Origin of the sequence: Streptomyces sp. NPDC058812 (assembly GCF_042744565.1) — a bacterium.
GTDB classification, from domain to species: domain Bacteria; phylum Actinomycetota; class Actinomycetes; order Streptomycetales; family Streptomycetaceae; genus Streptomyces; species Streptomyces thinghirensis.
Window position 1 is genome coordinate 109,920 of sequence record NZ_JBHYOB010000005.1, and the last position, 57,671, is coordinate 167,590.

The window sequence follows — 57,671 nt, forward strand, 5'->3', positions numbered from 1 at the left end:
CGCGTGACCGCCGCCCGTCTCGCGCTGCTCGAGACCGTCCGACGAGGCGATCACCTCGGCGTCGAGGCGATCGCGTCCGGGGTGCGCCTGCGCGTGGGCCACGTCTCCCTCCAGGCCGTGTACGAGGGCCTGCACGCGCTCACCGCGGCGGGACTCGTGCGCCGCATCCAACCGCCCGGCGGCCCGGCGCGGTTCGAGGGACGGGTGGGGGACAACCACCACCACGTCCTGTGCCGGTCCTGCGGTGCGCTCGCCGACGTCGACTGCGCCGTCGGTGAGGCGCCCTGCCTGACCGCCTCCGACGACCACGGCTTCTCGATAGACGAGGCCGAGGTCATCTACCGGGGCCTGTGCCCCGACTGCTCCACCTCCGGCAGTTCCCCAGCACTTTGATCCGCCCCGTTCGGAAGGATTCCCATGTCCGAGAACCACGACGCCATCGTGACCGACGCGAAAACCGAGGAGGCGGGTGGCTGCCCGGTCGCCCACGGACGCGCCCCGCACCCCACGCAGGGAGGCGGAAACCGTCAGTGGTGGCCGGAGCGGCTCAACCTGAAGATCCTCGCCAAGAACCCGGTCGTCGCCAACCCGCTGGGTGAGGAGTTCGACTACGCGGCGGCGTTCGACGCCCTCGACCTGCCGGCCGTGAAGCGGGACATCGCCGAGGTGCTGACCACCTCGCAGGACTGGTGGCCCGCCGACTTCGGGCACTACGGCCCGCTGATGATCCGTATGGCCTGGCACAGCGCGGGCACCTACCGCATCAGCGACGGCCGCGGCGGCGCCGGCGCCGGCCAGCAGCGCTTCGCGCCGCTCAACAGCTGGCCGGACAACGGCAACCTCGACAAGGCCCGCCGCCTGCTGTGGCCCGTCAAGAAGAAGTACGGCCAGCACATCTCCTGGGCCGACCTGCTGGTCCTCACCGGCAACGTCGCCCTGGAGCAGATGGGCTTCGAGACCTTCGGCTTCGCCGGTGGCCGCGCCGACGTCTGGGAAGCCGAGGAGGACGTCTACTGGGGTCCCGAGACGACCTGGCTCGACGACGAGCGCTACACCGGCGACCGTGAGCTGGAGAACCCGCTCGGCGCGGTCCAGATGGGCCTGATCTACGTCAATCCGGAGGGCCCGAACGGCAATCCGGACCCGATCGCCGCCGCCCGCGACATCCGGGAGACGTTCCGCCGCATGGCGATGAACGACGAGGAGACCGTCGCGCTGATCGCCGGTGGCCACACCTTCGGCAAGACCCACGGTGCCGGTCCGGCCGACCACGTCGGCAACGACCCCGAGGCCGCCTCCATGGAGGAGCAGGGCCTGGGCTGGCGGAGCACCTACGGCACGGGCAAGGGCGGGGACGCCATCACCTCCGGCCTGGAGGTCACCTGGACCACGACCCCGACCCGGTGGAGCAACGGGTTCTTCAAGAACCTCTTCGAGTTCGAGTACGAGCTGGAGCAGAGCCCGGCCGGCGCCAACCAGTGGGTGGCGAAGGACGCCCCGGAGATCGTCCCCGACGCGCACGACCCGTCGAAGAGGCACCGCCCGAAGATGCTCACCACCGACCTGTCGCTGCGCTACGACCCGGTCTACGAGCCGATCTCCCGCCGCTTCTACGAGAACCCGGAGGAGTTCGCGGACGCCTTCGCCCGTGCCTGGTACAAGCTGACCCACCGTGACATGGGCCCGAAGTCCCTGTACCTCGGCCCCGAAGTCCCGGAGGAGACCCTGCTCTGGCAGGACCCGCTGCCCGAGGCCGAGGGCGAGGCCATCGACGCCGAGGACGTCGCGACCCTCAAGACCAAGCTCCTCGAGTCCGGCCTGTCCGTCGCGCAGCTGGTGTCCACCGCGTGGGCCTCGGCGTCCACCTTCCGCGGCAGCGACAAGCGCGGCGGTGCCAACGGCGCCCGCATCCGCCTGCAGCCGCAGCGCGGCTGGGAGGTCAACGAGCCCGACGAACTGGCGCAGGTCCTGCGGGTCCTGGAGGGCGTCCGGCAGGAGTTCAACTCCGGCGCCGGCGCCAAGAAGGTGTCGCTGGCCGACCTGATCGTCCTCGGCGGTACCGCCGCCGTCGAGAAGGCCGCCAAGGAAGCCGGCTTCCAGGTGGAGGTTCCCTTCGCCGCGGGCCGAGTGGACGCGACGGAGGAGCACACCGACGCCGAGTCGTTCGAGGCACTCGAGCCGACCGCCGACGGGTTCCGCAACTACTACGGCAAGGGCAACCGCCTGCCGGCCGAGTTCCTGCTGCTCGACCGGGCGAACCTGCTCACCCTGAGCGCGCCCGAGATGACCGTCCTGGTCGGTGGCCTGCGGGTCCTCGGTGCCAACCACCAGCAGTCCCAGCTCGGCGTCTTCACCAGGACGCCCGGCTCGCTGACCAACGACTTCTTCGCCAACCTGCTCGACCTGGGCACCACGTGGAAGTCGACGTCCGAGGACCAGACCACGTTCGAGGGCCGCGACGCCGCCACGGGCGAGATCAAGTGGGCCGGCAGCCGCGCCGACCTGGTCTTCGGCTCGAACTCCGAGCTGCGGGCACTCGCCGAGGTCTACGCGAGCGACGACGCGAAGGAGAAGTTCGTGCACGACTTCGTCGCCGCCTGGGTCAAGGTCATGAACCTCGACCGCTTCGACCTGGTCTGACCCACCGGCGTCCGGGCCGGGCCCGGCCATCCGCCCGGCCCGGACGCCCCGGTACTACGCCGTCCCGCGGAAGGTGTTGCGATACGCGCGCGGTGACACACCGAGCACCTCACGGAAGTGCTGGCGCATCGCGGTCCCGGTGCCGAAACCGGAACGGGCGGCGATGCGGTCGACCGGCTCGTCGCTGCGCTCCAGCAGCCGCCGGGCGTAGTCGAGACGCTGCCGGCCGAGCCACTGCATGGGCGTCACCCCGGTCTCCTGCCGGAACCGGCGGTTGAGGGTCCGCACGCTCATCGCCGCCTGCCGGGCGAGTTCGTCGAGGGTGAGGGGCTCGCCCAGCCGCTGGAGCGCGTACGTGCGGGCGGCGGCCGTCGAGCAGTCGTCCACCTGCTGGATCGGCCGGTCGATGTACTGCGCCTGGCCGCCCTCGCGATGGGGCGGCACCACGGTGCCGCGTGCCACCGTGTTCGCCACCTCCGCGCCGTGGTCGTCACGGATCATGTGCAGGCACAGATCGATCCCGGCGGCGACACCGGCCGAGGTGAGCACGCCCCGGTCGTCGGTGTAGAGCACGTCCGGATCGACGTCGACCTCCGGGTACAGCGAGGCCAGTTCGGCGCACGACTTCCAGTGCGTGGTGGCCCGGCGCCCCTCCAGCGCGCCGGCCGCGGCCAGCACGAACGAACCGGTGCAGATGGACGCCAGCCGGGCCCTCGCCGGAACCCGCTCCAGGGCCGCGCGCACCGGCGCGGCGAGCCGCCCCCGCTCCTGCGGCCCGTAGTCCTCCACGGCCGCCGGCACGACCACCGTGTCGGCGCTCTCCAGGGCCTTTGGCCCGTGGGGGACGTTGATGCTGAAGTCCGTGTCGGTGGCCACCTCGCCCGGTGCGGACGCGCACGTCACCACCGAGTACAAGGGCCGCCCGCCGTCGTCGGCGGCCGTTGTGAACAGGCGGTGCACGATGCCCAGCTCCATCGGCAGCAGTCCGGGACGTACGAACACCACCACCCGGTGCACCGCGTCGACCTTCGTGTTTCGCATGACCAGATCCTTTCACTCGGTGTCCATCCGGCCAGTGGTTTGTGTCCCGCACCCGGCGAAGGGTGGGGTGCATGCCCTACACGACCCGACACCCCCGCACCCTCCTCCACGGACACCGCGCCTGGTGGGTGGCAGCCGTCACCGGAATCGCGATCGTCGTCGCCGGTGCCTTCTCCACCATGCCCGGCATCCTCCAGGGCCCGCTGCAGCGCGACTTCCACTGGTCCCGCGGCTCCATCGGCCTCGCCGCGTCGCTGAACATGGTCCTGTACGGCCTCACCGCTCCGTTCGCCGCCGCGCTGATGGACCGCTTCGGGATCCGGCGGATCGCCGTCACGGCCCTGGGCGTGGTCGCCGGGGGAGCGCTGCTCACCACCGGCATGGCCGCCGCCTGGCAGTTCACCCTCTTCTGGGGCCTCCTCGTCGGCCTGGGCACCGGAGCCCTGTCCATGACCCTCGCCACCACCGTGGCGAACCGCTGGTTCACCGAGCGCCGCGGACTGGTCACCGGCATCCTCGCCTCGGCCGGTGTCCTCGGCCAGATGGTCTTCCTGCCCGCCCTTTCCTGGACCATCGACCACTACGACTGGCGCCCCGCCCTGGTCACCCTCGCCCTCGCCGCACTGGCCACCGCGCTCCTCGTCCGGCTCGCCCTGAGCGACCACCCCGCCGACAGCGGCCGACGCCCCTACGGCAGCCCCGTCTTCGTCCCCAAGCCGCCGCCCGTCCCCGGCGCCGCGCGCCGCGCCGTCACCGTCCTCGGTGACGCGGCCCGCACCGGTCCCTTCTGGCTGCTCGCCGCCGCGTTCGCCGTCTGCGGAGCCTCGACCAACGGCGTCATGTGGACCCACTTCGCGCCCGCCGCCCACGACCACGGCATGCCGGTCACCACCGCCTCCACACTGCTCGCCCTCATCGGTGTCTTCAACGTCGCCGGCACCGTCGCCGCGGGATGGCTCACCGACCGTGTCGACGCCCGCAGGCTGCTCGCCGTCGTCTTCACCCTGCGCGGCCTCCTGCTGGTGGCGCTGCCCCTGATCATGAGCGCGACCGTCACGCCGCCGATGATGGCCTTCGTCGTCCTCTTCGGCCTCCTCGACCTCGCCACGGTGCCGCCCGTCATCGCCCTGTGCCGCCGGTTCTACGGTGACGACAGCGCCATCGTCTTCGGCTGGACCAACGCGGCCCACCAGGTCGGCGCGGCACTGGCCGCCTTCCTCGGCGGCGTCGCCCGGGACACCTTCGCCGGCTACGACCCCGTCTGGTTCGTCCTCGGCGCGGCATGCGCCGCCGCGGCCCTCCTTGCCCTCACCGTGCGCCGTACCGGACCGCACGCGACAGCGGCGCCCCCGCCGGGTCGAAAAGCGGTGGCCGCCCGTGGGACGCGATGCTGAGATGGCGTGATGCGGAGCGAGACGGAGACGTCAGTGGTCGTGGACCGGGGGCGGCACCAGGACGTGGTGACCCCCTGGCAGGACGAGGCATGGCGGACCGCGGCCCTCGGCTGGGTGGAGGGCGAACTCGCCGCCCGTGGCCTGCGGGCGACGGGGGAGCGGCGGGTACGGCTGCGGCCCTGGTCCGTTCTGGCGCGGCTGTCCGTCGAGGGGCGCGGCGCGGTCTGGTTCAAGGCGAACCCGCCGGCCAGTGCCTTCGAGGGTCCGTTGACCGCGGCGCTGGCCCGCTGGGTGCCGCAGCACGTACTGGAGCCGCTGGCGGTGGACGCCGACCGCGGCTGGTCGCTGCTGCCCGACGGGGGACCGATCTTCCGGGACGTACTCGACCGGGAGGCCGCCGGTCCCGACGCCTGGGCAGAGCTGCTGCGCCAATACGCCGCCATGCAGCAGGCCCTGACGCCGCGCGTCCGCGAGATCGAGCGGCTGGGGGTCCCCGGCGCGCGGGTCACCGCAGTGCCCGACGTCTTCGACCGGCTCGACCACACCTCGCTGCGGCCGGAGGAACGGGAAAGCCTCCGGGAACTGCGCCCCCGCCTCCTGGAGTGGTGCGCGGAACTCTCGGCCCTGGACGTCCCGGACTCCCTCGACCACGCGGACCTGCACGACGGCCAGCTGTTCCACCCCGGGCCGGGCAGGTTCACGTTCTTCGACTGGGGAGACGCCGTCGTCTCACACCCCTTCTGCAGCCTGGCGGTTCCCGCCCGCCGGGCCCGCGAGCGATACGGGCCGCACGTGCTGCCGCGGCTGCGTGACGCCTACCTGGAGCCGTGGACGGGCGGAGGCCGGAGCACGGCGGAGCTACGCCGTGCGGTGAGCCTCGCGTGGCGGCTGAGTGCCCTGAGCCGGGCCGGTGCCTACGGCAGGCTGTTCCCCGCCGCGCACGGCGCCGCCGGTGCCGCGGTGGCCGGGGAGGGCGCCCGCTGCCTGCTGGAACTGCTCGACGAGCCGCCGGTCTAGACGCCGTTGTCAGTGGCGGATGCGAGGCTGCGAGGCATGGATGAGGTGGAGTTCATGCGGGGCAGGGTCTACGGCGCCGACCACGACGACCCCGGGCCGCGGGCCGGGCGCGTCTACGCCCAACTGGTGGGCGGCCCCCTGGACGGTCTGCTCCTGGACGTCACCGACCTCACCGAGCAGGAGCGCGGCCGGGGAGTGTCACTGGCGACCGAGATAGGCCGCTACGGCCCGGGCGGCCGCTCCGCGTACGGCCCGAGGCCGGACGACCCCCGCCGCTTCGACTGGTGGGGCGACGTGCCCTGACGACACCTCCCCGGCGGCCGGGGACCGGACCACTGAGGCGAGCGGAATGATCCGTGGCCGGTGAACGCGTGGATCGGTCCGGAAGGCAATTGCATTCCATTGGCTTCCGGGCCAATCCGCCGACCGCGCGGGACCGGATTACCGACGTGAGCGACGAAGAGAAGAAACCGCTGAATCCGGGGACAGGCACACGGCTCGGGCTGGGTGCGCTGAGTGGTCTCCTTGCGGGTGGCGCCGCGCTCGCCGTCGCCGAACTGGTGGCGGCGGCGGTACGTCCACAGGCCGGCCCGGTCGTCGCGGTCGGCGGGGCCGCCATCGACCGTACGCCGATCGCCGTGAAGGACTGGGCGATCCGCAACTTCGGCACCAACGACAAGCTGATCCTCCAACTCGGCATCCTCGCCGTCCTGTCGCTGTTCGCCCTGGCCCTCGGTGTCCTCGCCCTCCACCACCGGCGGACCGGGGCCGCGGGGGTCCTGGTCTTCGGGGCCGTCGGAGCGGCGGCGGCCACCAGCCGGCCCGACTCCACCAGCGTCACCGACGCCCTCCCGTCAGTCCTGGGGGCGATCGTCGGCGCGGGGCTCCTCTACGTCCTCGTCGGCCGCCTCCTGGCGCCACCCCGAAACGTGCCGGAAGCACCGGAAGAACCGGAAGCACCGGAAGCGGCACCGCGAGGGCACGGCGAAGGCTGGGACCGGCGCGGTTTCGTGATCGCGGCGACCGCCGCTGCCGCCGCCTCGGCCGGGGCGGGCGTACTGGGCCGGTTCCTGAACGGTTCCAGCGGCCAGGAGGCCGTGGCCTCCCGCAAGAACATCGACCTGCCTCCGCCCGACTCACGCGCCCCCGCGGTGCCCCGGGGCGCACAGGTCAGGGTCGCCGGTGTCAGCCCGTTCACCACGCCCAACGGCGACTTCTACCGGGTGGACACCGCCCTGGTGGTCCCCAAGGTGGACGCCACGGCCTGGCGGTTGCGCATCCACGGCAAGGGGGTCACCAGGGAGAAGACCCTGACCTTCGACGCCCTGCTGCGCCGCGAGCTGATCGAGCGGGACATCACCCTGACCTGTGTGTCCAACGAGGTCGGCGGCCCGTACGTCGGCAACGCCCGCTGGATCGGCGTCCGGCTCGACGACCTGCTGGAGGAGTGCGGCGTACGGCCCCCGTCGGCGGGCGGCCCCGCCGATCAGCTGGTGGCCCGCTCCGTGGACGGCATGACGATCGGCAGCCCGGTCGAGGACGTCATGGATGGCCGCGACGCGATGCTCGCCGTCGGCATGAACGGCCGACCGCTGCCGTTCGACCACGGGTTTCCCGTCCGCATGCTCGTCCCCGGCCTGTACGGATACGTGTCCGCCTGCAAGTGGATCAAGGACATCGAGCTGACCACGTTCGACGCGTACGACTCCTACTGGGTCAAGCGCGACTGGGCCCGCGAGGCCCCGATCAAGACCCAGTCCCGGATCGACACCCCGAAGCCGTTCGCCCGGCCGAGGGCGGGCGCGGTGATGGTGGCCGGCGTCGCCTGGGCCCAGCACCGCGGCATCGACAAGGTCGAGGTCCGCGTCGACGACGGGCCCTGGCAGGAGGCCACTCTCGCGGCCGAGGACTCGCGCGACACCTGGCGCCAGTGGTCCTACGCCTGGCAGGCCGCCAAGGGGGGCCACACCCTCACCGTGCGGGCGACCGACCGCACCGGCGAGGTGCAGACCGAGAAGCGCACCCGCACCGTTCCCGACGGCGCCAGTGGATGGCACTCCGTCGTGGTGACGGTCGAGTGACTCACAAGGCCAACCACCCTTCCCCCGCTCGGGCGGCAGTCGCCGCGCCGTCGCCGCGCTGGCCGCCCTGCCGCTCACGCTGAGTGCCTGCTCCGACGACGGCGACAGCGGCTCGTCGGACTCCGCCCAGGCGGCCTCCTCGGCCCCCGCGGCAGCCGACGACCAGTCCGCCGACGTCGACGTCGACGCCGCCACCGACGCGGACGCCGGCGGCGACACGGCCGGCACGGACGAGCCGTTCGGTCCGGCGTGTTCGTCGGTGCCGAAGGACGGTGCCGGTTCCCTCGACGGCATGGCCAAGGACCCGGTCGCCACCGCCGCCTCGAACAACCCGGCGCTGTCCACGCTGGTGACGGCGGTGAAGAAGGCCGGTCCGGTCGACACGCTGAACAACGCCGAGAACATCACGGTGTTCGCGCCGAAGACCACGCGATGCTCCTCCCGCTCCTCGACCTCCTCGGCGTCCGCGTCGAAGGGCCGGTCCTGGTCCCGCGCCCCGGTGCGCAGCTCGCGGGCGCGGACCGGGCCGCCCGGTGCACCGCGGGCCGTCCCGGCGGCGCCCGCCGCTGCTCGTCTGCGCGGTGATCGCGGTGTTCTCCGGCGCCGCCCTGGCCGCGGGCCTGTGGCGCGGCGCCGAGGACTCCCGCGGGGCACCTCCGGCCCCGTCGGTCACCGCACCGGCCGGGCCGGGGGCCCGCGTCTCCACCGGCCCGGCGCCGCAGAGCACCGGCCCGGCGCGCAGAGCACCGGCCCGGCGCCGCAGAGCACCGGCTCGGTGCCGGAAGGCGACCGGCAGAGCACCGGCCCCACGCCGGAAGAGCACCGGCACGACGCCGGTCACGTCGGCCCGGCCGCCGCTCTTCCCCGGTCCGCGCCCACCAGGGTGACCGCCCCGGCCATCGGTGTCTCCTCCGCACTGGAGGATCTCGGGCGTGACGACGACGGCGCGATGCAGACCCCGCGCGATCCCGGCCTGGCCGGCTGGTACCCGCCCGGACCCGCGCCGGGGCAGCGCGGCCCCGCCGTCATCGCCGGGCACGTCACCTGGGACGGCGACCGGTCGGTCTTCTACCGCCTGGGCGAACTCGCCCCCGGCGACACCGTCACCGTCGACCGGAAGGACGGCCGCACCGCGACCTTCACCGTGGACTGGGTCGAGCAGTACCCGAAGGACGAGTTCCCCACCGTCGAGGTCTACCGCGACCTGGACCACGCCGGCCTCCGGCTCATCACCTGCGCCGGTGACTGCTCCACCGCCGAGCGCCGGTACGCCGACAACATCGTCGTGTACGCGACGCTCGCCCACACCGACCAGCTCGCCCGCACCGACTAGGAGGAAGTTCTCGGCGTCCCGCTCATCCGCGTCGCCGACCGCTTCGAATGGCTTGTGCAAGGACGCGTTCGACACCGTCTGTGAAGGAGGTGAGCCGAATGGCGTCATCCCTCGGCATCCGCCGGGCCGTCGTGGGCCTCGCCGCCACCGGGCTGCTCGCCGGCGGCGCCACGCTGGGCATGGCGGGTACGGCGAACGTCGCACCGGCACCCACGTCGGCGGCGACCGTGGTCACCGGTGACCACCACGACCGCTGCGAGTGGAAGAACGGCCACTGGGAGAAGAAGTGGGAGAAGGGACACGGGGACTGCCGCCACTGGCGCGCGTCCCGTCATGAGGCGCTGGGGCCGGGCATCTGCCCGGCCTCAGCGCCGCGTGCGCACGGCACGGTGTCCGCGCCGGCCGCTCCGATGCACACGACACTTTGTCCCCCTGGCGGAAGAAGAATCGAGATCTTGCGCGAAAGGGGTTACAGGTGCGGACCAAGGCCGCTAACTTCCTTGAAATGAACCGGTCATAGACCTCTCGACCGGGCTCGACGGCGCGACGGCGCGCGCCCGTACTCCCTCACGGCAGGCCTCGCACGCCTGCCGCCACCCCTCACTCTCCGGGAGAACTCTGTGCGCACGAGACCGCTCGGACACAGACGTGTCCGCTCCTTACTGCCGGCCCTGGCAGGTGCCATCGCCCTGGCGCTGCCGATGAGCCCGGCCGCCGCCGCCCCGGCCGCCGCCCCGGCCGACCCGGGCGGCGGGCCCGCGGCCGCGGCCGCCGAGGAGTTCCAACAGGTCACCCTCGCCAAGGGCGTGGCCGAGACGGGCGAGCCCATGACGATGGCGGTCCTGCCGGACCGCTCGGTCCTGCACACGTCGCGTGACGGGACCGTGCGGCTGACCAACGCCGCGGGCACCACGACCGTGGCGGGCAAGCTGGACGTCTACAGCCACGACGAGGAGGGCATGCAGGGCGTCGCCGTGGACCCGGACTTCACGTCCAATCGCCACATCTACCTCTACTACGCGCCCAAGCTCTCCACACCGGGCGGTGACGCCCCGGCGGACGGCGCGGCTGCCGACTTCGCCCCGTTCGACGGGGTCAACCGCCTGTCGCGGTTCGTCCTGAAGACCGACGGCACCCTGGACCCGGGCAGCGAGAAGAAGATCCTCGACGTGCCCGCCTCCCGCGGCCTGTGCTGCCACGTCGGCGGCGACATCGACTTCGACGCGGCGGGCAACCTGTACCTGTCCACGGGCGACGACACCAACCCCTTCGCCTCGGACGGCTACACCCCCATCGACGAGCGCGCCTCGCGCAACCCCGGCTACGACGCCCAGCGTTCGTCGGGCAACACCAACGACCTGCGCGGCAAGATCCTGCGGATCAAGGTGAACGCCGACGGGTCGTACGGCATCCCGTCGGGCAACCTCTTCGCGCCCGGCACCGCCAGGACCCGGCCCGAGATCTACGCCATGGGCTTCCGCAACCCCTTCCGGATGAGCGTCGACAAGACCACGGGCACCGTCTACGTCGGTGACTACGGCCCCGACGCGGGCACCGCCAACGCCTCCCGGGGCCCCGCCGGACAGGTCGAGTTCAACCGGATCACCAAGGCCGGCAACTTCGGCTGGCCGTACTGCACCGGTGAGAACGACGCCTACGTCGACCACGACTTCGCCACCGGCGGCGCGGGCGCCGCGTTCGACTGCGCCGCGCCCAGGAACACCTCGCCGCGCAACACCGGCCTGACCGAACTGCCGCCGGCCCAGCCCGCCTGGATCCCCTACGACGGCGGCTCCGTACCGGAGTTCGGCGGCGGGTCCGAGTCGCCCATGGGCGGACCCGTCTACCGCTACGACGCGGACTCCACCTCCGAGGTGAAGTTCCCCGAGGCGTACGACGGCGACTTCTTCGCCGGCGAGTTCGGCCGCCGCTGGATCAAGCGCATCGAGACCGGCGGCGACGGAACCGTGCAGTCCATCAACTCCTTCCCCTGGAGCGGCACCCAGGTGATGGACATGGCCTTCGGCCCGGACGGCGCCCTCTACGTCCTCGACTACGGCACCGGCTACTTCAACGGCGACGCCAACTCCGCCCTGTACCGCATCGAGCACGTCACCGGCGGCCACGCCCCGGTGGCCCAGGCCAAGGCGAACACCACCTCCGGCACCGCGCCCCTCGCGGTGACCTTCTCCTCCGCCGGCAGCTCCGACGCGGACGGCGACGCCCTCACCCACGCCTGGGACTTCGGCGACGGCGCGACCTCCACCGCGGCCGACCCCTCCCACACGTACACCGCCAACGGCCAGTACACGGCCACCCTGAAGGTCACGGACACGACCGGCAAGTCCGCCACCGCCTCCGTCCAGATCACCGTCGGCAACACCGCTCCCACCGTGCGGATCGAGCTGCCCACCGACGGACGCGTCTACGACTTCGGCGCCGCGATCCCGTTCGAGGTGACGGTGACCGACCCCGAGGACGGCGCCGTCGACTGCGCCAAGGTGAAGGTCACCTTCATCATCGGCCACGACAGCCACGGACACCCGCAGACCTCGGCCACCGGCTGCACCGGCACCCTCCGCACGCTGGCGGACGGTGAACACGATCCCAACGCCAACATCTTCGGCGTCATCGACGCCGAGTACACCGACCGGGGCGCGAACGGCCAGCCCGCCCTCACCACCCACGACCAGCACATCACCCAGCCCAGCCACCGGCAGGCCGAGCACTACGGCGACTCCGCGGGCGTCCAGGTCGTCACCCACGCCCCCGCGCACGGCGGCAGGACGGTCGGCCACATCGAGAACGGCGACTGGATCTCCTTCCGGCCGTACGCCCTCGACAACACCACCGCCTTCACCGCCCGGGTCTCCTCGGCGGGCACCGGCGGGACGATCGAGGTGCGCGCCGGATCCCCGACCGGCACCCTGCTCGGCACGGCGACGGTGCCGGTGACCGGCGGCTGGGAGACCTTCCAGGACGTGACGGCCGCACTGAGCAACCAGCCGGCCGGCTCCACGACCCTCCACCTCGTCTTCAAGGGCGGCGCCGGCTCGCTGTTCGACGTGGACGAGTTCTCGTTCGGCACGACGGGAGGCGGCACCCGCACGGGTCCGGTCGCCGGGGTCGGCGGCAGGTGCCTGGACGTGGACAACGCGGGCACGGCGGACGGTACGGAGGTGCAGGTCTGGACGTGCAACGGGAGTGCGGCGCAGGAGTGGACGGTCGGCGGTGACGGGACGCTGAAGGCGTTGGGCAAGTGCCTGGACGTGTCCGGTGGTGGCAGCGCGGACGGGACGCGGATCCAGCTCTGGACGTGCAACGGCACGGGTGCGCAGAAGTGGGCGGCCCAGTCGGACGGGACGGTGCGCAATCCGCAGTCGGGCAAGTGCCTGGACGCGTCGGGCGGCACCTGGAACGACGGGACGCCCGTCCACCTGTGGACCTGCCACACCGGCCCCAACCAGAAGTGGACCCTTCCGTAGAGAGGAGGCGACCGTACATGCGTAACCATCTGAAAGCGGCCCTCGGTCTGTTCGCCGGCGCCATGCTGTGCGTGGCCCCGCAGGCCGCGGCCCATCCCGGTGCCGCCGCCGGCGACACCGTCCGCACCACCGCCCAGGCGGGCCCGGACACCGCGGCACAGGCCGCGGCGGACCCGGCGTACAAGATCCTCGTCTTCTCCCGGACGGCGGGCTTCCGTCACTCCTCGATCGACGACGGCATCACGGCGCTGCGCGACCTCGGCACGGCGAACAACTTCACCGTGGACGCCACCGAGGACCCGGGGACCTTCACCACCGGGAACCTCGCCCAGTACAAGGCGGTCGTCTTCCTGTCGACGACCGGCGACGTGCTGGGCGACGCCCAGCAGACGGCGTTCGAGAGTTACGTCAACGCCGGCGGTGGATACGTCGGCATCCACGCCGCCGCCGACACCGAGTACGACTGGCCCTTCTACGAGGGACTGGCCGGCGCCCTCTTCCACTCACACCCGGCCATCCAGTCCGCCACCGTCGAGATCGAGGACCGGGCGCACGACGCCACCGCGCACCTCGGCGGCACCTGGCAGCGGACCGACGAGTGGTACAACTACCGCACCAACCCGCGCACCACCGCCCATGTCCTGGCCTCGCTCGACGAGACCAGCTACGCGGGCGGGAACATGAACGGCGACCACCCGATCGCCTGGTGCAAGGACTACGAGGGCGGCCGGGCCTTCTACACCGGCGGCGGCCACACCGACGAGTCCTACACCGACCCGGCCTTCCGCCGGCACCTGCTCGGCGGCATCCGCTGGGCGGCCGGGATGACCAACGCCGACTGCCGCCCGGAGAGCGGCTACACGCCCCTGTTCGACGGCTCCGGCACCACCGGCTGGCAGCAGGCCGGCCCCGGGGGGTTCACCCTCGCCGACGGCACCCTCACCTCCCACGGCGGACTGGGCATGCTCTGGTACTCCGCCGAGGAGTTCACCGGCGACTACTCCCTCAAGCTGGACTGGAAGGCGTCCGGGGACGACAACTCCGGTGTCTTCGTGGGCTTCCCGGCCTCCGACGACCCCTGGTCGGCGGTGAACAACGGCTACGAGATCCAGATCGACGCCACGGACGCGGCCGACCGCACCACGGGCGCCGTCTACGGCTTCAAGTCGGCGGACCTCCCCGCACGCGACGCCGCGCTGAACCCGCCGGGGGAGTGGAACACGTACGAACTCCGCGTCACCGGAGAGCGGCTGGAGATCTTCCTCAACGGCGTGAAGATCAACGACTTCACCAACACCGACCCGGCACGGAGCCTGCGGCAGGGACACATCGGACTCCAGAACCACGGAGACGGCGACGAGGTGGCCTTCCGCGACATCCGCGTCAAGCAGGCCGGCACGCCGGGCCCGCGATCGGGTCCGGTCACCGGGGTCGGCGGCAAGTGCCTGGACGTGGACAACGCGGGCACGGCGGACGGTACGGAGGTGCAGGTCTGGACGTGCAACGGGAGTGCGGCGCAGGAGTGGACGGTCGGCGGTGACGGGACGCTGAAGGCGCTGGGCAAGTGCCTGGACGTGTCCGGTGGTGGCAGCGCGGACGGGACGCGGATCCAGCTCTGGACGTGCAACGGCACGGGTGCGCAGAAGTGGGCGGCCCAGTCGGACGGGACGGTGCGCAATCCGCAGTCGGGCAAGTGCCTGGACGCGTCGGGCGGCACCTGGAACGACGGGACGCCCGTCCACCTGTGGACCTGCCACACCGGCCCCAACCAGAAGTGGACCCTGCCCTGACAGCGCCGCGAGGTGAGTGACGCCGGCCGACCGGCCGCCCGGAAACGGGCGGCCGGTCGGTGAGCCATGGCAGGTGGCAAGCGTTTTCCGTTCGATGACTTGACGTGTACGCGGTGCGATGAGTTTATGGGAGCGCTCCCACACCTCGTTGTCCTTCGTGTCCGCACTACTCAGTCATGGAGTCGCCGTGCGCACAGCAAGACGCGACACACCGAAGAGCCCCCTGACCCGCCTGCTGACCGGACTGGCCGCCCTCGTCGGCCTGGTCGTCGTCGGTGCCCTCTTCCCGGCCGCCGCACTCGCCCAGTCGCCCGGCGCCCGGGCCACCGGCCTGCACATCAGTGACGGCCGGCTGCTGGAAGGCAACGGCAACGACTTCGTCATGCGCGGGGTCAACCACGCCCACACCTGGTACCCCGGCGAGACCCAGTCACTGGCGGACGTCAAGGCGCTGGGCGCCAACACCGTCCGGGTCGTCCTCTCCGACGGTCACCGCTGGAGCGAGAACAGCCCCGAGGACGTGGCCGCCGTCGTCGACCAGTGCAAGGCGAACCGGCTGATCTGCGTACTGGAGGTGCACGACACCACCGGCTACGGCGAGGAAGCCGCCGCCGGCACGCTCGACCACGCCGCCGACTACTGGATCGGCCTCAAGGACGTGCTGGCCGGCGAAGAGGACTACGTCGTCGTCAACATCGGCAACGAGCCCTGGGGCAACACCGACCCCGCGGGCTGGACCGAGCCGACCATCGCGGCGGTCGAGAAGCTGCGCGCCGCCGGCTTCCAGCACACGATCATGGTCGACGCGCCCAACTGGGGCCAGGACTGGCAGGGAGTCATGCGGGCGAACGCCCAGTCCGTCTACGACGCGGACCCCACCGGCAACCTGATCTTCTCGATCCACATGTACAGCGTCTACGACACCGCCGAGGAGATCACCGACTACCTGAACGCCTTCGTCGACGCCGGACTGCCCATCCTCATCGGCGAGTTCGGCGGTCCCGCCGACCAGTGGGGCGACCCGGACGAGGACACCATGATGGCCACCGCGGAACAACTCAGCCTGGGCTACCTGGCCTGGTCCTGGAGCGGCAACACCGACCCGGTGCTCGACCTCGCCCTCGACTTCGACCCCAGCCGGCTCAGCTCCTGGGGCGAGCGCATCTTCCACGGCGCCAACGGCATCGCCCGGACCTCGAAAGAGGCCACGGTCTACGACGGTGGCGACCCGGACGACACCCAGGCCCCGACCACGCCGGGCGCCCCGACCGCCACCGCCACCACGGACACCACCGTCACCCTCGGCTGGACCGCCGCCACCGACAACGTGGGCGTCACCGGCTACGACGTCGTCCGGGTCGGTGACGGTGCCGAGACCGAGGTCGCCGCCTCCACCACCAACACCGCCACCGTGGCGGGCCTCACCGCCGACACCACGTACACCTTCGCCGTCTACGCCCGCGACGCGGCGGGCAACCGCTCGGCCCGTTCCGCCACCGTGGACGTCACCACCGAGGAAGGCGGCAGCGCCCCCGGCACCGCGTGCTCCGTCGGATACCGCGTCGTGGGCGAGTGGCCGGGCGGCTTCCAGGGCGAGATCAGCGTCCGCAACACCGGCACCGCGCCCATCAGCCCGTGGACGCTCGACTTCGCATTCGCCGACGGCCAGACGATCACGAACATGTGGGGAGGCACCCCGACCCAGAGCGCCGGCGCGGTCAGCGTCGCCCCCGCCTCCTACACCTCCACCATCCCCGCCGGCGGCACGGTCACCCTCGGGTTCACCGGCGGGAAGGGCAGCACCAACACCGCCCCGACCGGGTTCAGCCTGAACGGGACCGCCTGCGTCACGACGTGACCGTACGGCCCACCGCCCGGCGGCGGCCGTCCGCCGCCGGACGGTACCGGGGTGTGCGCGCCGGGGGCGTCACCACGACACCTCGCGGACGTCGGCCTGGCTCCGCGGCCGCGTCGTCGCGGTGATCTCCGACCGGTGACGGCTCGCCGAGAAGGTCACCGTCAGCGTCCGCGGCCCGCTCTGTTCCGTACTCACCGTGAAGCCCTGGTTCGGTACGGCAGAGACCAGGCACACCCCGCTGCCGCCGAACCGCACGGTCGCCTTGCCGCCCTCGGACGGCACCGTGTACACACCGGCCCCGCCCTCCTCGCAGCCCGGGTCGCCCCCGCCCGTCGGAGAGGGCGGGGGTGTGGTGCGGGCGGCCGGCGTCGGCGTCGGGCTCGGCTCGGGCGGCTTCTCACTCGTACGGGACGGTGTCGGGCTGGGCTTCCGGCTGGTCGGCGACGGGCTGGGGGAGGGCTTCGCGGTCTTGGACGGTGTGGGCCGGGGGGACGCCGGGTGCTCCTTCGGCGCCGACTGCGCGACCGGCGCGGTCGGCCGCGTCGAGCCCACCACGAAGTGGATCGTGATGATGACAGCCGTGACACTGGCTGCCGTGCACGACAGCCAGATGATCAGGTAGCGCAGAAGGCGGGACACGACACCATAGTGACGGACCGGCTAACGTGCCTGCCCATGGCCTCCGTACTTGTCGTCGAGGACGACCCTGTGATCCGGGCCGCGCTGATCGAGGTCCTGACCGGACACGGCTACGCGGTGAAGACCGCACACCAGGGTTTCGAGGCGTTGCGCGACATCACCCAGAGCCCTCCGGACATCGTGGTGCTCGACCTCGGGCTGCCCGACCTCGACGGGCTGGACGTGCTGCGGATGATCCGGGGCATCTCCCGCGTCCCGGTGCTGGTCGCCACCGCCCGCGACGACGACACGGAGATCATCCGACTGCTCAACGCCGGGGCCGACGACTACATGGTCAAGCCCTTCTCCGGCGGGCAGCTCGCTGCCCGGCTCGCCGCCGTGCTGCGCCGCTCCGTCCCCGCCGACGTCCGCGCCGCGCGGCGGCCCGTCGTCCAGGTCGCCGACCTGCGCATCGACCTCACCGGGCGCACCGCACACCTCGCCGGCCGGGAACTGGCCCTCACCCGCCGCGAGTTCGACCTGCTCGCCTACCTGGCCGCCAACGCCGACCAGGTCATATCCAGGCAGCGGATACTCGCCGAGGTGTGGCAGCAGCCGTACGTGGAGGACCAGACGGTGGACGTCCACCTCTCCGCACTCCGCCGCAAAATGGGGGAGAAGGCGCGAAAGCCCCGCTACCTCCACACCGTGCGCGGTATCGGCATCAAGTTGGTCAGCTCGCCATGAGACGTGCCCTCGCCGGGATCGCCCTGGCCGTCACCTCCATGGTGGCGCTGTCGTTCCTCATCCCGCTCGCCCTCCTCGTCCGCGAACAGGCCCGGGACCGGGTCACCACCGCCGCCGAGCAGCGCGCCTCGGCCCTCTCCCCGGTGCTCGCCCTCACCACCCGGCGCGCCGACGTGCAGCAGGCCGTCGCCGAGTTGGGCTCCTCCGACCAGCTCGTCGTACGGCTGCCCGACGGCAGTTTCGTCGGGACCCCGCACGCGCCCGAGGACGCGCTCGACCGGGCCGTGCGGGGGCGTGAGACGCTCGCCGTCGACACCGCGGACGGCTGGGTCTACCTCCAGCCCGTCGTCCTGCGGGGCGACCGGGTCGCGGTCGTGGAGGCCTACGTGCCCGCCGCGGACCTCACCAGGGGCGTGGCCGCGTCGTGGGGAGTCATGGCCCTGCTCGCGCTGGGCCTGGTCGGCGGCTCGGTGCTCGTCGCCGACCGGCTCGGCGCCCGCGTCGTGCGCTCCTCCCGCGGCCTCAAGCGCGCCTCGCTCGCCCTCGGCTCCGGCAACCTGGACGTACGGGTCGAACCGGACGGCCCGCCCGAGCTCCAGGAAGCCGGTGTGGCGTTCAACACCATGGCGGACCGGGTCGTCGACCTGCTCGCCGTCGAACGCGAACTGGTCGCCGACCTCTCGCACCGGCTGCGCACCCCGCTGACCGCCCTCTACCTGGAGGCCGACCGGATGGGCGCGACCCCGAGTGCCCGGCGGGTCACGGAAGCGGCCGGCCAGCTGGAGGGCGAGCTCGACTCGATCATCGCGGCCGCGCGCACGCCCCTGGCCGCGGTGCAGCACGACGGTGCGGGAGCGGGCCCGGCGAAGCCGTGCGACGTCGCCGAGGTGGTCGCCATGCGCCTGGACTTCTGGTCGGTCCTCGCCACCCAGCAGGGCCGGCCGTACGAGCGCTCCCTGACCCCGCGCCCGGCGCCGGTCGCCTTCCCCGAGGACGACCTCGCGGCCGTCGTCGACGCCCTGATCGGCAACGTCTTCCGGCACACCCCGCAGGGCACCGGCTTCGCCGTCCGCGTGGAGCGGGCGGACGGGCACGTGTTCCTCACGGTCGACGACGCGGGCCCGGGCGTGGCGGACCCCGAGGCCGCGCTCACCCGGGGCGTCAGCGTCGGCGGCTCTACCGGCCTGGGCCTGGACATCGTGGCCCGGGCGGCCCGCGCGGCCGACGGCGAACTGACGATCACCCGCGGGCCACTGGGCGGCGCGCGGGTGCGGGTGTCGTTCGTACTCGCCGGCGCGAGCGGCGCCGGAGGCGGGGTGCGGTGACGGGCGTCAGCGACCGGCGCCGAAGTTCTGCGTCCACCAGGGACCGCCGTCGCCGAAGTGGACGCCGACGCCCAGCTCCTTGAAGGAGCAGTTGAGTATGTTCGCGCGGTGACCGGGGCTGTTCATCCAGGACTCCATCACCGAGGCGGCGTCCGCCTGCCCCCGGGCTATGTTCTCGCCCAGCGTGGACCACTGGTAACCGGCGGCCTCGACCCGGGTCCGCATCGTGGAGCCGTCGGGGCCCGTGTGGGACATCACCCCGCTGCTCGCCATGACGTCGCTGTAGTCGTCGGCGGCCCGGGTCAGCCGGTCGTTCGCCGTGACCGGCGAGCAGCCCGCCGACGCCCGCTCCTCGTTCACGAGCGCGAGCACCTGCGCCTCGGCCCCGCCGCCCCCGCCGGAACCGGAGTCCGATCCCGAGTCCGAACCCGGCCGGGTGCTGCCCGACCCCGTGTCGCCGCCGCCCGCCGGCCGGTCGCCGCCGCTCTTCGCCGTCGTCCTCACGGGTGCCGCCTTGGACGCGGGCTCGGCCGTCTTCGACGGGCTGCCGGCCGGGCTCGCCGTCTTCTTCGGCTTCGGCTCGGGCTTGGCGCTCCCGCTCGGCGAGCCGCTCGCCGTGGCGCTCGGGCTCGCCGGCGCGGACGCCAGTGGTGCCGCGCCGCCCGCCGCGTCCTCGGCGCCCGGCGCCTCGCCGGCGGCGTTCGTGGTGACCCGGTCCGCGGCTGAGCCGTCCTCGCCTCCGGCGACGGCCAGCGTGATCCCCACACCCGCCGTCACGGTGACCGCGCCGAGCACCAGCGCGGTACCGCGGGTCCTGAGCCCGCCGCGCGGGCGGGCGTGGGTACGGGACGGGCGAGCGGCTCGGCGGGAACCCATACGCAGGACACCTCGGCTTGTCTGTCGGCTGACGGAGCCCCGTACCCGGTGGACGCGACCGCGCCCACCGGGACTGTGGGGGGTGTTCGAGAGCCTAGGACGCGCCCCGCGTGGAAACGGCCGTTCGAAGGTCATCTTCAGAAAGCCTTAAAAGAGCCGCCAAAGTCCGCTGAGGAAATGCGCCGCCGCCTCGACGGGGCCGGGTGCGTTACGCGCCCGCCGCCCGCCACCCTCAGCCCGCCGCGGGGCGCTTCAACGTGAAGAGAGGGCACGGGCGTCCACAGGAGCCCCTCAAGTGCCCCCGATGCCCCGCTGTCCTCCCGTACGGGGCGCTTGCCGCGGCGGACGACCGGACAGTCTGTCGGCGTGTCCGGCAGGTCGCCGGTACACCGTCGGCGCACTCCCGGAGGCCAGGCCCTCCCGTCCACCGCGAGTGCGCCGCGCATGAAAAGGGAGGAACCGGACATGCCGTCCACCGCTGACGAACGACAGCTGCTCGACGAACTGCGGGAGCTGCTGGCCGCGACGGTCGAGGATCTGGCCGTGGAGGAAATCGAGCCGGACTCGTCCCTGAAGGACGACCTGGGCGTCGACTCGCTGGCCATGCTGGAGCTGGTCGCCGCGATCGAGGACCGCTGGCAGATCGAGGTGGCGCAGGAGCAGGCGGACCGGCTCACGACCGTCCGGCAGATCGCCGCCCACCTCGCCGAAGCCGTCACCGCCCCCGTGGGCGGCTCCGCGTGAGCCCACGACACGCGGCCGACCCGGCCCGCGAGGAGCGCGCCGCCGTCATCACCGGACTGGGACTGACGACCGCGCTGGGCGGCGACGTCCCGTCCACCTGGCGGGCCCTGCTGGACGGCGTGTGCGGCGTCGAACGCGTCGACTTCGAGGCGCCGGAAGGCCCGGCGCAGACCTATCTCGCGGCGCCGGCGGCGGTCGACCCCAAGTCGGTCCTGTCCTCCGCCAAGGCGGCGCACTGCGACCGCTCGGCGCAGTTCGCCCTCGTCGCCGCGCGGGAGGCCGTTCGCGACGCCGGGTTCCCGGACGCGTCGTCACTCGCCGCGGGCGGCTCACGGGTGGCCGTGGTCGTCGGGGTGGGACTAGGCGGGCTCACCAGCGTCCTGGAGCAGAACCGCCGCCTGGAGACCCGGGGCGCGGGACGGGTGAGCCCGCGCACCATCCCGGTCATGCTGCCCAACCACCCGGCCGCCGAGGTGGGGCTGATGGTGGGCGCCAAGGCCGGGGTCCACGCCCCGGTCAGCGCCTGCGCCGCGGGCGCCGAGGCCCTCACCCAGGCACTCGGCATGATCCGGGGAGGCCGCGCCGACATCGTGGTCGCGGGTGGCGCCGAGGCCGCGCTGCACCCGCTCGCCCTGGCCGGGTTCGCGCGGTTGCAGGCTCTCTCCCGGCGCCTGGACGACCCCAAGGGGGCGTCCAGGCCCTTCGACGCCGACCGGGACGGCTTCGTGATGGGCGAGGGCGCCGGCATGCTCGTCGTCGAGAGCGCCGAGCACGCCGCCGCCCGCGGCGCCCGCGTCCACGGCCGGCTGACCGGCGCGGGTGTTACGAACGACAGCCACCACGTGGCCCAGCCCGCGCCCGGCGGAACGGGCTGCGCGGCCGCCGTGGACGCCGCGCTGCGCGACGCCGGGCTCCTCCCGGAGCAGGTCCAGCACATCAACGCCCACGCCACCTCGACGCCGCTCGGCGACCTCGGCGAGGCACAGGCACTGCACAAGGTCTTCGCCGGGGTACTGGGCGACGTGGCGGTCAGCGCGACCAAGGCCGCGTTCGGGCACACGCTGGGGGCCGCCGGCGCCATCGAGGCCGTCCTCACCGTGCTCGCCCTGCGGGACAGAACCGCACCGCCCGCGTGCAGTCTCGAACGTGTGGACCCCGAGGTCGACCTGAACGTCGTGGGCCGCAGCCCGGCGGCACTGCCCTCCGGGCCCCTCGCGGCCGTCACCACGAGCATGGGTTTCGGCGGGCACAACGTCGCGCTCACCTTCGCCGACGCCTCATGAGACACACGGCCCCGGACCCCGCCGGCGGCGCACCGCGCACCGTGCTGATGTGCCCCGGCCAGGGGGCCTACCTCCCGGGCGCGCTGCGCCACCTGCGCGACGTCCCGTCCGTCTCAGGGACGTTGCGGAGGGTGGATGCCCACAGCACCGCACTCGGCGGCACCGGGACACCCGTCGCCCGCCTCCTCACGGGCGTCGGGGCGCCCGCACCCGACCAACTCCTGCTCGCCGACCCACTCGCCTTCGACCTGGCCACCTACGCCGCGGTGGTCGCCTCCGCGACCGTCCTGCTCGACCTCGCGACCCCGCCCGTCCACGCGGTCCTCGGACACAGCGTGGGAGACCTCGCGGCGCTCACCGTGGCCGGAGCCATCACCCTGGAGCAGGGCGTCCGGCTGCTGCACGTCCGCGACCGGCTGCTGCGGGACGCCGTGCTGCCGGCCGCGGGCCTGCTGGCCACCGACATGACCGCCGACCAGGCAGCGGACCTCCTGCGCACCGGTGGCCTGCCGCAGGTACGGATCGCCGCCCGCAACGCCCCCGCCCAGACCGTCCTGGCCGGACCCGACGACCAGTTGGCCGCCGCTCGGCGAACCGCCCGGGCACTCGGTCATCGCACCACCGGGCTGACCAGCCGCACCGCCTACCACCACCCACTGCTCGCCGAGGTGCACCGGGCCTTCCGCCGCCTCCTGCGGGCCCAGCCCGTCGCGCCGCCCACGCTCACCGTGTACACCGCCACCGAGGCCCGACCCGCACTCACCCCGGCCCAGCTGCGCACGGCGGCGGCCGCCCACCTCACCGAGCCCGTGGCCTTCCACCACACCCTGCGCGCGATGCGCCTCGCGGGCTTCACCACCTACCTCGACAGCGGCCCCCGGGCCCTGCTGAGCACCCTGGCCAAGGCGGGCCTGCCGGACTGCACCACCGCCGCCCCCTCCCGGACACCGGTCAACGTGGAGCGCATACGCCACCGCCTCACCGCGGCCCTGCGGTGACGAGCGGCCTTCCCGTCCGGGTCCCGCGGCCGTATCGGGGTATGCGGAGGGGATCCGAAGGAGGAGCGCACATGACGACGTATGTCATCTCGGTGCCGGGGACGTTCACCGGCACGGTCCAGGACGCCACGAAGGACGAGCTCGCCCGGGCCCTGCGCCCCGCGGATCCGCACCGCACCCACCTGGGAGACGAGGAGGACCTCGACGCCCTCTCGGTCAACGAGGACGGCACCTTCACCATCCGCCTCACCGTCGAGGCGGACACCGCCGCCCACGCGGAGGGCCGCGCCCGGGAGATCGCGGACGCCGCCCTGCGCGTGGCCGGCCTGGACGGAAGCAGCGCGCCACTCGGACCCACCGTGGTCACGGGAATCGACTCCGACGTCTGACGCGACCACGACCTCACACGGTCGGGTACGGGCCAGTGAGTGGCCCGGCTCACATGGCGTACCGAGGGCGGCGCCGACACCATGGTCTCGTCACCCGGCAGGCTGAAGGGATCAACAATGTTCCGCAAGGTGCTGGTCGCCAACCGCGGTGAGATCGCGATCCGGGCGTTCCGCGCGGGCTACGAGCTCGGCGCGCGCACCGTCGCCGTCTTCCCGCACGAGGACCGCAACTCGCTGCACCGACTGAAGGCCGACGAGGCCTACGAGATCGGGGAGCCGGGACATCCGGTGCGCGCGTATCTCTCCGTGGAGGAGATCGTCCGAGCGGCACGCAGGGCGGGAGCCGACGCCGTCTACCCGGGCTACGGATTCCTGTCCGAGAACCCCGAACTGGCCCGCGCGTGCGAAGAGGCCGGCATCACGTTCGTCGGACCGAGCGCCCAGATCCTCGAACTGACCGGCAACAAGGCCCGAGCCGTCGCCGCCGCCCGCGAGGCCGGCGTGCCCGTCCTCGGCTCCTCCGCGCCCTCCAACGACGTGGACGAACTCGTCCGCGCCGCCGACGACGTCGGCTTCCCCGTGTTCGTCAAGGCGGTCGCGGGCGGCGGCGGCCGCGGCATGCGCCGCGTCGAGGAACCCGCCCAGCTGCGCGAGGCCATCGAGGCCGCGTCCCGGGAGGCGGCCTCCGCCTTCGGCGACTCCACGGTGTTCCTGGAGAAGGCCGTCGTCGAACCCCGCCACATCGAGGTCCAGATCCTCGCCGACGGCCAGGGCGACGTCGTCCACCTCTTCGAGCGGGACTGCTCGGTGCAGCGCCGCCACCAGAAGGTCATCGAACTCGCCCCCGCGCCCAACCTCGATCCGGCCCTGCGCGAGCGGATCTGCTCCGACGCCGTCAACTTCGCCCGGCAGATCGGCTACCGCAACGCCGGCACCGTGGAGTTCCTCGTCGACCGCGACGGCAACCACGTCTTCATCGAGATGAACCCGCGCATCCAGGTCGAGCACACCGTGACCGAAGAGGTCACCGACGTCGACCTCGTCCAGTCCCAGCTGCGCATCGCCGCCGGTGAGACACTGGCCGACCTGGGTCTCGCCCAGGAGAACATCACCCTGCGCGGCGCCGCCCTCCAGTGCCGCATCACCACCGAGGACCCGGCCAACGGCTTCCGCCCGGACACCGGGCAGATCAGCGCCTACCGCTCGCCCGGCGGCTCGGGCATCCGTCTCGACGGCGGCACCACCCACGCCGGTACGGAGATCAGCGCCCACTTCGACTCGATGCTGGTCAAACTCTCCTGCCGGGGCCGGGACTTCGCCACCGCCGTGGGCCGCGCCCGGCGTGCCGTGGCCGAGTTCCGCATCCGCGGCGTCGCCACCAACATCCCCTTCCTCCAGGCGGTGCTGGACGATCCCGACTTCCAGGCCGGCCGGGTCACCACGTCCTTCATCGAGCAGCGTCCGCACCTGCTCACCTCCCGCCACTCCGCCGACCGCGGCACGAAGCTGCTGACCTATCTCGCCGACGTCACGGTGAACAAGCCGCACGGCGAGCGGCCCGAACTCGTCGATCCGCTGACCAAGCTGCCGCCGCTCGCCGCCGGTGAACCCCCGGCCGGCTCCCGGCAGACGCTCGCCGAGCTGGGCCCCGAGGGCTTCGCCCGCCGGCTGCGCGACTCGCGCACCATCGGCGTCACCGACACCACGTTCCGCGACGCCCACCAGTCGCTGCTCGCCACCCGGGTCCGCACCAAGGACATGCTCGCCGTCGCCCCGCAGGTCGCGCACTCCCTGCCCCAGTTGCTGTCCCTGGAGTGCTGGGGCGGCGCCACCTACGACGTCGCCCTGCGCTTCCTCGCCGAGGACCCGTGGGAGCGGCTGGCCGCCCTGCGCGAGGCCGTGCCCAACATCTGCCTCCAGATGCTGCTGCGCGGCCGCAACACCGTGGGCTACACCCCGTACCCGACCGAGGTGACCGACGCCTTCGTGCAGGAGGCCGCGGCCACCGGCATCGACGTCTTCCGCATCTTCGACGCCCTCAACGACGTCGACCAGATGCGGCCCGCCATCGACGCCGTCCGGCAGACCGGCACCTCCGTCGCCGAGGTGGCCCTGTGCTACACCGCCGACCTGTCCGACCCCTCCGAGCGGCTCTACACGCTCGACTACTACCTGCGGCTCGCCGAGCAGATCGTGAACGCCGGCGCCCATGTCCTGGCCGTCAAGGACATGGCCGGCCTGCTGCGGGCACCGGCCGCGGCGACCCTGGTGTCCGCGCTGCGCCGAGAGTTCGACCTGCCGGTGCACCTGCACACCCACGACACCACCGGCGGTCAGCTCGCCACCTACCTCGCCGCGATCCAGGCCGGCGCCGACGCCGTCGACGGGGCGGTGGCGTCCATGGCGGGCACCACCTCGCAGCCGTCCCTCTCGGCGATCGTCGCCGCGACCGACCACACCGAGCGGCCCACCGGCCTCGACCTCCAGGCGGTCGGCGACCTGGAGCCGTACTGGGAGAGCGTCCGCAAGGTCTACGCCCCCTTCGAGGCGGGCCTGGCCGCACCGACCGGCCGCGTCTACCACCACGAGATCCCCGGCGGACAGCTCTCCAACCTGCGCACCCAGGCCATCGCGCTCGGCCTCGGCGACCGCTTCGAGGACATCGAGGCGATGTACGCCGCCGCCGACCGGATGCTGGGCCGCCTGGTGAAGGTCACCCCCTCCTCCAAGGTGGTCGGCGACCTGGCACTGCACCTGGTGGGCGCCGGCGTCTCCCCGGCGGACTTCGAGGCGGACCCCGACCGGTTCGACATCCCCGACTCCGTCATCGGCTTCCTGCGAGGCGAGCTGGGCACCCCGCCCGGCGGCTGGCCCGAGCCGTTCCGCAGCAAGGCGCTGCGGGGCCGCGCCGAGGCCAGGCCGGTGGCGGAGCTGAGCGGGGACGAGCGCACCGGGTTGGCCAAGGACCGCCGGGCCACCCTCAACCGGCTGCTGTTCCCCGGGCCGGCCCGCGAGTTCGACTCCCACCGCGCGTCGTTCGGCGACACCAGCGTCCTGGACAGCAAGGACTTCTTCTACGGGTTGCGCCCCGGCAAGGAGTACACGGTCGACCTCGACCCCGGGGTCCGTCTGCTCATCGAACTCCAGGCGGTCGGCGACGCCGACGAACGCGGCATGCGCACCGTGATGTCCTCCCTGAACGGCCAGCTCCGCCCGATCCAGGTCCGCGACCGCTCGGCGGCCTCCGACGTCCCCGTCACGGAGAAGGCCGACCGGTCGGACCCCGGCCATGTCGCGGCGCCCTTCGCGGGCGTGGTGACCCTCGCCGTCGCCGAGGGCGACGAGGTCGAGGCCGGTGCCACGGTGGCCACCATCGAGGCGATGAAGATGGAGGCCACGATCACCGCACCGAAGTCCGGCACGGTGAACAGGCTCGCCATCAACCGCATCCAGCAGGTCGAGGGGGGAGACCTCCTCGTCCAGCTCGGCTGAGGCGGGCGGCGGCCACGGCCCGACGCCGGACCGTGGCCGCCACCGATGTCACGCCTCCTTGGGAGCCGCCTGCTGCACCACCTCGAAGGACCACACCGTGGACCCGCTCGCCGCGGGCTTGGGGCGCTCCGCACCCTCCGCACCGCCACCGCCCTGGTGCGCGGCCTTCATGGGCCCCTCCATCCACGCCTGGAAGGACTCCTCGTCGCGCCAGCGCGTGTAGACGAGGTAGTCGTCGGTGCCCTCCACGGGCCGCAGGAGTTCGAACCACTCGAACCCGTCGGAACTCTCCACGGCATGGGCCCGCGAGGCGAAGCGCTTCTCCAGCGTCTCGCGCTGCTCGGCGGGGACGGTCAGTACGTTGATCTTGACTACGCTCATGGGCCCATCCTGCCGCATGCCGCGGTCAGCAGGGAGCGCGCCAGACCCCGAGCTCCGGTCTCTTCAGCATCGAGGACAGCCCGAGCCTGCGTGACTCGGGGCAGAAACCGCGGGTCGGCTCGCTGTACTCCACGTGGAAGACCGCCTTGCCGGCCTCGACGAACGGCCTGAGCCGCGCGCACTCGCCGTACTCGGCGCACTGCTCGTTGACCGCGAAGTCGAAGTCGTCCACCAGCTGCGGGATCTGCGGCAGGTCGTTCTTGAGGCCCACCGCCAGGCCGCGTTCGTGGGCGATCTCGGCGATCACGCGGTTGTACGCCAGCTGGTCCCGGGCGGTGAGCGGGAAGCCCGTCTCGTCCGCGTATCCCTCCACCAGGTCGGGTTCCACCGCGTCGAACCCCTTGTCCCGGCACATGTCGAACCGCCGCTCCATGATCGGCCGAAGGACGGAGATCCGGCGGATGTCGAGCCAGCGTTCCCCCCGCCAGCCGTTGGGCTCGCCCAGCACCGCACGGGGAAAGGCGTCCCGGTCGGGCCGGAAGTCCTCCCAGGCACCCACGTTGACGTAGCAGATCACCTTGCGGCCGGCGCGGTGCAGCCGGTCCACGTCGGCCGCGTCGTTCTCGAAGCCGTCGATGTCGTAGACCGGCACGTCGACCGACGGGTCGACCTTCCCGTCGAGCTGCCACTGCCAGGCCAGCCCGGGCCGGGGCTGCCACACGGCGGTGCCGGACGGGTCCGGCGGCGGTGTGCCGCCCGCACCCGAACACCCGGCCACCACCGCGAGGATCAGCGCCGCCGGCAACGCGGCGAACACCCGTGCCCTCCTCCTCATCGCTCCGCTCCGGTCAGTACGGGGGTCAGGCGGGCCCACGGGTTGGGCGGCTCTCCCGTGACGGGCCCGGACACCGCGGCGCCGCGTTCGCGGGCGGTCCGTACGGCGAGCGGGGCGAGCGCCTCGGGCACCCCGTACACCAGGTGGCAGAAGCGCTCGGGCGGGTGCCGTCGCGTCCAGTCCGGTCGGCTGAACGCGGTCACATAGGCCGACCAGGACCCCTCGAAGGTGACGACGAGATCGGCGAGACGCGCGTAACCCGGTGCCGGGTGGACCCCCGGGTTCAGCACGAGCGGGGTCGAGCCCTGCCGGCGCAGACCACGCACCAGCGCCCGGTAGGCGGGCAGTTCGGTCGCGGCCGAACTCACCCGGTCGAGGAAGCACCCGTCCGCCGCGTACCACTCCCGGTGCCGACGGGCGTCCTCGGCGACGTAGGCCGCCGGACGCGTGCCGTAGTCCGTGTCGACGTAGCCCAGCAGACGGGCGCCCGCCGCCCGCAGCGCGCCGGCCGCCGCGGCGAAGGCGGGGTCGGGCGCACGGCCCGGACCGTTCGCGGGGTTGATGACGACCCCGTACGTGCGGTCGGCCGCCGTGATGAGCCGGTGCCAGGAGCCCGGGTCCTCGGCCGGATGGACGTACAGCGGGATCAGCAGGCTCACGAGGGGCGGTCGCCTTCCGGGACGAGGGACGGTGGACGGGCGCCGGCCGACCAGAGCGCGGCCAGTGACTCGTCGAGCGAGTACGAGGGCCGCCAGCCGAGCGCGGCCCGGGCGGCGGTGATGTCGGAGCACTGCCAGGAAACCTGGTCCGAACGGGCGGAACCGGCGCCGTGTTCCTCGATCCGGCCGCGGAAGCCCGCGGTGTCCGCGAGCGTCCGTACCAGCCGGCGCACCGGGACGGCGTCGCCGCCGCCGATGTTGAGCACGCGCGGCAACGGCCCGGTCGCGGTGACCGCCCGCTCGACCGCCCGCGCGACGTCCCGGACGTCCACGAAGTCCCGGTACGCCGACAGGTCGCCCAGCCGGAGCACCGCGTCCGGGTCCGTGCCCGCCGTACGCAGCAGACCGCCGACCCTGCCGGGCAGGCCGGAGGGCGGCGCGCCGGGCCCCACCGGGTTGCCGACCCGCAGGACCACCGCGTCCAGGTCGGAGGTGGCGACGGTGACGGTGCCGGCCAGCTTGGTGGCGCCGTAGGCGGTGAGGGGCCGGGTGGCCGCCGACTCCGGCACCCTGACCCGCTCGGCCCCCGGTCCGTACTCGGCGGCCGAACCCAGGTGGACCAGACGGGCCGCGGGGCGGGCCCGGCGCAGCGCCGCGCAGAGAACGGCGGGACCGCGGGCGTTGAGTTCGGCGAGCGTCACCGGATCACCGCCGGTCGCGCCCGCGCAGTTGACGACGGTGTCGACGGCCGCCGGCGCCAGAGCTTCGGCCATCCGGTCGACGGAGTCGGTGGCGAGGTCGACGGGCACGTCGGCGGCCGCGGAACGGCCGCCGACGAGGACCCGTGCCCCGGGCAGGGCGCGCAGCCGCTCGGCGACGTGGGCGCCCAGATAACCGGTGGAACCCAGGACGAGAATGCGCATGCGGTGCTCAGGCTCCCTTGAGCAGCAGGGACTTGCGGCTGGTGAACTCGGCGTTGGCCCGGTCGTAGTCGTCGGGGCGGCCGATGTCGAGCCAGTAGCCGTCGAAGTCGTAGGCGTGCGGCGGGTCGTCGGCGCGCAGCAGGTCGAGCACCAACTCGTCGAAGCCCAGGGGCAGTCCGGCCGTGTAGCCGTCGAGTGTCGCGCGGGTCAGGCCGTACACGCCCATGGAGACGCGGTAGTCCATGCTGGGTTTCTCGGTGAAGGCGACGACCCTGCTCGCGTCGGTGGTCAGGACACCGAAGTCGATGTGCACCTTCCTGGCGTACGTGGCGATGGTCAGCGGGGCGCCGGAAGTGCTGTGCCGGCGCAGGACGTCGGCGTAGTCGAGGTCGGTGAGGATGTCGCCGTTCATGACCAGGAAGTGCTCCGGCAGCCGCTCACGCATGGTGAGCAGCGGCCCCATGGTCCCCAGGGGGCTCTCCTCGGTGGCGTAGTCGACGGTCAGGCCCCACTGCGATCCGTCGCCGACGTAGGCGCGGATGATCTCGCCGAGGTGGCCTATGGCGATCGTGCAGCCGGTGAACCCGGCCGCGGCGAGCTGGCGCAGGACGATCTCCAGGATGGCGTGCTGGTCGCCGATGGGCACGAGCGGCTTGGGCAGGGCGGTCGTGTAGGGCCGCAGCCGGACGCCCTTGCCTCCGGCCAGGATCACTGCGTGCATGAGGTTCCCCCCTCGGTTCACGTGCCGGGCGTGGTCAGATGTTGTAGATGCCGGTCTTGTAGCGGGCGAGGTTGGCCGGGTCGCGGAAGAACTCCACCGTGTGGGCGAGGCCCTGCTCCAGGTCGTGGCCAGGGCTCCAGCCGGTCGCCTCCCGCAGCCGGCCCGCGTCGGCCACCAGCCGCATCACCTCGGAGTTCGCCGGCCGCAGGCGCTGTGCGTCCTCCCGTACGTCCAGGGCGGTGTCCATCACCTTCCCGATGAGCGCCACCAGGTCGCCGACGGAGATCTCGCCGCCGGTTCCGGCGTTGAAGGTACGGCCCACGACCCGCTCGGCGGGCGCGGTGCCGACCGCCAGGAACGCCTGCGCGGTGTCCTTGACGAAGGTGAAGTCCCGGGTCGGACGCAGGTCGCCGAGGGTGATGGTGCGTTCGCCGGCCGCGACCTGGCCGATGACGGTGGGGATCACCGCCCGCATGGACTGCCGGGGACCGTAGGTGTTGAAGGGCCGCAGCGTCACCACCGGCGTGTCGAAACTGGCGTGGTAGCTGTCCGCCAGCCGGTCCCCGCCCGCCTTGGAGGCGGCGTACGGAGACTGGGTGTTGATGGGATGGTCCTCGGTGATCGGCACGGTCCGCGCGGTGCCGTACGTCTCACTGGTGGAGGTGTGCACCAGCCGGGGCGTGCCCTGGGCACGGACCGCCTCCAGCACGTTCAGCGTGCCGGTGACATTGGTGTCCACGTAGCTGTGCGGTGCCCGGTAGGAGTACGGGATGGCGATGAGGGCGGCCAGGTGGTAGACGCGGTCGGCGCCCTCGACGAGGTGCCGGACCGAACCGGGGTCCCGGACGTCGCCGAGAACGATCTCGACCTGATCGAGGACCTCGGGGGAGAGGGTCTCCAGCCAGCCGTAGGAGGAGAAGGAGTTGTACTGCGCCATGGCCCTCACCCGGTGCCCGGAGGCGACGAGCGCCTCGGTGAGGTGGGAGCCGATGAATCCCTCGGCTCCGGTGACGGCGGCGAGCGGTGTGGCGGTCACGCGAGGTCCTTCCGGTCGGTGAATCGGTGGGTGGCGAGGTGCGGGCAGGTGCGGGCCCGGCAGTCGTACGGCGGTCCCGCCGGCCTCACGCATGGGCCGCCGGCCGGCCCAGCAGCCGCAGTACGCACACCGTGAGACAGAGCGCGGCGGCGCCGCAGCACAGCGGCAGGGCGGTTGCCGAGCCCGGTGGCAGCCCGGCCAGGGCGACCGAGCCGGCGCCGGCGGCCGCCGCGAGACACAGGGCGGCCGGGGGCCAGGCCACGCCGAAGGCCTGGAGCAGCAGGGAGGTCCACAGGGCCGCCGCGAGCAGCAGCAGCGTGACGGGTTCGGCGTCGGCGAGCAGTGCCGCGGGCACCAGCGGACCGAGGTACACCAGCAGGCAGCCCGCGAGCACGGCGGCCGAGCGCAGCCGGAAACCCGCCGGGGTGCCGGTGGCCCGCAACGCCGCCACCGACAGCCCGCGGTAGCGGTACAGCAGCCACTCCGCCGGACCCATGCTCAGGGTCAGCACGATCACCGCCCACGGATGATCGCGGCCCGCCAGGAACACCAACGCCCCGGCGGCCAGCCCGAACAGGCCGTACGGCAGCGAGCGCAGCAGGTCCGGGCGGGCGGTGTCCGGTACCGGCGCGGTCGCCCGGGTGCCGCGCAGCGCCCAGCCGGCCGCGGCGGCCGCCCCCAGGAGCGACAGCAGCGGCAGCCCCGCCCGCAGAACGGTCCCTGGCTCCCACCACGGCAACGCCGCCGCGCCGGCGATCACCGGCGTGAGCGCGGCCAGCAGCAGCCGCTCCCGGCCCAGTACGAGCAGCACACCGGCCGCCGCGAGGTATCCGGACTGGGCCGTCACCGCCAACGCCGCCGCGCCGGACCCGGCGACCGACACTCCGGCCGCGGTCGCCGCGACGGCGCCCACCGGCGCCCCCTTGAGCAGAGTGCGCCCCGCCTCCCACCGCCCGGTCGCCAGCCGGAGATACGCCCGGTGGCCCAGCGCCTGGTTCCAGGCCCAGGAGAGGAGCCCCGCCACCACCAGGGCCCGCACCGCGCCGTCCTGGGGCAGCAGGCGGCCCGCGAGCGCGTAGGCGAGACCGGGAAGCGCGAACAGCGCGCCCCGCAGCGCGCACCGCACGTGGTCGGGCCGCCAGGGGTCGGCGGGGCGCGGCGGGTCCGGGAAGGTTCGCGGTATGCGCTCGTACAGCGCCGTGGCGAGGGAGAACAGGTCACGGTGCCCGTACCGTTCCCGGATCACCTCGCCGGTCAGCCCCTCGGACTCCAGCAGTGCGGCCACCTCGTAGGGATGGACGGCGGGCGCGATGCGGTGGGCCAGTTCGGCGGCCAGTTCGTCGACCGCGTCGTGCCGGGCGCCGTGCCCGGGGCGCACCAGGGCGAGCGTGTGCCGGTCGGCCGTGCGCAGGGCGAGCGTGCGGTCGTCGGCGAGGCGCAGCGCCAGCGTGTCCTGCTCCGCGCCACCCGGTTCCAGGGCCATGGGTCCGCTCATCCGGTCGCACTCCTCACCGGCGTGGCGCCCGCCGTCGCGAACGCGTCCTCTTCCGCGGCCGCGGCGCGGGCGGCCGTACCGCCGGACCCGGAGAGCTCCAGGTAGATGGACCGGAAGGTGTCGATGGTCTGACGGAGTGTGAACTGCTCGATCACCCTGAGCCGGGCCGCCTCGCCCATCGCCCGGCGGCGCGCGGCGTCGGCCAGCAGCTCCAGTGCCGCGGCGGCCATGGCGGCCGGATCGCGGGGCGGCACCACGAGACCGGTGTCGCCGACGGCCTCCCGCACGCCGCCCACGTCCGTGGAGACGGTCGCCCGGCCGCACGACATGGCCTCGATCAGGGTGAAGGGGAACCCCTCGCTGATGCTGGAGAGCATCACGACGTTCCCGGCGGCGTACGCGTCCTTGATGTCCTCGACCCGGCCCTCGAAGGTGACCGCGTCACCGTGCCCGAGTTCCGCCGCCAGCGCCTCGCAGCGCTCCCGGTAGACCTCGCCGCCGCGCGGTGTGCCGCCGAACAACCGCAGCCGGGCGGCGGGCAGTTCGGCCCGTACGAGGGCGAAGGCGCGGATCAGGGTCTCCAGGTCCTTGATCGGATCGACCCGTCCGGCCCAGCTGAGTACGGGTTCCGCGGGCTCGGGACCGGCGGGCGGGAACGCTGCCGGGTCCACGCCGTTGTAGACCGTGCGTATGGACTTCGGGGCCGCACCGCCCTGCTCCTCCCACAGCCGGTTGTAGCGGTTGCCCGGGGTGATCAGGGCGGCCCGGCGGTAGGTCTCCTCGGCCAGCAGCCGGAAGAAGCCCAACAGGAGTGCCTTCACCGGCCACCGGTAAGGGGCGGTGCGGTAGCCGAGGTAGCGCTCGCGCAGGTAGACGCCGTGTTCCGTCAGCAGCAGCGGCACGCCGTGCCGGTCCAGTCCGGCCAGTCCGGGCAGGACCGCGACACCGCCGCTGACCGCGTGCGCCACGCCGCCTTCCGGGTACGGCGCGGCCAGCGGACGCAGGGCGTGTTCCAGCAGCGAGGTCGCGGTCACCGCGTCGTGCAGGGTGGGCCGGGCCTCGCGCACGGCCAGTCCGGGTCGGTTCCAGACCGCGGTCAGGATGCCGATCGCCCGGTCCCCGCGCAGGAACGGACCGAGGCGGCCGTCCGCGGCGGCCCGCGCGAGCCGGTACAGGGCGGGGCCGAACCCGTCCTCGGCGCGCGGGTCGAGCAACGCGGTCACGAACCGCTCGTAGGCGTCGGCGAGCTGGTTGCGCTGCCGCCCGCGAGGCGGACGCCCTTGCGGTGCGGGCCCCCACATGGGGACGGAGACGACCCGGCAGACGTGCCCGGGGATGTCCCAGGCCAGTGGTTCGCGCCCGGTGCCGGTCACGGCGATGACGTCGAAGTCGAGGTCGGGCATGCCGGTGACGAGTTGGTCGCACCAGACGCTCACGCCGCCGTGACTGTGCGGGTAGGTGCCTTCGGTGAGCAGGGTGACGCGCGACGCGCCGGAGCGTCGCGCGCCGTGGGAAACGTGCATGGAGGTGCTCCACGGCCGAGGTGTGGGCTGATGGTGCGGGCTGACCGGACCTGCGGTGGTGGTGCGGCGCTCAGCGCTCCGCGCCGTAGGGCACCGGCTCGGTCACGCCGGCCGGTACGCGGGTGCGGGGCGCGGTGCGCGTCGCGGCGGCCGTGTCGCCGGGTCCGGCGGCGGCGGAGGGCGCGGTGGCCGACGACGGCAGGGTGAGGGAGAGCGGCCCGTCGACTGTCGGGGTCCAGCCGGACAGCGCGCCGGCGTAGGCGTCCCCGAAGCCCGTGCCCCCGTGCAGGGTGCCCGTGGGCATCGTCGCCGTCACGGCCACGCCGTCCGGTGCCTGGACGGTGACGGTGTCACCGATGCGGTGACCGGTGACCTGCCCGGCGTCGACCGCGCTCCGCCAGGCGGCGCGGCGCCGCATCTCGACGCCGATGTCCTCCATGCGGAGGTTCACCACGGGGGTGCTGTCGGCGAACAGGGCGTCGTAGCCCTCCAGCACGCCGTCGAGAACGGGGTACGCGATGCGGTCCTCGGCGAGGTTCGACTGGTGGATGAAGTGCGGCTTGGGGTCGTTGGACAGGACGTGCCCGAGCGCGATGCGCGTCTCCAGCGGCACGATGTGGCCGGCGTAGCCCGTGGCGGTGTCCAGCGGGGCGGCCAGGCAGGTGGAGGTGGCGGGGTTGTCCTCGCAGATGCCGCTGCCGCCCTGGGCGCGGCTGGTGTAGATCCAGTTGTACTCGTCGACCTGCTCGGCCGCCCGTCCGGCGTTGTAGAAGACGTTCATCGGATGGCGGGAGACGGTCGTGGCGCTGCCGACCCGCCGCTGGACGGGGTCGCGGGAGTTGTCCGAGGCGAGCCAGGCGATGCCGTTGTCCGCGAGGGCCGGCCCCAGGTTCGGATTGTCCTCGGGCTGCTGCGGGGTCACCTTCAGACCCGAGTGCTCGCCGGTCACCAACTCGTCGCCCTCCAGAGGGAGTCCGGCCTCCTCGCCCCACACGCGGTTGGTGGCGATCTCGTCGGCGATCTCGTTCCGGCTCACCCACCGGGTGCTGCCGTCAGGGTTGGTCGCGCACTTCCACGGGACGACGCCGACGTCCTGCCGGCAGCCCAGGAAGGCGTGCGTGTACGTGTGGTTGATCCAGCGGAACCGGTCCCGGTCGGCGATCAGCTTGTCCGCGAGCGGGTCGGCGCCGCCGTTGTCCTGGCGGTGGTCGACGCTGCCGGAGCCGTTGTAGGCCAGGTCGAGCGTGAAGTCACGGCTGTCCTGCCAGGCGGTGGCGTGGTCGACGTCGGCCGGGACCATGCGGATGGGGTTCGGCGTGCCCTCGCCCGGCGGGCAGTCCACGTCGCCGGGCGTGCAGTTGAGTTCGGTGTCCCAGCGGTCGTCGGCCGCGAAGACGTCGTCGACGTGCACGGCGAAGTAGTTGCGGTCGGCGCCGAGGTGGACCCCGCCGGTCATCCACTCCACGATGCCCCGGGCGAGCAGCCGGAACTGCTGCTGATGCTGGTTGTAGACGAACGTGACGACGAGTTCGCGCCGCCCGTCGTGCCGGTACTCGCCCACCAGTGAGCCCTTGGTCGCCCGCCCGGGTATCGCCGCCTGGACGTACGGCACGAAGTCGGCGCCCGGTGCGGGTGTCGAGAGGTAGGCGTAGGACTCGCCCACGGTGGGGGAGTTGTCCTCGAAGGGGACGGCACCGTCCAGGTACCCGAAGGGGCCGGCCAGCCCGGCCCGCGTCACCTCCGCGCGGACGCCGTCGACGCTGCCGGCGTACCCCGTGCCGACGGCGTACTGGAGCCCGACCTCGGGGCGCGCGTAGGTGTAGGCGTCGACCTGCGGGATCGCGTAGGTCCGCTCGTAGGACGCGAGCGCCGCCATCTCGGCGGAGTCCGCCGGGAAGGGGTTGTCGTTGGGGAGCACGACGGCCTGGAATCTGGCCCGCGGTCGTCCGTCCACGGTGTCCGCCAGGAAGCCGGCGTCGATCACGGGCCGGCCGGCGTCCCGGAGGTCGACCTCCGCGTACGGCGTGCCCGCGGTCTCCAGTTCGGCGGCGATCGCGTCGGTGGCCGGTCCTCCGTCGCTCACGACCAGCACGCGCAGGTCGATGCGCGGGGCCGGGGTGTCGGCGTGGACCGGGCCGGCCGGTAGGCCGAGCGACGCGATCAGCGCGCCCACTGCGAGCGCCGTAGTGCGAATGGTCCGCTTCATGCGGTGAGATTCCCTCCCCCGGGCAGGGGTGGGGCACGCTCCTGCCGGAGCACGCCCACCCCGTGACCACGCCGTCGCCCCTCTGAGACGCCGGTCGTCGACGTTTCCGTCGCGTCACATAGTGAGGCGCGTGTGGAGTTTTTGTGTGCCTGCTGCGGAACTTGACGGAAAAGCGTATGGGTCCATTTACCCGGCACGGGCACGGCGTGACTGGGCGGCGAACGCCTGGCTCCGCGTGTCGGACCACCCCGGCAGGCCCGTGTGCTGCTGCGAGCCGCGAAGTGACGGGCGCGGAATCCCGGCCTCCGTGGAGTGTGGGCGTCAATGGTCTCGACCAGTGCGCCGACCGGGTGTGGAGCGAGATCAGGTCAGCCGTGATGTTGCTCGCGCCGACGGCGGCCGGTCCGTCGCGGGCCGGCCGCCGTCGGCGCTCAGTGCGTGCGGGGACGTGCGGTCAGGCGCACAGGACGCGGGTCTCCGGCGTGTGGACCGGGCCGCCGTTGACGCTCGCGCTGTCGCTGAACTCCGCGTAGTAGTACGAGTAGAAACCGATGTTGCCGTTGCAGCCGGAGTCGGCGGCGACCTGGAGGGTCAGGGTGACGGTGCGGCTCTGGCCGGGCGGGATGGTGGCGCCGTAGTTGGCGCCGAGGTTGGCCGGTCCGGTCCCGGTGCACGGGACGGCGCCGGCCTCCGACGCCAGACTGCATCCGGTGAAGCTGTACTTGAGATCGGGCCGCTGGGTGGTCAGCCAGGTCGGGTCGATCGTCTGGTAGACGAACCAGATGTCGTACGTCTTGTTGTTCTTGATCGTCATCGACAGGTTCACCGTGCCGCCCGGCTGGGTGGTCGCCGCGTCGGTGGTGAACGTCAGCTCGGCCGGGGCGGGGTCGGCGGCGCTCGCGGAGGGCGCCAGGCCGAACAGGGCGAGGGCGAGGGCGATGATCGTGGCGAGACCGAAGCGTCTCGTTCGTGTGGATCGCATGGCCCGGGAGATTAGGCACGGCACCGGCGCATCGTCTGTACCGCCGGGAACACGGAGAACGGGGCTCGGCCGGAAGTGTGCGTTCGGTGAAGGGTCTGTGACGGCCTCGTCATAACCGGTGGTGGTCGGCGTTCGTGCACGACATCGAGAGGGGCCGCGCGGGCGGTCCTCGGATGCGCCGATGCCGGACCACCGGTCCTGTGTCCCGGTGGCAATGGCGGATTCCGGGTGCCCGCCGGTCACGGGGACCGGAAGACTCCCGCTCGCGCCGCCGCGGCCGCGGCTTCCGCGGCGCGGTCCGCCGCCGCCTCGTCCAGCGGCTCGTCGGTGGTCAGCAGGCGGTAGTAGAGGGGGGCGGAGACGGCGCGGATCACCTCGCGCGTGTCGGTTCCCTCGGGCAGCTCGCCGCGTTCGACGGCCTGGCGAGCGCAGGGCTCCCACTCCGCGACGCGGACGTCGTAGAACCGGTGGAGGGCGGCGGCCGCCTGCTCGTCGCAGGTCGCGGCGGCGATCATCGCCCTGAAGAGCGCGCCCTGGCGCGGGTCCGTCAGCGTGCGCCGCACGAGCCGGGCGTTCGCGCGCAGGTCGCCGAGGAGTGTGCCGGTCTCGGTGCGGGGGAGCGACTGTTCGGCCATGTCCGTCAGCAGGTCGGCGACCAGGTTGGCCGGGGTTCCCCAGCGCCGGTAGACCGTGGTCTTCCCGACCTCGGCGCGGCGGGCCACGTCCGCGAGATCGAGGCCGGCCAGGCCGTGCTCGGCCAGGGCGTCGCCGGCGGCCCGGAGTACGGCGGACCGTACGCGGGCGGTGCGTCCGCCCGGGCGGACGGTGCCGGCTCCCACACCTTCGGACGTCATAACGGTACTCCGGTTCCATTAGTAACTGGGTTCCTGTTAGCCTATGGACATCTTAACGGAACACATGTCCCGTTAATGGGTGGCGGGTCCTGCGCGTCGTACATCACCACGGCGCGACGGACGGCCGGACGAAGGGATGCGATGGTGGAATTCAGGAGACTGGGCGCGTCCGGGCTCATGGTCCCGGCACTGAGCTTCGGCGCGGGCACCTTCGGCGGGCGGGGGGAACTCTTCGGCGCCTGGGGCAGCACGGACGAGGCGGAGGCGCGCCGTCTGGTCGACATCTGCCTGGAGGCGGGGGTGACCATGTTCGACACCGCCGACGTCTACTCCGGCGGCGCTTCGGAAGAGGTGCTCGGCGCCGCCGTGAAGGGGCGGCGCGACCAGGTGATCATCTCCACCAAGGCCGGGCTGCCGATGGGTGACGGGCCGGCGGACGCGGGGACCTCGCGGGCGCGTCTGATCACGGCGGTCGACCAGGCCCTGCGTCGGCTGGGCACGGACTACATCGACCTCTTCCAGCTGCACGCCTTCGACGCCGGAACCCCCGTGCAGGAGGTGCTCTCCACGCTCGACGACCTCGTACGCGCCGGAAAGCTCCGCTACACCGGGGTTTCCAACTTCAGCGGATGGCAGCTGATGAAGTCGCTGGCCGACGCGGACGCCCGTGGGCACCAGCGCTACGCGGCGCACCAGGTCTACTACTCCCTCGTCGGCCGGGACTACGAGTGGGAACTCATGCCGCTGGCCCTCGATCAGGGTGTCGGAGCCGTCGTATGGAGCCCACTGGGGTGGGGGCGCCTCACCGGCCGGATCCGCCGCGGCCGGCCGCTCCCGGCCGACAGCCGACTGCACGCCACGGCCGACTACGGCCCGCCCGTGGCGGACGAGCTGCTGTTCCGGGTGGTCGACACGCTGGACGCCATCGCGGAGGAGACGGGCCGGACCGTGCCCCAGATCGCGATCAACTGGCTGCTGCGGCGCCCGACCGTCTCCTCGGTCATCATCGGCGCCCGCAACGAGGAGCAGCTACGGCAGAACCTGGGCGCCGTCGGGTGGGCGCTGACCGAGGAGCAGGTGGCCAGGCTCGACGCCGCGAGCGCCACGACGGCTCCCTACCCCTACTTCCCCTACGAACGTCAGGAGGGCTTCGCCCGTCTCAACCCCCACCCCTTGCGGCGCGCGGGCGTACCCCAGGGCTGACCTGGACTGTTCCGGCGGCGTGGGAACGGCATTGTCAGTGCCGTGCACCAGAATGCGGGCAAGCGAGATCAACACCGGCCGTAGCGGGTAGGCGGTCTCGAGTCCCCTGTCCCGGAAAGGCCACAGCCGATGCCGCTCACCGTCGTCCACGCGCAGACCGCCGAACCCCGCGCGACCGGTCACCGCGGGCCCCGCCCATGCGCACCGCTCAGTCCCGCTGGAGCCGACATCCTGCGGATAGTGGCCGACGCGCGTACCCCTGTGTTCGTCACCGTGCGCGAGGGCGGAGGGCGCAGATACAGCTACTGGCGGCCGCTGGACTCGGCCACGGGCAGGGGCGGCTGCTACGCGGTCCTGCCCACCGACGAGTGCGACAAGCTGCACGCCGCCGGCCGGATCACACTGGGCGAGCCGCTGACCGACCCGGCCAGGACCACCTACCGGGTCACGGCCGCCCGGACTTCGGGCGGGCCCGTTCGCGCCGTGCGGGGCCGGGCGTGCGCGGCGTGAGCACAGAGACGGGAGAGGCCCTGTGAAGCCGGAGAGTGAGGAGGCGGGGATGGCGAAGGCGGACGACGCCGGTGCCGACGCACCCGAGGAGGATCTCCTCGAAGGCCTGCGGATCGACGAGCGCAGGCCGGAGAAGCCGATCCTGCTCAACGCGGAGGGGAGCCCCATCGACACCTGGCGGGAGAACCATCCGTACGACCGCAGGGTCCGCAGGTCCGACTACGAGCGGCAGAAGCGGGTCCTGCAGATCGAGCTGCTCAAGATGCAGCGCTGGGCCAAGGAGACCGGTCAGCGGATCGTCGTCCTCTGCGAGGGCCGCGACGCGGCCGGCAAGGGCGGCACCATCCAGCGCTTCACCGAGCGCCTGAACCCCCGCGGCGCCCGTGTGGTCGCACTGGACAAGCCGACCGAGAGGGAGGCGGGGCAGTGGTACTTCCAGCGCTACGTCGCCCACCTGCCCGCCCGCGGCGAGATCGTCTTCTTCGACCGCTCCTGGTACAACCGGGCGGGCGTCGAGCGCGTGATGGGCTTCTGCACCGAGCCCCAGTACCGGCAGTTCCTCCAGCAGGCGCCGCTGTTCGAACGGCTGCTCACCGACGACGGCGTCCTGCTGGTGAAGTTCTGGTTCTCCGTTTCCCGGGCCGAGCAGCGGACCCGTTTCGCGATCCGCCAGGTCGACCCGGTCCGCCGCTGGAAACTCTCGCCGACGGACCTCTCCTCACTGGACCGCTGGGACGACTACACCGCGGCCAAGGTCGACATGTTTCGGGCCACCGACACGCCCCACGCACCCTGGACGGTGGTCAAGAACAACGACAAGCGCCGGGGCCGGCTGGAGGCCATGCGCAGCCTGCTGGACCGCTGCGACTATCCGGCGAAGGACGACAAGGCCGTGGGCAGTCCCGACCCGCTGATCGTGGGCGCCGCCGACACCCTGCTCGAAGCCGGTGAGGAACCCGTCGACCTCTCGCCGACACCGCTGGCCGGACACGGCGACGGGCCGGGGACCCACCCGGACCGGGCGGACTGACCCCGGCCGTCCACCCGGAAGCCCCGGGTGGCGCGCACCGACGCGGGCCGCGCGTGCGGCTCAGTGGTTCAGGGCCGCCCGGAGCGCGGGGTCCGACGCCGCCCGCCACACCGACGGGAGTTCCTCCTGCCGTGCGCGGGCTCCCGCCCGTTCCTGACCGTGGAGCAGGCCCCACGTGAACGCCGTCTCCCCCGCGCCGTGGGCCGCCACCGCCAGTGCCCGCAGCGTGTCCTGGGCGACGACGGCGTCCTGGTGCTCGCCGAGCAGCTTCTGCACCGCCTTGGCACGCTTGCCGAGGCGGGCGACGGGCTTGCCGAGTGCCGGGCGCGCCACCTCGGCCGCGTAACGCACCTTCTTGGCCGCCTTGCGCGCCTGGTGCAAAGCCGCGTCCCGGGTCTGCCCGGGCGGCTGCTCCAGCGCGTGGTCCATGCGTCCGGCGAGGCGGTCGTACTCCTTGAGGACCGCCTTGGCCATGACCGGGGCCGGTTTGCCCGCTGCCTTGGCGCGCAGCGGCGGCCGCCGGACCAGCCTGTCCAGCGCGTCCAGGAGACGCAGATAGCGGGCCGAGGCCAGGGCCTCCCGCGTGCGCGTCCGGCTCTCGTCGCCGCGGGACACGTCCCACACCCGCAGCCGTGCGGTGACCGGGCCGAGCACCAGGTCGTCGGGCAGCTCGGCGACCGCACCGCGGAGTCGTTCGCGCAGCACCTCCTGGTCCCGCTCGGCCCCCAGTTCACCCGCCAGCCACTTGAGCTCGGCGCGAAGGGGATCGGTGACCCGCCGGTCGAGAACCGACCGGTAGGAGCGCAGGCAGCCGCGCAGGCGCCGGCACGTGACACGCATCTTGTGCACCCCGTCGGGCAGGTCCCGGCGGACCGCCGGGTCCAGCGCCACCAGGATGCCGACCTGTTCGCGCGCGTACGCCTGCACGTACGCGCCCGGAGACCCGGGCACCACCTCGTCCGACGCCCGTCGCGGCGGCTCCACCTCCGCCGAGGCACCGGTGTCCCGCAACGCCCGGGCGAGCTTGGACGGGCTGTCCGACCGCGCGATCCCCTTCTTGCGCAGCTTGCGCTCCACAATGTCCAGCAGCCCGGCGGGGGCCCCGTCGGCGAGCTCGACCTCCAGTTCGCTCCACTCGGCACGGCCACCACCGGCCGACAACGAGTCGGCACGCACCTCGTCGAGACTGAGCTCGGCGAGCACCGTGCCCTGGGCATCGCGGAGGTGCCGTACCAAGCGGTCGGACCTGATGCGCACGACGGGACGCAGCTCCGCGCCCCGCGTGCGGGACAGGACGAGCTCGCGCAGTGCCTCCGGCACGTCGTCCGACAGCGCGGCCCGCACCTCCTCCCGGCTGTCCCCGGCGAGCGGGAGCTTCAGATGCCACCCGGCGTCCGAGCCGCCCGTCCGGCGGCGCAAGGTGGCCGACGTGCCGGCCAGCCGCAGATCCACGGTGTCGTGGTACACCGCGTCCAGCTCCTCGGTTCCGGCCTCGGTGACCGAGGCGACGGGACCGACGCCGGTGAGGTCCGGCAGCCCATCGGCGCCGGGGGAGGAGGGCTCGTACTTTCGCTCTGTCTCGCGCTTCGAGTGGGTCATATTGTGTCCTTCGACGCGATACGGCGGATCAAACGCGAGGTGCCGGTCTTGTTCGACGGCACGCCGTGAGAACCGGCTCATGCCTCACGCCGCACCGGGCACCCCGCGGTCGACCGGAAACGTGCCCGGTAGGTCGTGGGCGTGACGCCCAGAGTGCTCTGGAAGACACGGCGCATCGTTTCCGAGGAACCGAAGCCCGACCGGCCCGCCACCGCCTCGATGTGGTCGTTGCCCCCTTCGAGGAGGGCCTGCGCGCACTCCAGCCGTACGGATTCCAGGTACTGGGCGGTCGTCATCCCCGTCTCGGCCCGGAAGAGCCGCCGCAGGTGCCGGGCGCTGACCCCCGCGGCGCGGGCGAGGGACTCCGGGCCGTGCGGAGCGGACGGGTCGGCGGTCACGGCGTCCAGCACGGCGCGCACCACCGGGTGCCGCGCCTCGCGCGGGGTCAGGCGCGCGCTGAACTGCGACTGACCGCCCGGGCGGGCCATGAAGACGACGAGTTCGCGGGCCACCTCACGGGCCAGGCCCCCGCCGTGGTCGTCCTCGACCAGGGCCAGGGCCAGGTCGATGCCCGCGGTGACGCCCGCGGACGTCGTGACCGGGCCGTCCCGGACGAACACCGGGTCCGGTTCGACCGTCACCCGTGGGTAGGCGGCGGCCAGCTGCCCGGCGAGCCGCCAGTGCGTCGCGGCCCGCCGACCGTCGAGCAGCCCGGACTGCGCCAGCAGAAACGCCCCGGAACACACGGAGGTGATGCGGCGCGAGCGGCCGGCCAGTCCGGTCACGAGCGCCATCAGATCCGGCTCGGCGACGGCCTGCCGCCACTCCCGCCTCCCGGTCACCACCAGGGTGTCCAGCCGGCCGGGCAGCCCGGCCGGCCCGCCGTCCACACCCACCCTGACCCCGGAGGACGTCCGCACGTCCGTGCCGGACGGGGAGACCACCCGTACGTCGTAGCGGGCGCCGAAGAGGTTGGCCGTGGTGAAGACCTCGGCGGGACCGGTGACGTCGAGCAGCTGCACCCCGTCGAAGGCCGTCACCGCCACCGCACGCCGCGCGGACCCGGCCGTGCCTACTCCGCCCACGGGGAGTCCAGGACGGTGCGCACGAAGTCCCCGCGCTCGAAGCCCGGCACGTAGTGCGCGAGCACGTCCGCCTTGACGTTGCCGAACGTGGTGTCCGGCTTGGGGCGCACTCCGTCGGTGAAAGCCCCCAGGATGCGGCGCTTGAAGTCGGGACGCGGATGCAGGGCGACGACCGCGGCCCGGTCGGCATCGGGGACGTCGTGGTAGCCGATGCCGAGGACGTCGTACTCCACGCCCGCGGTCACCAGCGCCACCTCCGGTTCCATGAACTCCGGGACCCCGGGGGTGGTGTGCAGGGCGATCGCGGTCCACACCCGCCGGATGCCGTCCTCGGGCACGTCGTGCGCGCGCAGGAAGCGGCGCGCCTCGTCGGCGCTGTCCACCTCGAAGCGCCGGCCACTGCCGTGGAAGGCCTCGTTCAGGCCCAGGTCGTGGAACATGGCGCCGATATACAGCAGTTCCGGGTCGAAGTCGAGGTTCCGGTTGCGCCCCTGGAGGGCGCCGAAGAAGTACACCCGGCGCGAGTGGTGGTAGATCAGCTCGCTCGTGCTGTCCCGCACCAGCTCGGTCGCCTCCCGGGCCAACTCGGTGTCCGGGACGCGCACACCGGTCGTGGAAAGGTCGTTCGTCATCGCCAACCGCCTGCTCATCGGTCCGCCGGCGTCTCCGGCAGCCCTGCCCAGTCTGCGCAGCGCGCGGCGGCGGCGCCATGGCCGCCCGGCCGTACGACCCACAGATACGGACATGCGCCCCCGGACAGACCCTAGCCGGTGGCGACGAGCCAGGGCCGCGGATCGGTGTAGTACCCGTCGAGGACGACTTCGAAGTGCAGGTGGGGGCCGGTGGACAGGCCGGTGGAGCCGACCCGTCCGATCGGGGCGCCGGCCTCCAGGGTCTGTCCCACGGCGGCCTCCAGGGACGACAGGTGACTGTAGGTGGTCTCCAGGCGCTTGCCCTCGATGGTCCCGTGGTCGATCACCACGCGGTTGCCGTACGCGGTGGTCGACGCGGCGAACACGACGCGGCCCCGCCGGGCGGCGACGACCTGCGCTCCCTGGGGCGCGGCGAAGTCCACACCGGTGTGCAGCTTGGTCACCCCGGTCAGCGGATGCTCCCGCGACCCGTAGGGCGAGGTGATGGTGAGCGGGCTCACCGGTGCGGCCAGGAGCGCGCCGGCCGCCGCGCCCGTGCCGCCGCCGGACTCGGCCCGGTCGAGTGCCTCGTAACGCGGGAGCAGGGCCTCGACCTCGGCGAGGTAGGCCTTGGCCGTCGGGGGTACGCGCCCCGCCTTGGTCACGGCGTCCGTGCCCGACGAGTACGCGGCGAGGGTCAGGTCCACGAGGTCCCCGTTGACCCGGCCCTCGGTGCGCAGTTCGGTCACCTTCTCGGCCAGCGAGCAGTCCTGCCGGCCGAGCGCCATGATGGCGTCCGCCGGATCGCGGGGCGAGGAGTGCCCATTGCCGTCGTCGTCCCTGCCCCAGGTCCGCCACTCGTTGTCGGTGAAGGCGGCGATGCCCTTCTGGCCGGAGAGCGCGTCCGTGTCGTCGCTCCAGCCGGAGAGCTGGTCGATCTGGGCGGCGAGCACGGACGGTTCGAGGATCGTGCAGGCCGAGGCCGCCTTGCGCAGCCATGGGACGTAGGAGGGGTCGATGTCGACCGCCGCGGCCGGGTTCGTGCCGGAGTCCTCGGGCCACGGGGACGGCAGACCACCCGTCAGCGCGAGAAACGCGGCCACGCCGGTGACGGTCACCAGACCCGGCAACAGCAGCAGCGTCAAGGGCCCCGGACCGCGACGCTTCCGCTTGCCGGCCTGTTCCGGTTGACCCGGCCGTTCCGGCTGCTCGGGTCGTGCTGCTTGTTCCGGCTGTCGCTCGTCCGTGTCCACGGCCGCTTCCGCCACGGCCGGCCGCTCGTCGTTCACCGGGGCGCTCGCCGGGACCTGATGCTCACGAAGCCGAAGGTAACGCCCCGTTCCGGGGGCGTCAGGAGACCCCGAGGCAGAGGGAGATGTCCGAACGGGCAGGGCGGTGGCGGCCCGACGGGCAGACCGGCCGCGGCCTCGCCCGGCCCCACCGTCGTGGCATAGAGTCCCCGCCATGGGCGTCTCCTGAACCGACCGCACGGTCCACAGCCATCCGCCCGGCAGACGCCGGGCGTCGATCATGCGTTCCCGCGCGCTCACTCAGGAGACAGTCACCCATGCCCGTCCACTCCCGTTGCCCCGCTCTGGACGACCGCATCGCCCGGCTGCGGCAGCTCGCCCGATCCGAACCCCGTCTCGAAGGCGTACTCCTCTACGGCTCCTGGACGGTCGGCGAGGCCGACGCCCACTCCGACATCGAGGCCTACCTCTACGTCCAGGACGAGCACCTCGACGAGTTCGACGCCCGGGCGTTCCTCGAACAGCTCGCCCCGCTCCGCCTCGCGTACACCAACATGTACGGCATCCTCGCCGTCGTCTTCGACGACCTGATGCGCGGCGAGTTCCACATCACGCCGGCCGGTCCCGGCATCGAGGAGGTGCCGACCTGGGAGGGCATGGTGCACCTGCCCCGCCCCGAGGCCGCCGTCCTGCTGGACCGCACCGGCCGCCTCACCCGGGCCGCCCGGCGCCTGGCCGCGTTCCGTCCGCCCGAGCCCGCCGCCACCGCACAGCAGCTCACCGACGAACTGGCCAACTGGACCCTGATGCTGGCCCACGTCCTGGCCCGCGGTGAAGTGGCCCGCGCCCACGCGCTGCTCCACGGCGTCGTCGCACCGCAGCAGCTGCGGCTCTGCCGGCTCCTGCGGGACAGCACCGCACACTGGCTGACTCCCAGCCGGGCACTGGAACAGGACGTGCCCGCCGCCGACGTCGACCGGTACACCGCCACCACCGCCGCCGTCCGGGCGGGAGAGGTGCGCACGGCCGCCCGCAACAGCTGGCAGTGGAGCCGGGAACTGAGCGCCGAGGCAGCCGGCCGGTGGTCGGTCCGGGTGCCGCGACGGCTGCACGAACAGATCGCGGAGCTGCTGGCGGTGAACCGTCCAGAGTGAGCCGCGACGGGTGCGGAGCGGATCGGGGACGCCCACACGGTCCCGGTGCGGCCGGGTCTGGCAAGGCGGGGGTCTACTCCGATAGCTTGCTGGTGCGGCCCCGCGTTCTCCCCCGTACGCGGGGCCGCACCAGTCCGCGACGGGAGTGAACGCGCTCATGGTGACCGTCACGACGCGTCGGTCGCCGCATGCCCGGGAACGATGGAAGCGAGCCGGCCGGGAGCCGTGATCACCGGGCTGCCGCAGGGCTGGTAGCGTCGCGTGGTCGCGGCGGGCGGCGCGAGAGAGGTGTCGGTGCGTGGATGAGCGGCAGGACCGTGAGTGGGTGGCGATGACACCGGGCGATTTCGACCGGGACGCCCCACTGGTCCTCAACGTGGGCACCGGGCCCTCCACCGTCCCGGCCGAGCCGGACGAGTACGGCACGGCACCCCTGTTCGGTGATACGGCACCCGCACCGAGCACCCCCCGCCGGATCCGGCGGGGACGGCCCTCACCCGCCCAGGAGCGGCTGTTCTGACCGTCCCCGCCAGGGGTCAGGACGCGGGAACCTCATCCACGAAGCCCGTACCGGCGGTGCGGTATCCGGCGACCTTCGCGGCGACCTGCGCCGGGGTGAGCACCTGGTCCTTGACGTGCAGGACGTAGTCGACCTGCTGGTCGTAGGCGCGCGGGGTCGTCGACGTCTGCCCGTTCAGGTCGATCAGCCACTGGTTGAAGTTGATCGACATCGGCCGCTCGGGCAGGTACCGCGCGTCATGCGTGCCGAAGTGCTGCCCGTCCACGTAGTACGTGATGGCGCTGTCGTCGATCGTGACGACGAGGTCGTGCCAGCCCGCGTAGCTGATGCGCTGCTCCGAGTGCTGGTTGACGGCCTGCCAGGGATCCGGGTTGTAGGTCTCCCAGGAGGTCGTGTAGAGGATGTTCGACGGCTCGCCCCACCCTCCGTTCGGCAGGTACTCGAAGTCGTACTCGGCGTAGTCGTCGGCCATCGGGGCCTTGAGGTCGTTGATGGTGAAGAACGTCTGCACCAGGTGGTCCCCGTCCGGCCCCGACTTGGGGGCGTCGGAGAATTTCACGCGCGCCGCGTAGGTGCCGTTCTTGAACTTCATGTCCTTGGTGAGGACCTCGGTGTGCGTGGTGGACGCGCCGGTGCCCGCCGTGGACGTCTCCAGGTTCATCACCGAGTTGCCGCCGGCGGAGACGAAGGTGACCTTGGACGGGTCCCAGGTCGCGCCGGGGACACCGGGCCCGCCGGAGTTGGCGCGTACGCTCCAGCCGTGCGCGGAGATGTCCGGGTCGGTGTGCGAGCTGTAGTCGAAGTCGTCGAACAGGGTCTGTCCGCCACCGGGCGGGTCCGTCGGGTCGGGGGGATCGGTCGGGTCGGTGGGGTCGTTGCCCTCGGGAGCCGCGCCCCACACGGTGGCGCCGGCCAGTTGGGCGGTGACCTTGTCCCAGTCGGCGTACGAGGTCCGGGCGCCGTCGAACGAGTAGTCGTCGCTCTGCCGGACCGTCTGCCAACTGGTCTGGTGGAAGCGCAGCTGCATGTCACCGGTGTCCGCGCCGGGTGCCAGGCTGCCGGCCGCCGAGGTGAAGCCGATCTCCAGGTAGCGGTCGGCCGTCGCGGTGGGGTTGCTCAGCGTGCCGAACGTGCCGGTGACGGCGGAACAACCCCGCACCGCCCAGGAGCAGGCGAAGCGGTAGGAGGCGTTCGGTGAGTCCGCCTTGAAGTAGTAGCGGACCTTCACCTGGCTGAGCTGCACGGTGGAGGTGCCGGTGTTGCGCACCTTGAGCCAGGGTTCCGTCTGGTCGGCGGTGGCTCCGCTCGCGCTGGTGCGGTACTGCACGGCGAGACCGCCTGCCTCGGGCGCGGCCTGCGCGGGGAGGGCGGTCAGGGCGCCGCCGCCCAGGAGAGCCGCCAGGGCGAGCGCCAGGCGGGCGCGGCTGACGGTGGGTCGGGTTCTCATCCGGGATCCTTTCGGCACGGCTTCCGCCGGTGCGGAAACCTCGGTGGTGACGCGTGGCGTGGGGGACACGACGGTGAACCGGTCGGCATCGGTGCTCAGCGGACACCGCCCACCCGCGGCGGCACGGGCACGGTGGGCGGCGGGTCGGCGTGCGGGACGTTCAGCGCGTCCAGCCGGGCACGGTGCCCTTCCAGCCGGGCGGTGAAGTCCCGCCAGCCCGACGTGCCGTCCCAGACCCGCTCGGCGAGCGCGCACAGCCGGGGATAGGTGAGGTACTCGATGTGCTCGGGCGTCGGGACGAACTCGGTCCACAACTGCCCCTGCGCGCCCAGCACCCGGGAGGCGACCCGCGGATCCGGCGTCGGCGGCGCGAGATCCACGTCGTACACCGCGCGCAGGTCGACGACGGTGCCGGGCTGGCCGGGGGGTTCCTCGGTGCCGGGACCGCGTGCGTAGTCGAAGTAGGTGGTGCGGTGGTCGGCGTGGACGACGTCGTGCCCGCGCTGCGCCGCCGCGCGGGCGTGTCCGGGTTCGCGCCAGCTCATCACCGTGCACTCCAGGGGGAGAGGGACGTCGTTCTCGGCCCAGACGACCGGCCGACGGCCCGCCCGCACGAGGTGCCCGGCCATACGGGCGATGAACCACGGGTGCAGCGCGCGGGGGCCCGGCAGCCCTTCACGGGCGGCGCGGGCCCGCGCCGCCGGACTCCGCTCCCACTCGGTGGTGGGGCACTCGTCGCCGCCGATGTGGACGTACGGCGAGGAGAAGACGTCCATCACCTCGTCCAGGACGGTGCGGAAGAAGTCCAGGACGTGGTCGTCGGTGCCGAGGACGTTCTCGCACACGCCCCAGTGCGTCCACACGTCCAGGCGGCGCGTGGGGTCGGTGCCCAGCTCGGGGTGGGCGGCCAGGGCGGCGCGGACATGTCCCGGTACGCCGGTCTCCGGGAGCACGGTCACACCGCGCTCGGCCGCGTACGCGACCAGCTCCCGCAGTTCGGCACGGGTGTACGAGCCGCCGTGCGGTACGCCGTCGAAGCGGTCGCTGCCGGCGGGGCCGGCCATCGACTCCGTCCGCCGGCCACCGACCTCGGTGAGCCTCGGGTAGGCGGCCACCGGCATCCGCCAGCCCTGGTCGTCGGTGAGATGGAGGTGGAAGACGTTCAGCTTGTGCAGCGCCATCAGGTCGACATAGCGCCGCAGGTAGGGCACCGGCTGGAAGTGCCGGGCCACGTCGAGCATGGAGCCGCGCCAGGCGTGGCGGGGTACGTCGGTGATCTCCACGGCGGGCAGGTCCCACGAGACACCGCGCACCGGCCGCTCGGACAGGGCTTCGTAGGGCAGGAGTTGCCGCACCGTCTGCACTGCGCGCAGGAGCCCGGCCGGGTGGGCGGCGCGCAGCAGGGCGCCCCCCGGGCTCACGGTCAGGCCGTAGCCCTCGTCACCTAGGCCGGTGAGGGCGGGGTCGAGCGCGAGGACGAAGGCACCGTCGGCGGCTGCCTCCAGCCGCAGTCCGGTGGCCGGGGCGAGGAGGGTGCGAAGCAGGTTCGCGGCCGCTTCGGCACCCGGGGTGACCCGCAGCCGGGTCGTGCCGTCGAGCCGGAAACGGCCGGAGCGGGTGGAGATGCGGCGGGGACGGGGCACGAGGGCCAGTTCGGGGCGTGGCAGTTCCACGGGACGGCTCCGGTGGTCGGCGGTGCACGACGGGCGGGGAGGTGGGCGGGGGACGGCGCACGCGGTCAGCCCTTGACGCCTCCCGAGGCCAGCCCGGCCGTCACATGGCGTTGCAGGGCGAGGAAGATGACCAGCGCGGGCAGGGCGAAGAGGGTGGAGGCCGCCATGGTGGCCCCCCAGTCGGTGCCGAAGGTCGACTGGAACGAGGAGAGCCACACCGGCAGCGTCCGGCTGTCCTGCTGCTTGATGATGAGGAAGTTGGCGTAGGTGAACTCGTTCCACGCGGTGATGAAGCCGAACAGCGAGGTGGCCATGAGGCCGGGTGCCAGCAGCGGGAACGCGACCTTGCGGAAGGCGCCGGCCCGGGTGCAGCCGTCGACCTGCGCGGCCTCCTCCAGTTCGGGCGGGATGCCGGCGATGAAGCCGCGCAGCACGACCACCGTGAACGGCAGCGTGATCATGAAGTAGATCAGGGTGAGTGTCGGGAGCCGGTCGAGCATGCCGGTGTCGCGGGAGATGATGTAGATCGGGATGATCAGTGACTCCCAGGGCGCCATCTGCGCGATGAACACCGCGAGCACGAACTGCCGACGCCCGCGCCAGCGCAGCCGCGCCACGGCGTACGCGGCGCCGAGCGCGACGACCAGGGCCAGCAGTACGGCGCTGAGGGTGACCAGGATGCTGTTGCGCCAGAACAGGGCGAAGCCGTCGGCGCCGACCGCCCGCTGGAAGTGGTCGAACGTCCAGGCACGGGGGATCAGCCGGGGATCGTACGACTGGATGTCCGTGGACGGTTTGAAGGCGGTCGTGACCATCCAGTACACGGGGAACAGGCAGATCACCACGGTGAGCGCGGCGGCGGCGTTGAGCGGGAGGCGGCGCAGCGCGCGTCGGGCCGAGGGGCGCGAGGTGCTCACAGCTGCTCACTCTCCTGGCGGAACAGTTGACGGAAATAGAGGACGAGGACGCCGCTCATCAGCAGGACCGTGAGCATCGATGCGGCGGAGCCCAGGTCGTAGCGCTGGCCGGCGAGCGCGGTCTGCACGGCGTACACCGGCAGGATGGTGGTGGCCTCGCCCGGTCCGCCGCGGGTCATCACCCAGATCTGCACGAACGCCTTGAAGGTCCAGATCACTTCGAGGGACAGGACCAGCATGAAGATCGGCCGGATCAGCGGGAACGTCACCGAGCGGAAGACGCGCGCGCCGCCCGCGCCGTCCATCCGCGCCGACTCGTACAGTTCGGCCGGCACCGTGACCAGGGCCGAGTAGAGCGTGATCGCCGCGAACGGCACGGACTGCCAGACGATCAGGACCACGACGATGGCGAACGCGGTACCGCCGTGCGCGAACCAGGTGTAGCCCTCGTACGAGGAGAGGCCGAGACCGGTGAGGGTCTCGTTGACGATGCCGAACTCGGAGTGGAACAGCCACTGGAAGACCGTGGTGGCCGCCACCACGGGCACGGCCCACACCAGCACCAGGGAACTGAGGACCACGGTCCTGGCCGCCCTGCCGAGCCGCTCGGCCATCAGCGCGACCAGCGTGGACAGCACCATGATCGCGACCACGTTGACGGCCATGAACACGAAGGTCCGGCGCACCACCTCCCAGAACTGCGGGTCGCCCAGCAGGGTGCGGTAGTTGCGCAGCCCGACGAAGTCGGCGTCGCCGAGGATCAGCTGACGCAGCCGGAAGTCCTGGAAGGAGATGAGTACGGCGCGGGCCAGGGGATAGACCAGCAGGTAGAGCATGCCCAGCACGGCGGGCGCGATCAGCAGGTACGGCCAGAGGGAGCCCGGGCGGGCCCCGCCACGCCTGCCCGGGCGCCCGGGGGCGGCGCGCGGCGGGCGGCTGACCTTGCGCGGCCCACTCCGCTCACGGACGGTCGACACGGCGCCTCCTGGTCGTCGGGGTGTCGGAGTCGGCTGCTGTCAGGAGTCGCTGTTGAGCGTGTCGGTGATCGTCCGGGACGCCTTGGCGGCCTCGGACTCGGCGTCACGACCGGTGAGTACGGCCGTCATGTACTCCTTGATCGGGTTCTTCGCCTCGACCGCCGCCCACTGCGGGGTGTTGGGGGTGGCGTGTCCGTTCACGGCGCCGGCCGCCATGGCCGCGGTGCCGGGGTCGGCGGCGACGGCGCCCGCGAGGGTGGTCTTGTTCGGTACGTAGCTCATGGCGACCGCGAGCTTCTTCTGCCAGGCGTCTCCGGTCAGTTCCCGGATGAAGGTGAACGCCTCCTCCTGGTGCGCGGCGACGGCCGGGACGACCAGGTCGGAACCGCCGGTGAAGACGGCGCCCGGCCGGTCGGCGGTCTTGCCGGGGATCGGGAAGAAGCCCAGCTTCCCCTTCAGTGCGGGGTTCTTCTCCTCGATGACCTTGGCGCCGCCGGGGACGGCGATGATCTGGGCCACCTGCCCCTTCGCCATGACCTCCGCCTGCGGCGGCTGGGCCTCGTCGGAGTCCTTGGGGCCCTTGCCGAGGGCCTGGAGGCGCTGGTAGAAGTCCATGGCCCGCAGTGCCTCGGGACTGTCGAGGCCGCCCTTCCACTCGCCGCCGGACTCGACGGCGAGGTCGCCGCCCTCGTCCCAGACGAAGCCGGACAGGACGTACCAGTTCTGTCCGGGCAGGTAGATGCCCTGCGTGCCGCCCTTGTCGAGCTTGCCGGTGGCGGCGATCCACTGGTCCCGGGTCTTGATCCCGGCGGCGTCCACACCGGCCTTCTCGAACAGGTCGGTGCGGTGGATCACGACCCGGTTGGCGGCGTAGTACGGGATGCCGTACTGCTTGCCGTCGTACGCCCCGGGCTCGGCGAGCCCCTTGAGCCAGTCGCTGCCGCCGAGTTCGTCCACCCGGTCCGAGAGGTCGGTGAGGCCGCCGCTCTGGGCGTACTGGGCGACCTGGGTGTTGCCGACCTCGATGACGTCCGGGGCGCCGTTGCTGGCCAGCGCCGCGGTGACCTTCTCGCCGATGCCCTCCCACTCCTGGATCTGGATCTTCAGGTCGATGTCGGGATGGGACTTCTCGAAGCCCGTCTCGAACTGCTTCTGGAAGTCGGCCGAGACGCTGTCGCGCATGAGCCACACGTCGAGGGCGGTCCTGCCGCCGGCACCGTCCGACGCGTCGCCGGACGAGGAGCAGGCGGCGAGCCCGACGCTGAGCACCAGCGTGGAGAACAGGGCGAGCGGGCGGTACTTCACGGTTCACCTCTGGGAGAGCTGGAAGGGACGAAGCGCCCACACTTGACCAGTAAGGGGTGTGCGGTTTACCAGTCGGCGTTGGTCGAAGGTGGCATGGACCAATGAGGTCGTCAACCCCCCGCGTATGAGGGGCGTTTCGGCCGAGCTGCGCGATGCGTGGCTGGTTCGCGACTGATGTGGACAGGTAAACTCGGCTGACCAGCAGACCAGTTACGGGAGTACTGCATGGAGATCGACGCCGCCGCCTCCGGTGCGGTGCTCAAGCGTGAGCGTGTCCGCGACGCGATCCTGGAACTCATCGAGGAGCGGCGCCCGGGTGACGCGATTCCCTCCGAGCGCACCCTGTGTGCCGAACTCGGGGTGTCCCGGCCGACTTTGCGTGCCGCGGTCGATGAGCTGGTGGTCGCCGGGCTGCTGGTGCGCGAGCACGGCCGGGGCATGTTCGTCGCCGCCGAGAAGATCACCCAGGAACTGGTCTCCGACCGGCGGGCCTTCAGCCTGCCGCCGGCCGCGGGTGCCTGGACCAGCAGACTGCTGGAGGTCCGTACCCTGCCCGCCGGTGCCCGGGTGGGCCGCAAGCTGCGCATGTCGCCGGCGGCGCAGATCCACTACGTGGCCCGGTTGCGGCTGGTCGACGGCTCGCCCATGGCCATCGAGTACCTGCACGTCCCGGCCGACCTCGTCTCGGACCTGACCAGTGACGAACTGGAGCAGGGCGACCTGTACGAGCACCTGAACGAGCGGCACGCCGTCCGGGTCGACGAGGCCGTGCAGTCGATCGAACCCACCGTGGTGACCCGCGCGGAGGCCGACCTGCTCGACGTACCCGAACTGTCCCCGGCGTTGCTCTTCGAGCGCCTGACCACCGACACGCGCGGCCGTCCGGTCGAGTACGTGCACTCCCTCTACCGCGGCGACCGCTACCGCATCGTCTCCCGGCTCACCCTGGGCCCGCGGGACCAGGCGCCGCCGACGCGCGAAGGGCATCACCCGGGTATCCCGCCAGGTGACTTCACGAACGGAGACCCCGTCACGCTCTCGACGCGCGGAGTGGTGCAGGACGGAATGTGATGCCCTTTCGATGCGCGGAGATGCTCGGAACGGCTATGTATCGAGCACGTATTGACATGCAACGGCTGAGCCCGCAGAGTCTTGCCCCGAAAGCGCTCGACAGCCCGACCGAGCTCCACCGCGCTTCACCGTGCTCGACAACGCCCGACCGCGCCCCGCCCGTGATGCCGACCGCCCACGAGGAGTGTTGCCGTCATGTCCGAAACGCCCGCTGTCTCACGCCGACTGCTTCTGGGCTCGGCCGTCGCCACCACTGCGGTCGCGGCCGGGATGACCGGGTCCACCCCGTCCGCGTCGGCGGCGGCCGAACCGGCGCCCCGTCGCAGGCCCGGCCAGAAGTCGATGATCGGGGTGCCCTTCGACGCCCGCAGAACCGTCCGCGTCGGTGTCATCGGCCTCGGCAACCGGGGCGGCGGCATGATCACCGGCTGGGCGGCCGTCCCCGGCTGCACCGTGACCGCCGTCTGCGACATCCGCGCCGACCGTGCGAAACGCGCCGCGGACCGCCTGGAGAGCAAGGGCAATCCACGCCCCGCCGAGTACGGCGGCTCCGCCGACTCCTACGCCCGGATGCTCCGGCGGGACGACATCGACCTGGTGTACATCGCCACACCGTGGGAGTTCCACTACGAACACGGCAGGGCGGCGCTGCTCAGCGGCAAGCACGCCCTGGTGGAGCTGCCCATCGCGACGGAACTGCGTCAGCTGTGGGACCTCGTCGACACCTCCGAGCGCACCCGCAGGCACCTGCTCCTGTCCGAGAACTGCAGCTACGGCCGCAACGAACTGGCCATGCTCAGGGGAGCGCACGACGGCCTGTTCGGGGACATCACCAACGGCCACGGCGGCTACCTGCACGACCTGCGCGAACTCCTCTTCTCCGACACCTACTACACCGACTCCTGGCGGCGGCTCTGGCACACCCGCAGCACGGCCTCCTTCTACCCCATGCACGGGCTGGCCCCGATCGCGGCGGCCATGGACATCAACCGCGGCGACCGCATGGCCACGCTGCGCGCCACCGCGACCGCCCCGAAGGGGCTGGCCGACTACCGCGCGCGCTTCGTGCCGAGGGGCCACCCCTCCTGGAAAGAGACCTACATCAACGGTGACCTGGTCACCTGCATGATCGAAACGGAGAAGGGCAGGACGATCCGGGCGGAGCACGACGTGAGTTCACCCCGGCCGTACAGCCGGATCAACACCCTCGCCGGCAGCCGCGGGATCGTCGAGGACTACGCGGGGCCCTCCCCGACCGGTGCCCGGATCTACGTCGAACCGGACCACAGCGGCCACTCCTGGCGCGATTTCGAGGGCTACCGCAAGGAGTACGACCACTGGCTGTGGCAGAAGGTCGGCGACGACGCCGCCAACAACGGCGGCCACGGCGGCATGGACTACGTCCTGCAGTGGCGCACCGTCCAGCTGATGCGGGCGGGGCTGGTGCCGGACATCGACGTCTACGACTCGGCCGCCTGGTGCGCGCCCGTCCCCCTGAGCGTCACGTCGCTGGCCAGGGGCGGCCGTCCCGTCGAGATCCCCGACTTCACCCGTGGTGCCTGGCGTGAGCGCAGGCCCGGACTCGACTCGACGCCCACCGAGATGCCGCCCGTCGGCTGAGCGGAAGACGGACGGCACCGTCCCGCCACGGCACCGCGAGCCGTGGCGGGACGTCCCGACGTGCGCCGGCCGACGCGGTGTCAACGCTCCCGCAACCGCCCCAGCTCTTCCAGCGTCCGGGATGCGGTGCGGGCCAGCCCCGGCCGGTTGTGTACGAATCGGCGGGCGGCTCGCACCGGCTCCCGCCCCAGCCGGTAGGGGGCACCGCCCGGCCCCGGGCGTACCACGGCGCCGGCGTGCACTCTCAGGTCACGCGTCTTGAACGACTCCTTGTAGCGCGCCGGCCCGCTGCCCAGGTCGACCAGCTCGATCCCGTCGGCGGCGGCCGCCTCCAGCATCCGCGACAACAGCAGGAGCCCGGGGGAGTACTTGCCGTAGGTGCGGTCGTACGCCGGGAACCACCAGGACAGGACCGTGGGCGAACGCAGCCCGAAGTGGGCGGCCACGGGCCGGCCGGCGGCGTAGAGCACGGACAGCACTCCTCGGCACTCGGGGTCGTCGCTCCGGGCGAGCAAATCCACCAGCCGGATGATCCACGCCTGCGCGAACCGGTCCCGTCGGCCCGTCCGCCGGTACTGGGCGGACTTCCACCGCATGAGCGCCCGTAACGCCCCGGGGTCCGGGTCGTCGTACACGAAGCGCACCTCACCGACCTGACGGGCGAGTTTCCGCTCTTTGGCGAGGGTCTGTTTGAGGAAACCCGGCGAGTTCCCGCGCAGGCTCTCCGTGTACCGCTCGAATCCGTCACCGAGGTCGACGACGGGGGAAGCCAGTTCCTCGGCCGCGTGGGGCAGGAACAGGTCCTATCCGGCCTCGAGATTGTCGAACTCCCAGGACGAGAGGGCACAGGCCCGCAGCAGTGCCCGGGCGTCGAGATGGATGCCGTCGCGCAGGACGGCGCCCTGACTGTCCGAGACTCCGAGTCCGATGGCCCGCCCGCGACCGGCGAAGC

Annotated in this window: 48 protein-coding genes and 2 pseudogenes (2 of these 50 cut by a window edge); 26 read left to right on the plus strand and 24 right to left on the minus strand. The window is 72.5% G+C overall.

The window, feature by feature from the left end; all coding sequences use genetic code 11:
* Both ACFW48_RS12355 and katG read left to right on the plus strand, forming a co-directional pair.
* Positions 1-393: the 3' portion of a Fur family transcriptional regulator gene (locus tag ACFW48_RS12355; RefSeq protein ID WP_386313326.1), read on the plus strand. Its footprint begins 54 nt before the window's first position; only the last 393 of its 447 coding nucleotides appear in the window; its start codon lies beyond the left edge, outside the window; it ends in the stop codon at positions 391-393.
* Between the two features lie 24 nt (positions 394-417).
* Positions 418-2,640 carry a catalase/peroxidase HPI gene (katG, locus tag ACFW48_RS12360; RefSeq protein ID WP_386313328.1) on the plus strand — a complete coding sequence of 741 codons (2,223 nt, stop codon included), beginning with the start codon at positions 418-420 and terminating at the stop codon, positions 2,638-2,640.
* A 54-nt stretch (positions 2,641-2,694) separates the two neighbouring features.
* Here the strand turns inward: katG and ACFW48_RS12365 are convergent, their stop codons facing one another.
* Positions 2,695-3,681 (minus strand): GlxA family transcriptional regulator, encoded by a 987-nt coding sequence (locus ACFW48_RS12365; RefSeq protein WP_386313330.1) that lies wholly within the window; start codon positions 3,679-3,681, stop codon positions 2,695-2,697.
* Between the two features lie 71 nt (positions 3,682-3,752).
* Here ACFW48_RS12365 and ACFW48_RS12370 point away from each other — a divergent pair, with 71 nt between their 5' ends.
* The 9 genes and pseudogenes from ACFW48_RS12370 (at position 3,753) to ACFW48_RS12410 (ending at position 16,639) form a co-directional block, all read left to right on the plus strand.
* Positions 3,753-5,075, plus strand: a complete 1,323-nt coding sequence (locus ACFW48_RS12370) for an MFS transporter (protein WP_386313333.1) — start codon at positions 3,753-3,755, stop codon at positions 5,073-5,075.
* A 9-nt stretch (positions 5,076-5,084) separates the two neighbouring features.
* Positions 5,085-6,092, plus strand: a complete 1,008-nt coding sequence (locus tag ACFW48_RS12375; RefSeq protein WP_386313335.1) for an aminoglycoside phosphotransferase family protein — start codon at positions 5,085-5,087, stop codon at positions 6,090-6,092.
* A gap of 36 nt (positions 6,093-6,128) precedes the next feature.
* Positions 6,129-6,395 carry a hypothetical protein gene (locus ACFW48_RS12380; RefSeq protein ID WP_386313338.1) on the plus strand — a complete coding sequence of 89 codons (267 nt, stop codon included), beginning with the start codon at positions 6,129-6,131 and terminating at the stop codon, positions 6,393-6,395.
* Positions 6,396-6,541: 146 nt separating this feature from the next.
* Complete coding sequence (locus ACFW48_RS12385; RefSeq protein ID WP_386313341.1) at positions 6,542-8,173, plus strand: sulfite oxidase; 1,632 nt, start codon at positions 6,542-6,544, stop codon at positions 8,171-8,173.
* Positions 8,174-8,231: 58 nt separating this feature from the next.
* Positions 8,232-8,594 (plus strand): annotated as a pseudogene (locus ACFW48_RS12390) (fasciclin domain-containing protein); the annotation flags it as partial.
* Between the two features lie 462 nt (positions 8,595-9,056).
* A complete protein-coding gene (locus ACFW48_RS12395) occupies positions 9,057-9,506 on the plus strand; it encodes a class F sortase (protein WP_386313964.1) in 450 nt (149 codons plus the stop codon).
* A gap of 620 nt (positions 9,507-10,126) precedes the next feature.
* A complete protein-coding gene (locus tag ACFW48_RS12400) occupies positions 10,127-12,991 on the plus strand; it encodes a PQQ-dependent sugar dehydrogenase (RefSeq protein WP_386313343.1) in 2,865 nt (954 codons plus the stop codon).
* A gap of 17 nt (positions 12,992-13,008) precedes the next feature.
* A complete protein-coding gene (locus ACFW48_RS12405) occupies positions 13,009-14,781 on the plus strand; it encodes a ThuA domain-containing protein (protein WP_386313345.1) in 1,773 nt (590 codons plus the stop codon).
* 187 nt (positions 14,782-14,968) lie between these two features.
* The gene (locus ACFW48_RS12410) at positions 14,969-16,639 is read left to right on the plus strand and encodes a cellulase family glycosylhydrolase (RefSeq protein WP_386313348.1); all 1,671 of its coding nucleotides are present in this window, start codon (positions 14,969-14,971) and stop codon (positions 16,637-16,639) included.
* Between the two features lie 69 nt (positions 16,640-16,708).
* On the opposite strand, the gene ACFW48_RS12415 is transcribed toward ACFW48_RS12410, so the two are convergent.
* Positions 16,709-16,930 (minus strand): hypothetical protein, encoded by a 222-nt coding sequence (locus ACFW48_RS12415; protein WP_386313350.1) that lies wholly within the window; start codon positions 16,928-16,930, stop codon positions 16,709-16,711.
* On the opposite strand from ACFW48_RS12415, the gene ACFW48_RS12420 reads away from it, so the two are divergent.
* Genes ACFW48_RS12420 through ACFW48_RS12430 form a run of 3 tightly spaced genes read left to right on the plus strand, consistent with a single transcriptional unit; the run spans position 16,923 to position 19,329 of the window.
* Entirely contained in the window at positions 16,923-17,261 is a 339-nt protein-coding gene (locus tag ACFW48_RS12420) for a hypothetical protein (RefSeq protein ID WP_386313352.1), read from the plus strand. The genes ACFW48_RS12415 and ACFW48_RS12420 overlap by 8 nt on opposite strands.
* Positions 17,262-17,314: 53 nt before the next feature.
* Positions 17,315-18,004 carry a response regulator transcription factor gene (locus ACFW48_RS12425; protein WP_386313354.1) on the plus strand — a complete coding sequence of 230 codons (690 nt, stop codon included), beginning with the start codon at positions 17,315-17,317 and terminating at the stop codon, positions 18,002-18,004.
* The gene (locus tag ACFW48_RS12430) at positions 18,001-19,329 is read left to right on the plus strand and encodes an ATP-binding protein (protein ID WP_386313356.1); all 1,329 of its coding nucleotides are present in this window, start codon (positions 18,001-18,003) and stop codon (positions 19,327-19,329) included. The genes ACFW48_RS12425 and ACFW48_RS12430 overlap by 4 nt, the downstream gene beginning before the upstream one ends.
* Before the next feature lie 6 nt (positions 19,330-19,335).
* Here the strand turns inward: ACFW48_RS12430 and ACFW48_RS12435 are convergent, their stop codons facing one another.
* Positions 19,336-20,205 carry a CAP domain-containing protein gene (locus tag ACFW48_RS12435; protein WP_386313359.1) on the minus strand — a complete coding sequence of 290 codons (870 nt, stop codon included), beginning with the start codon at positions 20,203-20,205 and terminating at the stop codon, positions 19,336-19,338.
* A 465-nt stretch (positions 20,206-20,670) separates the two neighbouring features.
* Here ACFW48_RS12435 and ACFW48_RS12440 point away from each other — a divergent pair, with 465 nt between their 5' ends.
* The 5 genes from ACFW48_RS12440 (at position 20,671) to ACFW48_RS12460 (ending at position 27,111) form a co-directional block, all read left to right on the plus strand.
* A complete protein-coding gene (locus tag ACFW48_RS12440; protein WP_386313362.1) occupies positions 20,671-20,949 on the plus strand; it encodes an acyl carrier protein in 279 nt (92 codons plus the stop codon).
* Positions 20,946-22,232, plus strand: a complete 1,287-nt coding sequence (locus ACFW48_RS12445; protein ID WP_386313365.1) for a beta-ketoacyl-[acyl-carrier-protein] synthase family protein — start codon at positions 20,946-20,948, stop codon at positions 22,230-22,232. Before ACFW48_RS12440 ends, ACFW48_RS12445 begins: the two co-directional genes overlap by 4 nt.
* Positions 22,229-23,230, plus strand: a complete 1,002-nt coding sequence (locus tag ACFW48_RS12450; RefSeq protein ID WP_386313368.1) for an ACP S-malonyltransferase — start codon at positions 22,229-22,231, stop codon at positions 23,228-23,230. The genes ACFW48_RS12445 and ACFW48_RS12450 overlap by 4 nt, the downstream gene beginning before the upstream one ends.
* Positions 23,231-23,301: 71 nt before the next feature.
* Positions 23,302-23,619 (plus strand): hypothetical protein, encoded by a 318-nt coding sequence (locus ACFW48_RS12455; RefSeq protein ID WP_386313370.1) that lies wholly within the window; start codon positions 23,302-23,304, stop codon positions 23,617-23,619.
* A 117-nt stretch (positions 23,620-23,736) separates the two neighbouring features.
* On the plus strand, positions 23,737-27,111 hold the full coding sequence (locus tag ACFW48_RS12460) for a pyruvate carboxylase (protein WP_386313967.1): 3,375 nt from the start codon (positions 23,737-23,739) through the stop codon (positions 27,109-27,111).
* A 48-nt stretch (positions 27,112-27,159) separates the two neighbouring features.
* Here ACFW48_RS12460 and ACFW48_RS12465 read toward each other — a convergent pair whose 3' ends face one another.
* From ACFW48_RS12465 to ACFW48_RS12515, 11 genes are all read right to left on the minus strand, one after another.
* On the minus strand, positions 27,160-27,492 hold the full coding sequence (locus ACFW48_RS12465) for an antibiotic biosynthesis monooxygenase (protein ID WP_310869407.1): 333 nt from the start codon (positions 27,490-27,492) through the stop codon (positions 27,160-27,162).
* Positions 27,493-27,517: 25 nt separating this feature from the next.
* Positions 27,518-28,327 (minus strand): endo alpha-1,4 polygalactosaminidase, encoded by an 810-nt coding sequence (locus ACFW48_RS12470; protein WP_386313373.1) that lies wholly within the window; start codon positions 28,325-28,327, stop codon positions 27,518-27,520.
* Positions 28,324-28,986 carry a spherulation-specific family 4 protein gene (locus ACFW48_RS12475; protein ID WP_386313376.1) on the minus strand — a complete coding sequence of 221 codons (663 nt, stop codon included), beginning with the start codon at positions 28,984-28,986 and terminating at the stop codon, positions 28,324-28,326. The genes ACFW48_RS12470 and ACFW48_RS12475 overlap by 4 nt, the downstream gene beginning before the upstream one ends.
* Positions 28,983-29,909 (minus strand): NAD-dependent epimerase/dehydratase family protein, encoded by a 927-nt coding sequence (locus ACFW48_RS12480; RefSeq protein WP_386313379.1) that lies wholly within the window; start codon positions 29,907-29,909, stop codon positions 28,983-28,985. Before ACFW48_RS12480 ends, ACFW48_RS12475 begins: the two co-directional genes overlap by 4 nt.
* Before the next feature lie 7 nt (positions 29,910-29,916).
* Positions 29,917-30,630, minus strand: coding sequence for a nucleotidyltransferase family protein (locus tag ACFW48_RS12485; RefSeq protein WP_310869403.1), 714 nt, complete (start codon positions 30,628-30,630; stop codon positions 29,917-29,919).
* A gap of 34 nt (positions 30,631-30,664) precedes the next feature.
* The gene (locus ACFW48_RS12490; protein ID WP_386313381.1) at positions 30,665-31,666 is read right to left on the minus strand and encodes an SDR family NAD(P)-dependent oxidoreductase; all 1,002 of its coding nucleotides are present in this window, start codon (positions 31,664-31,666) and stop codon (positions 30,665-30,667) included.
* A gap of 85 nt (positions 31,667-31,751) precedes the next feature.
* Positions 31,752-33,161, minus strand: a complete 1,410-nt coding sequence (locus ACFW48_RS12495; protein ID WP_386313384.1) for a hypothetical protein — start codon at positions 33,159-33,161, stop codon at positions 31,752-31,754.
* The gene (gene pelF, locus ACFW48_RS12500) at positions 33,158-34,684 is read right to left on the minus strand and encodes a GT4 family glycosyltransferase PelF (protein WP_386313385.1); all 1,527 of its coding nucleotides are present in this window, start codon (positions 34,682-34,684) and stop codon (positions 33,158-33,160) included. The genes ACFW48_RS12495 and pelF overlap by 4 nt, the downstream gene beginning before the upstream one ends.
* 70 nt (positions 34,685-34,754) lie before the next feature.
* A complete protein-coding gene (locus ACFW48_RS12505) occupies positions 34,755-36,890 on the minus strand; it encodes a hypothetical protein (RefSeq protein WP_386313388.1) in 2,136 nt (711 codons plus the stop codon).
* A gap of 454 nt (positions 36,891-37,344) precedes the next feature.
* Positions 37,345-37,872, minus strand: coding sequence for a hypothetical protein (locus tag ACFW48_RS12510; protein WP_386313391.1), 528 nt, complete (start codon positions 37,870-37,872; stop codon positions 37,345-37,347).
* 239 nt (positions 37,873-38,111) lie between these two features.
* The gene (locus tag ACFW48_RS12515; protein WP_386313394.1) at positions 38,112-38,726 is read right to left on the minus strand and encodes a TetR/AcrR family transcriptional regulator C-terminal ligand-binding domain-containing protein; all 615 of its coding nucleotides are present in this window, start codon (positions 38,724-38,726) and stop codon (positions 38,112-38,114) included.
* A 144-nt stretch (positions 38,727-38,870) separates the two neighbouring features.
* Between ACFW48_RS12515 and ACFW48_RS12520 the strand changes: the two genes are divergently transcribed.
* From ACFW48_RS12520 to ppk2, 3 genes are all read left to right on the plus strand, one after another.
* Positions 38,871-39,929, plus strand: coding sequence for an aldo/keto reductase (locus ACFW48_RS12520; RefSeq protein ID WP_386313970.1), 1,059 nt, complete (start codon positions 38,871-38,873; stop codon positions 39,927-39,929).
* 240 nt (positions 39,930-40,169) lie between these two features.
* Entirely contained in the window at positions 40,170-40,439 is a 270-nt protein-coding gene (locus tag ACFW48_RS12525) for a hypothetical protein (protein ID WP_386313396.1), read from the plus strand.
* Between the two features lie 49 nt (positions 40,440-40,488).
* Positions 40,489-41,469 (plus strand): polyphosphate kinase 2, encoded by a 981-nt coding sequence (gene ppk2 / locus ACFW48_RS12530; protein WP_386313399.1) that lies wholly within the window; start codon positions 40,489-40,491, stop codon positions 41,467-41,469.
* Between the two features lie 60 nt (positions 41,470-41,529).
* On the opposite strand, the gene ACFW48_RS12535 is transcribed toward ppk2, so the two are convergent.
* The 4 genes from ACFW48_RS12535 to ACFW48_RS12550 form a co-directional block, all read right to left on the minus strand.
* The gene (locus ACFW48_RS12535; protein ID WP_386313401.1) at positions 41,530-43,068 is read right to left on the minus strand and encodes a CHAD domain-containing protein; all 1,539 of its coding nucleotides are present in this window, start codon (positions 43,066-43,068) and stop codon (positions 41,530-41,532) included.
* 77 nt (positions 43,069-43,145) lie between these two features.
* Entirely contained in the window at positions 43,146-44,153 is a 1,008-nt protein-coding gene (locus ACFW48_RS12540; protein WP_386313403.1) for a GlxA family transcriptional regulator, read from the minus strand.
* A complete protein-coding gene (locus tag ACFW48_RS12545) occupies positions 44,141-44,785 on the minus strand; it encodes an HD domain-containing protein (protein ID WP_386313406.1) in 645 nt (214 codons plus the stop codon). Before ACFW48_RS12545 ends, ACFW48_RS12540 begins: the two co-directional genes overlap by 13 nt.
* A 131-nt stretch (positions 44,786-44,916) precedes the next feature.
* Positions 44,917-46,074 (minus strand): M23 family metallopeptidase, encoded by a 1,158-nt coding sequence (locus tag ACFW48_RS12550; RefSeq protein WP_386313408.1) that lies wholly within the window; start codon positions 46,072-46,074, stop codon positions 44,917-44,919.
* Positions 46,075-46,352: 278 nt separating this feature from the next.
* On the opposite strand from ACFW48_RS12550, the gene ACFW48_RS12555 reads away from it, so the two are divergent.
* Positions 46,353-47,189, plus strand: a complete 837-nt coding sequence (locus ACFW48_RS12555; protein WP_386313411.1) for a nucleotidyltransferase domain-containing protein — start codon at positions 46,353-46,355, stop codon at positions 47,187-47,189.
* Positions 47,190-47,487: 298 nt separating this feature from the next.
* A complete protein-coding gene (locus ACFW48_RS12560) occupies positions 47,488-47,709 on the plus strand; it encodes a hypothetical protein (RefSeq protein WP_386313414.1) in 222 nt (73 codons plus the stop codon).
* A 16-nt stretch (positions 47,710-47,725) separates the two neighbouring features.
* Here the strand turns inward: ACFW48_RS12560 and ACFW48_RS12565 are convergent, their stop codons facing one another.
* The 5 genes from ACFW48_RS12565 to ACFW48_RS12585 form a co-directional block, all read right to left on the minus strand.
* Positions 47,726-49,156: a cellulose binding domain-containing protein gene (locus ACFW48_RS12565; protein WP_386313416.1), complete on the minus strand. Its 1,431-nt coding sequence runs from the start codon at positions 49,154-49,156 to the stop codon at positions 47,726-47,728.
* A gap of 95 nt (positions 49,157-49,251) precedes the next feature.
* The gene (locus ACFW48_RS12570) at positions 49,252-50,829 is read right to left on the minus strand and encodes a beta-N-acetylhexosaminidase (protein WP_386313418.1); all 1,578 of its coding nucleotides are present in this window, start codon (positions 50,827-50,829) and stop codon (positions 49,252-49,254) included.
* A 65-nt stretch (positions 50,830-50,894) separates the two neighbouring features.
* A complete protein-coding gene (locus tag ACFW48_RS12575) occupies positions 50,895-51,746 on the minus strand; it encodes a carbohydrate ABC transporter permease (RefSeq protein ID WP_386313421.1) in 852 nt (283 codons plus the stop codon).
* The gene (locus tag ACFW48_RS12580) at positions 51,743-52,723 is read right to left on the minus strand and encodes a carbohydrate ABC transporter permease (protein WP_386313424.1); all 981 of its coding nucleotides are present in this window, start codon (positions 52,721-52,723) and stop codon (positions 51,743-51,745) included. The genes ACFW48_RS12575 and ACFW48_RS12580 overlap by 4 nt, the downstream gene beginning before the upstream one ends.
* Before the next feature lie 39 nt (positions 52,724-52,762).
* Entirely contained in the window at positions 52,763-54,028 is a 1,266-nt protein-coding gene (locus tag ACFW48_RS12585) for an extracellular solute-binding protein (protein WP_386313427.1), read from the minus strand.
* A gap of 225 nt (positions 54,029-54,253) precedes the next feature.
* On the opposite strand from ACFW48_RS12585, the gene ACFW48_RS12590 reads away from it, so the two are divergent.
* Positions 54,254-55,099, plus strand: a complete 846-nt coding sequence (locus ACFW48_RS12590; RefSeq protein WP_386313430.1) for a GntR family transcriptional regulator — start codon at positions 54,254-54,256, stop codon at positions 55,097-55,099.
* 195 nt (positions 55,100-55,294) lie between these two features.
* Positions 55,295-56,719 (plus strand): Gfo/Idh/MocA family protein, encoded by a 1,425-nt coding sequence (locus ACFW48_RS12595; RefSeq protein WP_386313433.1) that lies wholly within the window; start codon positions 55,295-55,297, stop codon positions 56,717-56,719.
* Between the two features lie 80 nt (positions 56,720-56,799).
* Here ACFW48_RS12595 and ACFW48_RS12600 read toward each other — a convergent pair.
* Positions 56,800-57,671 (minus strand): annotated as a pseudogene (locus tag ACFW48_RS12600) (GNAT family N-acetyltransferase) (it continues 214 nt past the right edge of the window).

What these genes read in the sequence shown, in the direction of transcription:
- ACFW48_RS12480 (WP_386313379.1), bottom strand. Translation starts at nt 29,909, where the DNA reads ATGCGCATTCTCGTCCTGGGTTCCACCGGTTATCTGGGCGCCCACGTC.
- ACFW48_RS12430 (WP_386313356.1), top strand. Translation starts at nt 18,001, where the DNA reads ATGAGACGTGCCCTCGCCGGGATCGCCCTGGCCGTCACCTCCATGGTG.
- ACFW48_RS12565 (WP_386313416.1), bottom strand. Translation starts at nt 49,156, where the DNA reads ATGAGAACCCGACCCACCGTCAGCCGCGCCCGCCTGGCGCTCGCCCTG.
- ACFW48_RS12435 (WP_386313359.1), bottom strand. Translation starts at nt 20,205, where the DNA reads ATGGGTTCCCGCCGAGCCGCTCGCCCGTCCCGTACCCACGCCCGCCCG.
- ACFW48_RS12505 (WP_386313388.1), bottom strand. Translation starts at nt 36,890, where the DNA reads ATGAAGCGGACCATTCGCACTACGGCGCTCGCAGTGGGCGCGCTGATC.
- ACFW48_RS12590 (WP_386313430.1), top strand. Translation starts at nt 54,254, where the DNA reads ATGGAGATCGACGCCGCCGCCTCCGGTGCGGTGCTCAAGCGTGAGCGT.
- ACFW48_RS12470 (WP_386313373.1), bottom strand. Translation starts at nt 28,327, where the DNA reads ATGAGGAGGAGGGCACGGGTGTTCGCCGCGTTGCCGGCGGCGCTGATC.
- pelF (WP_386313385.1), bottom strand. Translation starts at nt 34,684, where the DNA reads ATGCACGTTTCCCACGGCGCGCGACGCTCCGGCGCGTCGCGCGTCACC.
- ACFW48_RS12405 (WP_386313345.1), top strand. Translation starts at nt 13,009, where the DNA reads ATGCGTAACCATCTGAAAGCGGCCCTCGGTCTGTTCGCCGGCGCCATG.
- ACFW48_RS12510 (WP_386313391.1), bottom strand. Translation starts at nt 37,872, where the DNA reads ATGCGATCCACACGAACGAGACGCTTCGGTCTCGCCACGATCATCGCC.
- ACFW48_RS12545 (WP_386313406.1), bottom strand. Translation starts at nt 44,785, where the DNA reads ATGACGAACGACCTTTCCACGACCGGTGTGCGCGTCCCGGACACCGAG.
- ACFW48_RS12465 (WP_310869407.1), bottom strand. Translation starts at nt 27,492, where the DNA reads ATGAGCGTAGTCAAGATCAACGTACTGACCGTCCCCGCCGAGCAGCGC.
- ACFW48_RS12495 (WP_386313384.1), bottom strand. Translation starts at nt 33,161, where the DNA reads ATGAGCGGACCCATGGCCCTGGAACCGGGTGGCGCGGAGCAGGACACG.
- ACFW48_RS12455 (WP_386313370.1), top strand. Translation starts at nt 23,302, where the DNA reads ATGACGACGTATGTCATCTCGGTGCCGGGGACGTTCACCGGCACGGTC.
- katG (WP_386313328.1), top strand. Translation starts at nt 418, where the DNA reads ATGTCCGAGAACCACGACGCCATCGTGACCGACGCGAAAACCGAGGAG.
- ACFW48_RS12370 (WP_386313333.1), top strand. Translation starts at nt 3,753, where the DNA reads ATGCCCTACACGACCCGACACCCCCGCACCCTCCTCCACGGACACCGC.
- ACFW48_RS12515 (WP_386313394.1), bottom strand. Translation starts at nt 38,726, where the DNA reads ATGACGTCCGAAGGTGTGGGAGCCGGCACCGTCCGCCCGGGCGGACGC.
- ACFW48_RS12375 (WP_386313335.1), top strand. Translation starts at nt 5,085, where the DNA reads ATGCGGAGCGAGACGGAGACGTCAGTGGTCGTGGACCGGGGGCGGCAC.
- ppk2 (WP_386313399.1), top strand. Translation starts at nt 40,489, where the DNA reads ATGGCGAAGGCGGACGACGCCGGTGCCGACGCACCCGAGGAGGATCTC.
- ACFW48_RS12595 (WP_386313433.1), top strand. Translation starts at nt 55,295, where the DNA reads ATGTCCGAAACGCCCGCTGTCTCACGCCGACTGCTTCTGGGCTCGGCC.
- ACFW48_RS12425 (WP_386313354.1), top strand. Translation starts at nt 17,315, where the DNA reads ATGGCCTCCGTACTTGTCGTCGAGGACGACCCTGTGATCCGGGCCGCG.
- ACFW48_RS12535 (WP_386313401.1), bottom strand. Translation starts at nt 43,068, where the DNA reads ATGACCCACTCGAAGCGCGAGACAGAGCGAAAGTACGAGCCCTCCTCC.
- ACFW48_RS12365 (WP_386313330.1), bottom strand. Translation starts at nt 3,681, where the DNA reads ATGCGAAACACGAAGGTCGACGCGGTGCACCGGGTGGTGGTGTTCGTA.
- ACFW48_RS12485 (WP_310869403.1), bottom strand. Translation starts at nt 30,630, where the DNA reads ATGCACGCAGTGATCCTGGCCGGAGGCAAGGGCGTCCGGCTGCGGCCC.
- ACFW48_RS12440 (WP_386313362.1), top strand. Translation starts at nt 20,671, where the DNA reads ATGCCGTCCACCGCTGACGAACGACAGCTGCTCGACGAACTGCGGGAG.
- ACFW48_RS12380 (WP_386313338.1), top strand. Translation starts at nt 6,129, where the DNA reads ATGGATGAGGTGGAGTTCATGCGGGGCAGGGTCTACGGCGCCGACCAC.
- ACFW48_RS12555 (WP_386313411.1), top strand. Translation starts at nt 46,353, where the DNA reads ATGCCCGTCCACTCCCGTTGCCCCGCTCTGGACGACCGCATCGCCCGG.
- ACFW48_RS12460 (WP_386313967.1), top strand. Translation starts at nt 23,737, where the DNA reads ATGTTCCGCAAGGTGCTGGTCGCCAACCGCGGTGAGATCGCGATCCGG.
- ACFW48_RS12450 (WP_386313368.1), top strand. Translation starts at nt 22,229, where the DNA reads ATGAGACACACGGCCCCGGACCCCGCCGGCGGCGCACCGCGCACCGTG.